The 55,208-nt window shown below is 66.3% G+C and carries 55 protein-coding genes, 1 tRNA gene and 1 pseudogene (1 of these 57 running past the window's edge); 20 read left to right on the top strand and 37 right to left on the bottom strand.

The window, feature by feature from the left end:
* A protein-coding gene (locus ACH13J_RS10960) for a hypothetical protein (protein WP_397543369.1) crosses the window boundary here: on the top strand, positions 1 to 584 show its 3' portion. The gene continues 595 nt to the left of window position 1, outside the view; 584 of the gene's 1,179 nt are visible here — the last part of the coding sequence; the start codon falls outside the window, past its left edge; it ends in the stop codon at positions 582 to 584.
* 163 nt (positions 585 to 747) lie between these two features.
* Positions 748 to 2,256, top strand: a complete 1,509-nt coding sequence (gene gatB / locus ACH13J_RS10955; protein WP_397543368.1) for an Asp-tRNA(Asn)/Glu-tRNA(Gln) amidotransferase subunit GatB — start codon at positions 748 to 750, stop codon at positions 2,254 to 2,256.
* Positions 2,257 to 2,318: 62 nt separating this feature from the next.
* Here gatB and ACH13J_RS10950 read toward each other — a convergent pair whose 3' ends face one another.
* From ACH13J_RS10950 to ACH13J_RS10905, 10 genes are all read right to left on the bottom strand, one after another.
* Positions 2,319 to 2,801, bottom strand: a complete 483-nt coding sequence (locus ACH13J_RS10950; protein WP_397543367.1) for a thioesterase family protein — start codon at positions 2,799 to 2,801, stop codon at positions 2,319 to 2,321.
* Positions 2,802 to 2,883: 82 nt separating this feature from the next.
* Complete coding sequence (locus tag ACH13J_RS10945; RefSeq protein ID WP_397543366.1) at positions 2,884 to 4,548, bottom strand: ABC transporter permease subunit; 1,665 nt, start codon at positions 4,546 to 4,548, stop codon at positions 2,884 to 2,886.
* 109 nt (positions 4,549 to 4,657) lie between these two features.
* On the bottom strand, positions 4,658 to 5,038 hold the full coding sequence (locus tag ACH13J_RS10940) for a DUF6746 family protein (protein ID WP_397543365.1): 381 nt from the start codon (positions 5,036 to 5,038) through the stop codon (positions 4,658 to 4,660).
* Positions 5,039 to 5,086: 48 nt separating this feature from the next.
* Positions 5,087 to 5,746 carry a Fe2+-dependent dioxygenase gene (locus tag ACH13J_RS10935; RefSeq protein ID WP_397543364.1) on the bottom strand — a complete coding sequence of 220 codons (660 nt, stop codon included), beginning with the start codon at positions 5,744 to 5,746 and terminating at the stop codon, positions 5,087 to 5,089.
* Between the two features lie 3 nt (positions 5,747 to 5,749).
* Positions 5,750 to 6,658 carry a hypothetical protein gene (locus tag ACH13J_RS10930; RefSeq protein WP_397543363.1) on the bottom strand — a complete coding sequence of 303 codons (909 nt, stop codon included), beginning with the start codon at positions 6,656 to 6,658 and terminating at the stop codon, positions 5,750 to 5,752.
* A 199-nt stretch (positions 6,659 to 6,857) separates the two neighbouring features.
* Positions 6,858 to 7,343 carry a bacterioferritin gene (bfr, locus tag ACH13J_RS10925; RefSeq protein ID WP_397543362.1) on the bottom strand — a complete coding sequence of 162 codons (486 nt, stop codon included), beginning with the start codon at positions 7,341 to 7,343 and terminating at the stop codon, positions 6,858 to 6,860.
* On the bottom strand, positions 7,309 to 7,584 hold the full coding sequence (locus tag ACH13J_RS10920; protein ID WP_397543380.1) for a (2Fe-2S)-binding protein: 276 nt from the start codon (positions 7,582 to 7,584) through the stop codon (positions 7,309 to 7,311). Before ACH13J_RS10920 ends, bfr begins: the two co-directional genes overlap by 35 nt.
* 120 nt (positions 7,585 to 7,704) lie before the next feature.
* Positions 7,705 to 8,172, bottom strand: coding sequence for a hypothetical protein (locus ACH13J_RS10915; protein WP_397543361.1), 468 nt, complete (start codon positions 8,170 to 8,172; stop codon positions 7,705 to 7,707).
* Positions 8,169 to 8,330 (bottom strand): hemin uptake protein HemP, encoded by a 162-nt coding sequence (gene hemP, locus ACH13J_RS10910; protein ID WP_397543379.1) that lies wholly within the window; start codon positions 8,328 to 8,330, stop codon positions 8,169 to 8,171. The genes ACH13J_RS10915 and hemP overlap by 4 nt, the downstream gene beginning before the upstream one ends.
* The gene (locus tag ACH13J_RS10905) at positions 8,330 to 8,482 is read right to left on the bottom strand and encodes a hypothetical protein (protein ID WP_397543360.1); all 153 of its coding nucleotides are present in this window, start codon (positions 8,480 to 8,482) and stop codon (positions 8,330 to 8,332) included. Before ACH13J_RS10905 ends, hemP begins: the two co-directional genes overlap by 1 nt.
* A 295-nt stretch (positions 8,483 to 8,777) precedes the next feature.
* On the opposite strand from ACH13J_RS10905, the gene ACH13J_RS10900 reads away from it, so the two are divergent.
* The 6 genes from ACH13J_RS10900 (at position 8,778) to ACH13J_RS10875 (ending at position 14,824) form a co-directional block, all read left to right on the top strand.
* The gene (locus tag ACH13J_RS10900) at positions 8,778 to 9,254 is read left to right on the top strand and encodes an NUDIX domain-containing protein (protein WP_397543359.1); all 477 of its coding nucleotides are present in this window, start codon (positions 8,778 to 8,780) and stop codon (positions 9,252 to 9,254) included.
* Positions 9,255 to 9,323: 69 nt separating this feature from the next.
* Complete coding sequence (locus ACH13J_RS10895; protein ID WP_397543358.1) at positions 9,324 to 9,791, top strand: DUF1178 family protein; 468 nt, start codon at positions 9,324 to 9,326, stop codon at positions 9,789 to 9,791.
* Between the two features lie 19 nt (positions 9,792 to 9,810).
* Positions 9,811 to 10,455, top strand: a complete 645-nt coding sequence (locus ACH13J_RS10890; protein WP_397543357.1) for an SDR family NAD(P)-dependent oxidoreductase — start codon at positions 9,811 to 9,813, stop codon at positions 10,453 to 10,455.
* A gap of 78 nt (positions 10,456 to 10,533) precedes the next feature.
* Positions 10,534 to 11,238, top strand: coding sequence for an ATP-binding cassette domain-containing protein (locus ACH13J_RS10885; RefSeq protein WP_397543356.1), 705 nt, complete (start codon positions 10,534 to 10,536; stop codon positions 11,236 to 11,238).
* Between the two features lie 7 nt (positions 11,239 to 11,245).
* Entirely contained in the window at positions 11,246 to 13,609 is a 2,364-nt protein-coding gene (locus tag ACH13J_RS10880) for an FtsX-like permease family protein (RefSeq protein WP_397543355.1), read from the top strand.
* 9 nt (positions 13,610 to 13,618) lie between these two features.
* Complete coding sequence (locus ACH13J_RS10875; RefSeq protein ID WP_397543354.1) at positions 13,619 to 14,824, top strand: HlyD family efflux transporter periplasmic adaptor subunit; 1,206 nt, start codon at positions 13,619 to 13,621, stop codon at positions 14,822 to 14,824.
* Between the two features lie 12 nt (positions 14,825 to 14,836).
* Here ACH13J_RS10875 and ACH13J_RS10870 read toward each other — a convergent pair whose 3' ends face one another.
* Both ACH13J_RS10870 and ACH13J_RS10865 read right to left on the bottom strand, forming a co-directional pair.
* A complete protein-coding gene (locus ACH13J_RS10870; protein ID WP_397543353.1) occupies positions 14,837 to 16,060 on the bottom strand; it encodes an FAD-dependent oxidoreductase in 1,224 nt (407 codons plus the stop codon).
* A gap of 66 nt (positions 16,061 to 16,126) precedes the next feature.
* A complete protein-coding gene (locus ACH13J_RS10865; RefSeq protein WP_397543352.1) occupies positions 16,127 to 16,702 on the bottom strand; it encodes a Hint domain-containing protein in 576 nt (191 codons plus the stop codon).
* A 284-nt stretch (positions 16,703 to 16,986) separates the two neighbouring features.
* On the opposite strand from ACH13J_RS10865, the gene ACH13J_RS10860 reads away from it, so the two are divergent.
* A complete protein-coding gene (locus ACH13J_RS10860; RefSeq protein WP_397543351.1) occupies positions 16,987 to 18,216 on the top strand; it encodes an acyl-CoA dehydrogenase family protein in 1,230 nt (409 codons plus the stop codon).
* Positions 18,217 to 18,223: 7 nt separating this feature from the next.
* On the opposite strand, the gene ACH13J_RS10855 is transcribed toward ACH13J_RS10860, so the two are convergent.
* From ACH13J_RS10855 to ACH13J_RS10830, 6 genes are read right to left on the bottom strand one after another with little or no spacing between them, the layout of a single operon-like run.
* Positions 18,224 to 19,912, bottom strand: a complete 1,689-nt coding sequence (locus ACH13J_RS10855; protein ID WP_397543350.1) for a thiamine pyrophosphate-dependent enzyme — start codon at positions 19,910 to 19,912, stop codon at positions 18,224 to 18,226.
* Between the two features lie 24 nt (positions 19,913 to 19,936).
* Positions 19,937 to 20,740 carry an alpha/beta fold hydrolase gene (locus tag ACH13J_RS10850; protein ID WP_397543349.1) on the bottom strand — a complete coding sequence of 268 codons (804 nt, stop codon included), beginning with the start codon at positions 20,738 to 20,740 and terminating at the stop codon, positions 19,937 to 19,939.
* On the bottom strand, positions 20,741 to 21,337 hold the full coding sequence (locus tag ACH13J_RS10845; protein ID WP_397543348.1) for an amino acid synthesis family protein: 597 nt from the start codon (positions 21,335 to 21,337) through the stop codon (positions 20,741 to 20,743).
* Positions 21,327 to 22,385: an LLM class flavin-dependent oxidoreductase gene (locus ACH13J_RS10840; protein WP_397543347.1), complete on the bottom strand. Its 1,059-nt coding sequence runs from the start codon at positions 22,383 to 22,385 to the stop codon at positions 21,327 to 21,329. Before ACH13J_RS10840 ends, ACH13J_RS10845 begins: the two co-directional genes overlap by 11 nt.
* 14 nt (positions 22,386 to 22,399) lie before the next feature.
* Positions 22,400 to 23,869, bottom strand: a complete 1,470-nt coding sequence (locus ACH13J_RS10835; protein ID WP_397543378.1) for an aldehyde dehydrogenase — start codon at positions 23,867 to 23,869, stop codon at positions 22,400 to 22,402.
* A gap of 15 nt (positions 23,870 to 23,884) precedes the next feature.
* Positions 23,885 to 24,403, bottom strand: coding sequence for a flavin reductase (locus tag ACH13J_RS10830; RefSeq protein WP_397543346.1), 519 nt, complete (start codon positions 24,401 to 24,403; stop codon positions 23,885 to 23,887).
* A gap of 122 nt (positions 24,404 to 24,525) precedes the next feature.
* On the opposite strand from ACH13J_RS10830, the gene ACH13J_RS10825 reads away from it, so the two are divergent.
* The 5 genes from ACH13J_RS10825 to ACH13J_RS10805 all read left to right on the top strand — a co-directional run bounded on the left by ACH13J_RS10825 (position 24,526) and on the right by ACH13J_RS10805 (position 31,320).
* Positions 24,526 to 25,413 (top strand): LysR family transcriptional regulator, encoded by an 888-nt coding sequence (locus tag ACH13J_RS10825; protein ID WP_397543345.1) that lies wholly within the window; start codon positions 24,526 to 24,528, stop codon positions 25,411 to 25,413.
* Positions 25,414 to 25,743: 330 nt separating this feature from the next.
* Positions 25,744 to 26,694, top strand: coding sequence for an ABC transporter substrate-binding protein (locus ACH13J_RS10820; protein ID WP_397543344.1), 951 nt, complete (start codon positions 25,744 to 25,746; stop codon positions 26,692 to 26,694).
* A gap of 80 nt (positions 26,695 to 26,774) precedes the next feature.
* Complete coding sequence (locus ACH13J_RS10815) at positions 26,775 to 27,824, top strand: betaine/proline/choline family ABC transporter ATP-binding protein (RefSeq protein ID WP_397543343.1); 1,050 nt, start codon at positions 26,775 to 26,777, stop codon at positions 27,822 to 27,824.
* The gene (locus tag ACH13J_RS10810; RefSeq protein ID WP_397543342.1) at positions 27,817 to 29,409 is read left to right on the top strand and encodes an ABC transporter permease subunit; all 1,593 of its coding nucleotides are present in this window, start codon (positions 27,817 to 27,819) and stop codon (positions 29,407 to 29,409) included. Before ACH13J_RS10815 ends, ACH13J_RS10810 begins: the two co-directional genes overlap by 8 nt.
* 462 nt (positions 29,410 to 29,871) lie before the next feature.
* Positions 29,872 to 31,320, top strand: a complete 1,449-nt coding sequence (locus tag ACH13J_RS10805; protein ID WP_397543341.1) for a mannose-1-phosphate guanylyltransferase/mannose-6-phosphate isomerase — start codon at positions 29,872 to 29,874, stop codon at positions 31,318 to 31,320.
* A gap of 145 nt (positions 31,321 to 31,465) precedes the next feature.
* On the opposite strand, the gene ACH13J_RS10800 is transcribed toward ACH13J_RS10805, so the two are convergent.
* From ACH13J_RS10800 to ACH13J_RS10775, 6 genes are all read right to left on the bottom strand, one after another.
* Positions 31,466 to 33,007, bottom strand: a complete 1,542-nt coding sequence (locus tag ACH13J_RS10800) for a CmcI family methyltransferase (RefSeq protein ID WP_397543340.1) — start codon at positions 33,005 to 33,007, stop codon at positions 31,466 to 31,468.
* A 9-nt stretch (positions 33,008 to 33,016) separates the two neighbouring features.
* A complete protein-coding gene (locus ACH13J_RS10795; protein WP_397543339.1) occupies positions 33,017 to 34,225 on the bottom strand; it encodes a methyltransferase domain-containing protein in 1,209 nt (402 codons plus the stop codon).
* Between the two features lie 790 nt (positions 34,226 to 35,015).
* Entirely contained in the window at positions 35,016 to 35,903 is an 888-nt protein-coding gene (locus ACH13J_RS10790; RefSeq protein ID WP_397543338.1) for a substrate-binding domain-containing protein, read from the bottom strand.
* 53 nt (positions 35,904 to 35,956) lie between these two features.
* Positions 35,957 to 36,775, bottom strand: coding sequence for a substrate-binding domain-containing protein (locus tag ACH13J_RS10785; RefSeq protein WP_397543337.1), 819 nt, complete (start codon positions 36,773 to 36,775; stop codon positions 35,957 to 35,959).
* A 29-nt stretch (positions 36,776 to 36,804) separates the two neighbouring features.
* Entirely contained in the window at positions 36,805 to 37,557 is a 753-nt protein-coding gene (locus ACH13J_RS10780; protein WP_397543336.1) for an ATP-binding cassette domain-containing protein, read from the bottom strand.
* Positions 37,550 to 38,257, bottom strand: a complete 708-nt coding sequence (locus tag ACH13J_RS10775) for an ABC transporter permease (RefSeq protein ID WP_397543335.1) — start codon at positions 38,255 to 38,257, stop codon at positions 37,550 to 37,552. Before ACH13J_RS10775 ends, ACH13J_RS10780 begins: the two co-directional genes overlap by 8 nt.
* Between ACH13J_RS10775 and ACH13J_RS10770 the strand changes: the two genes are divergently transcribed.
* Entirely contained in the window at positions 38,252 to 38,581 is a 330-nt protein-coding gene (locus tag ACH13J_RS10770) for a helix-turn-helix domain-containing protein (RefSeq protein WP_397543334.1), read from the top strand. The two genes, ACH13J_RS10775 and ACH13J_RS10770, sit on opposite strands and share 6 nt — an antisense overlap.
* A 210-nt stretch (positions 38,582 to 38,791) precedes the next feature.
* On the opposite strand, the gene ACH13J_RS10765 is transcribed toward ACH13J_RS10770, so the two are convergent.
* From ACH13J_RS10765 to ACH13J_RS10725, 9 genes are all read right to left on the bottom strand, one after another.
* Positions 38,792 to 39,307, bottom strand: a complete 516-nt coding sequence (locus tag ACH13J_RS10765) for a hypothetical protein (protein WP_397543333.1) — start codon at positions 39,305 to 39,307, stop codon at positions 38,792 to 38,794.
* Between the two features lie 596 nt (positions 39,308 to 39,903).
* Positions 39,904 to 39,978: transfer RNA gene (locus ACH13J_RS10760), tRNA-Phe, on the bottom strand.
* Between the two features lie 78 nt (positions 39,979 to 40,056).
* Positions 40,057 to 40,239 (bottom strand): DNA gyrase inhibitor YacG, encoded by a 183-nt coding sequence (locus tag ACH13J_RS10755; RefSeq protein ID WP_397543332.1) that lies wholly within the window; start codon positions 40,237 to 40,239, stop codon positions 40,057 to 40,059.
* Complete coding sequence (locus ACH13J_RS10750; protein WP_397543331.1) at positions 40,236 to 41,261, bottom strand: ribonuclease E/G; 1,026 nt, start codon at positions 41,259 to 41,261, stop codon at positions 40,236 to 40,238. The genes ACH13J_RS10755 and ACH13J_RS10750 overlap by 4 nt, the downstream gene beginning before the upstream one ends.
* Positions 41,258 to 41,836: a Maf family nucleotide pyrophosphatase gene (locus ACH13J_RS10745; protein WP_397543330.1), complete on the bottom strand. Its 579-nt coding sequence runs from the start codon at positions 41,834 to 41,836 to the stop codon at positions 41,258 to 41,260. Before ACH13J_RS10745 ends, ACH13J_RS10750 begins: the two co-directional genes overlap by 4 nt.
* Before the next feature lie 15 nt (positions 41,837 to 41,851).
* Positions 41,852 to 42,070, bottom strand: a complete 219-nt coding sequence (gene infA, locus ACH13J_RS10740; protein ID WP_005978431.1) for a translation initiation factor IF-1 — start codon at positions 42,068 to 42,070, stop codon at positions 41,852 to 41,854.
* Between the two features lie 82 nt (positions 42,071 to 42,152).
* Positions 42,153 to 43,037, bottom strand: a complete 885-nt coding sequence (locus ACH13J_RS10735; protein WP_397543329.1) for a carbon-nitrogen hydrolase family protein — start codon at positions 43,035 to 43,037, stop codon at positions 42,153 to 42,155.
* Between the two features lie 136 nt (positions 43,038 to 43,173).
* Positions 43,174 to 43,725, bottom strand: a complete 552-nt coding sequence (locus ACH13J_RS10730) for a hypothetical protein (protein ID WP_397543328.1) — start codon at positions 43,723 to 43,725, stop codon at positions 43,174 to 43,176.
* A gap of 171 nt (positions 43,726 to 43,896) precedes the next feature.
* On the bottom strand, positions 43,897 to 44,850 hold the full coding sequence (locus ACH13J_RS10725; protein WP_397543327.1) for a LysR substrate-binding domain-containing protein: 954 nt from the start codon (positions 44,848 to 44,850) through the stop codon (positions 43,897 to 43,899).
* Between the two features lie 99 nt (positions 44,851 to 44,949).
* On the opposite strand from ACH13J_RS10725, the gene metF reads away from it, so the two are divergent.
* Together metF and ACH13J_RS10715 are read left to right on the top strand one after the other, a co-directional pair.
* Entirely contained in the window at positions 44,950 to 45,825 is an 876-nt protein-coding gene (gene metF / locus ACH13J_RS10720; RefSeq protein WP_397543326.1) for a methylenetetrahydrofolate reductase [NAD(P)H], read from the top strand.
* A 67-nt stretch (positions 45,826 to 45,892) separates the two neighbouring features.
* The gene (locus ACH13J_RS10715; RefSeq protein ID WP_397543325.1) at positions 45,893 to 46,384 is read left to right on the top strand and encodes a hotdog fold thioesterase; all 492 of its coding nucleotides are present in this window, start codon (positions 45,893 to 45,895) and stop codon (positions 46,382 to 46,384) included.
* Positions 46,385 to 46,640: 256 nt separating this feature from the next.
* On the opposite strand, the gene ACH13J_RS10710 is transcribed toward ACH13J_RS10715, so the two are convergent.
* Positions 46,641 to 48,938, bottom strand: coding sequence for a molybdopterin cofactor-binding domain-containing protein (locus ACH13J_RS10710; RefSeq protein WP_397543324.1), 2,298 nt, complete (start codon positions 48,936 to 48,938; stop codon positions 46,641 to 46,643).
* Between the two features lie 66 nt (positions 48,939 to 49,004).
* On the bottom strand, positions 49,005 to 50,135 hold the full coding sequence (locus tag ACH13J_RS10705) for a type III PLP-dependent enzyme (protein WP_397543323.1): 1,131 nt from the start codon (positions 50,133 to 50,135) through the stop codon (positions 49,005 to 49,007).
* 127 nt (positions 50,136 to 50,262) lie between these two features.
* On the opposite strand from ACH13J_RS10705, the gene ACH13J_RS10700 reads away from it, so the two are divergent.
* Entirely contained in the window at positions 50,263 to 50,697 is a 435-nt protein-coding gene (locus ACH13J_RS10700) for an AsnC family transcriptional regulator (RefSeq protein ID WP_397543322.1), read from the top strand.
* 52 nt (positions 50,698 to 50,749) lie between these two features.
* On the opposite strand, the gene dacB is transcribed toward ACH13J_RS10700, so the two are convergent.
* Together dacB and ACH13J_RS10690 are read right to left on the bottom strand one after the other, a co-directional pair.
* Entirely contained in the window at positions 50,750 to 52,231 is a 1,482-nt protein-coding gene (gene dacB, locus ACH13J_RS10695) for a D-alanyl-D-alanine carboxypeptidase/D-alanyl-D-alanine endopeptidase (protein WP_397543321.1), read from the bottom strand.
* A 70-nt stretch (positions 52,232 to 52,301) separates the two neighbouring features.
* Positions 52,302 to 52,916, bottom strand: a complete 615-nt coding sequence (locus ACH13J_RS10690) for a nicotinate-nucleotide adenylyltransferase (RefSeq protein ID WP_397543320.1) — start codon at positions 52,914 to 52,916, stop codon at positions 52,302 to 52,304.
* A gap of 152 nt (positions 52,917 to 53,068) precedes the next feature.
* Between ACH13J_RS10690 and ettA the strand changes: the two genes are divergently transcribed.
* Together ettA and ACH13J_RS10680 are read left to right on the top strand one after the other, a co-directional pair.
* Positions 53,069 to 54,721: an energy-dependent translational throttle protein EttA gene (gene ettA / locus ACH13J_RS10685; protein ID WP_397543319.1), complete on the top strand. Its 1,653-nt coding sequence runs from the start codon at positions 53,069 to 53,071 to the stop codon at positions 54,719 to 54,721.
* 136 nt (positions 54,722 to 54,857) lie between these two features.
* Positions 54,858 to 55,208, top strand: a pseudogene (locus ACH13J_RS10680) (alpha/beta hydrolase); the annotation flags it as partial.

Below are 55,208 nucleotides of genomic sequence, written 5' to 3'. Positions count from 1 at the left end.
AAGGCCAGCGGCACATGCGCGCCATGGGGCGGCACCTTCTGCCGCTTCTGGCAAGCGACCCGACGATCCTGGAGGTAGAGGCACGGCGCATCGCCTCGCTGACCGAGGCGATCTGGGGATCGGGTGGCTATTGCTGGGTCTACTTCGACGCCCTGTCAACCGACAGCCGGGCGCTGGAGCTCATGGACCCCGAGATATTTGTCGAGGGGATGGAACACATCATAGACCGCAAACGCGACCAGCACATCGTCAACGAGTTCGCCGCCTTCTGCGCCATCGCCATGGCACCCGGCGGCGCCCGCGACCGGGAATTGTCGCGACAGGCGGACCAGACGCGCGCGCGGCTACACGACCGGCTCGACTGGATCCTGTCCACCTACATGCAGGAACTGCACCCGTTGATCTGGTCCCAGACGCTTCTGGCGCCGGGCCGGATTCCGCAGCTGCCCTCGCGCCGCGCGCTGGTCGTCAAGGGCCGGCAGACCGCGCTGCGGATCATCGCCGCGCGCTTTGCCGCCGACATCTCCGACGGCAGCTCGATCGCGTTTTCGCCGCACGGGATGTACCGCCTGCCCGCGCTGTGATTGGCGCGGTCCAGGACCCTGCAGCCCTGCCGCGCCCGGATACGGGCGCCGGCCCTTCCCCGGCCGGGCCGGAAAACGATGCGCCCGCGGCCCCCTCGGCCCTTGCCGGGCAGGGCCGTCCGGTCTAGAACCCCGGCGGATACGCCACGGGAGCCGCACGACCATGCTTGACCTGACCTATGAGCCCCCCCAGCCCAAGGTGATCGCGGGCGCAAAGCACGACTGGGAACTCGTGATCGGCATGGAGGTGCACGCCCAGGTCGCCTCGAAGGCCAAGCTCTTCTCGGGCGCCTCGACAGAGTTCGGCGCCGAACCGAATTCGAACGTCTCTTTCGTGGACGCGGCCATGCCCGGGATGCTGCCCGTGATCAACGAATTCTGCGTCGAACAGGCGGTGCGCACCGGCCTGGGACTGAACGCGCGCATCAATCTCTGGTCCGCCTTCGACCGCAAGAACTATTTCTATCCCGATTTGCCGCAGGGCTACCAGATCAGCCAACTCTATCATCCCATCGTGGGCGAGGGCGAGATCCTCGTGGACATGGAGCCGGGCATCGCGCGCAAGGTGCGCATCGAGCGCATGCACATGGAACAGGATGCCGGCAAGTCGATCCACGACATGGACCCGCACATGTCCTTCGTCGATCTCAACCGCACCGGTGTCTGCCTGATGGAGATCGTCAGCCGCCCCGATATCCGGGGGCCTGAAGAGGCCGCCGCCTACGTCACCAAGCTGCGCCAGATCCTGCGCTACCTTGGCACCTGTGACGGCAACATGCAGAACGGCAACCTGCGCGCGGACGTCAACATCTCGGTCTGCCGGCCCGGCGACTACGAGAAATACCAGCAGACGCAGGACCACGGCCACCTCGGCACCCGCTGCGAGATCAAGAACATGAACTCGATGCGCTTCATCCAGATGGCCATCGATTACGAGGCGCGCCGCCAGATCGGCATCCTGGAGTCGGGCGGCTCGGTGGTGCAGGAAACCCGCCTCTACGACCCCGACAAGGGCGAGACACGCTCCATGCGCAACAAGGAAGAGGCGCATGATTACCGCTATTTCCCCGACCCCGACCTGCTACCGCTTGAAATCGAGCAGGACTGGGTCGACGGCATCAGGGCATCGCTGCCGGAGCTGCCGGACGAGAAGAAGGCGCGCTTCGTCACCGAGTACGGCGTGACCGAATACGATGCCGGCGTCCTGACCGCCGATCGCGACCTCGCCCGCTACTTCGAGGAGTCGGTGGGCGGCGGCGACGGCAAGAAGACCGCCAACTGGGTCATCAACGAGGTGCTGGGCCGGGCCAACAAGGCAGAGGTCACCGCCGGCGAAATCGTGGCACCGCAGGTCAATGCCGAGATACTCGCCATGGTCGCACGCGACGAGATATCGACCAAGATCGCCAAGCAGGTGCTGGAGGTCCATATCGAGACCGGGCGCGCGCCGTCCGAGATCGTCGAGACCGACGGCCTCAAGCAGGTCACCGACACCGGCGCGATCGAGGAGGCCGTCGACCGCATCATCGCCGACAATCCCGCGCAGGTCGAAAAGGCACAGTCGAACCCCAAGCTCGCAGGCTGGTTCGTGGGCCAGGTGATGAAGGCCACCGGCGGCAAGGCCAATCCCAAGACCGTCAACGAGATCGTTCAGAAAAAGCTGGGGCTCTGAGCGGCGCTCATCAGCCCTTGCGGGCTTCTTCGCGAAGAGCCCCCAAGGGGGCGATGAGCGCCTCAGGCCGTGCGCCTGATCCCGATCCGCCGCCCGACGCCGTCGGGATGCCCCAGCTCCGCGTGCTCGTCCGCCAGTGCCGCGATGCGCTTGCGGATGTCGGCGGGCATCGGCGCAACCCTTGGCCCATCGCGGTTCACGTGCAGGGTCAGCCCCTCGCCCGTGGCCACCAGCGCGCCGTCCTCGCGGAACATCTCCTGGAATGTGTGAAACCGTTTCTCGTCGTGGTCGATCACCCAGATCGAGCATCGCACCCTGTCGCCCAGCTTCACCTCCCGCAGGTAGCGGACATGGAACTCTGCCGAAAAGGTCGTGTGGCCCGTCGCGGCCACGTAATCGGGGCCGAACCCGATCCGTTCCCACAGCTCGTCCGCGGCACGGTCGAAAAGCACCGTGTAATAGCCCATGTTCAGGTGGTCGTTGTAGTCGATCCAGTCTTTCTCGATACCCAGGAAGGCGGACATGAACGGGCCGGTTTCACTCATCTTGACACGCGCGCTGTTTGCAATTCCGGCAAACTAGGCCGGTCATTGGAGGTGTGCAAAGGGTTTCTGCCGCCTTGGAGCATCAGCCCGACTTCACCGCCGCACCAAGCCGCGCCGCGCGGCGCCCGTTGCGCGCCCCGCCCAGCGAGCGGCACAACACCGCCACGGGGATCAGCCCGAACACCACCAGCGCGAGCGAGGGCACGGCGGCCTCCGACAAACGCTCGTCGGCGGCCAGCCGGTGCGCCTGAACGGCGAGCGTCTGGAAATTGAACGGGTGGAGGATCAGCGTCGCCGGAAGCTCCTTCATCGCGTCCACGAACACGATCAGCAGAGCGGTGAGCACCGAGGCCCGCGCCACTGGAAGATGCACGCGCCACAACAGCCGCGGTCCCGGCTGGCCCAGCGAGCGGCCGATGGCGTCGAAATGGCCGGGGATGGTGGCCATGCCGCTGTCATAGGCGTTGAGCGCAGCGGCCATGAACCGCGCCATGTAGGCCACCACCATCAGCCAGATCGAGCCGGTGAAAAGCAACCCGGTATCGATGCCGAAGCGCGCCTCCATCACCGCGTCGATCAGGTTGTCGAGGGCGGCCATGGGCACCATCAGCCCCACCGCGATCACACCGCCGGGCACGGCGTATCCCAGCCCTGCACCGATCACCATCAGCTTGGAACCGCGCCCGGGCCGCGTCCGGGCGCGGAACCCGATCATGACCGCGCCGGCCACGGTGAGCACAGCGGCCACCCCGGCCACCGTGACCGAGTTGCTCATGAGTTTCATGTAACGGCCCGAGAACAGCTCCTGCCCGGATCCGAGCGCCATCGCGCCCAGCATGATGACGGGAATGACAAACCCCATGAGCACCGGCAGAAGGCAGATCGCGCAGGCCAGCCAGCCGCCTGCCCCCGTCAGCCGGGGACGCTCCATCGTCTCGAACCGCGCACCGCGGCCGGCGGTTCGCGCGCGGCCGCGCTGTGCGCGTTCCAGCCCCGCCACGAGCAGGGCGAACGCCAGCAGGCAGAGCGACAGCTGCGCCGCCGCCGGCCGGTCACCGAGAGAGAACCATGCCTGATAGATGCCGGTCGCGAAGGTCTGCACGTTGAAGAAGGCGACGGTGCCGTAGTCCGCTATCGTTTCCATCACCGCCAGCAATGCGCCGCCGGCGATGGCCGGCCGGGCCATGGGCAGCGCCACGCGCAGGAACGCCCGCACCGGCGAGCGGCCGAGCGTCCGCGCCACGAGGAACGCGTTGGCGGATTGCTGGCGAAACGACGCCCGCGCCAGCAGGTAGACATAAGGGTACAGAACGATGGTCAGCATCAGCGCCGCCCCCCCCAGAGAGCGAACCTCGGGGAACCAGTAGTCGCGCGGCCCCCAGCCCGTCACCTCGCGCAGGAGCGTCTGCACCGGGCCGGGATGGTCCAGCATGTAGGTGTAGGCATAGGCCAGGACATAGGCTGGAAAGGCAAGCGGCAGCGCCAGGGCCACTTCCAGCCAGCGGGCGCCGGGAAAGCTGTAGACGGTGACAAGCCACGCCGTGATACTGCCGATGAAGGCCGTGGAGAGGCCGACGATCACGACGAGCAGCAGCGTCGTGCCCGCATAGCGCGGAAGAACCGTCGACAGCACGTCGCGCCATGTCTCCAGATCGCCGGTCAGCGCCGACAGGGCGGCCGCGAGGATCGGCGCGACGCAGAGCGCCGCGGCGATCCAGGCGAGACGGTGCAACATGCGTTCGGTCATTGTCGGGGTCCCGGCCACGTCGAAAGCTCGCGCATCGCTGCCACATCCGGCGAGGAGACGCCAGCCGGAACCCGACTAAAACGCTGCGGCAAAAGGTAAGCCGCCGGCCTCACCGGTCGAGCAATCTGGCCTTTTCCAGATACGCCTCGGCCACGCCCCTCAGCCGCGCCGGGTTGTCCCCCTCGGATGACAGGTGCACCTCTTCCAGCACGACCGGCAGCGCGCCAAGCTGCTCGTTGATCTTCGCAAGCGCCACCTCGATGGTATAGGTCAACTGGTGCACCTCTTCCATGTCCTGCACGGTAAGCGGGTCGCGCGCCAGCACCTTTTCCATCTTGCGGTTGTAGGTGACGAAATCCTCGATCGCGTCCTCCAGCGTTTCAGACGGCTGCGCCGCGTAGTGCTCCACGTCCTGTTCCGCGGCCACCGGCAGCGCGCCGCCCAAGGCAATCAGGGTGCCGGCAGCGACGAGTTTCAAGGAATGTTTCATGGGCTCTTTCCCTCTGGTCTGATGGTCCGGCTGCCGTCCGGCGGGGCGTCAATCATCGGCCCACATCCGGTAGAGGTTGCTTTTCGCCTTGAAGAGGCGGTCGAAAGCCGGGGTTTTCCCGTGCTCGTCAAACATGGAGCGCGTGACCGCGTCGAGATCGTGCAGGATCTCGCGCCGCGCCGGGTCGCGCACCCAGCTGGTGACCCAGCCCACGATGGCCATGCGCTCGCCCTCGGTCACCGGCTCCACCCGGTGCAGCGCCGAGGTGGGGTAAAGCACCATGTCACCGGCGCCCACGCGGATCACGCGTTCTTCCATGGGATCGTCGATCACCAGCCCGCCGCCCGCATAGTCGCCCGCATCGCTGAGCGGCAGGGTGAAGGACAGGTCGGTGCGGGCGCCCTTCATGATCGGGTCGTCCACATGCAGCCCGTATTCCATCCCCGAACGGTAGCGCGACAGCAGCATCCGCGCGAACTTGCGCGGACGCGCCGCCGACTTGAAAAGCTCATGCGCCATCAATTTGCCGCGCACGGTCTCGAAGATCGCATCGAGCTCCCGGCAGGGTTTCGCCTGCAGGTTCGCCTTTACATCGCGGGCATACCGCCCGGCGGTGGTCTTGCCGTCGGAATACTCCAGCCCGGCGGCGGCCTCCCGCAGGGCCGCCACCTCGTGCCGGTTCAGGACATCTCCGATGACGAGGAACATGCTCTACGACAGTCCCGCCTTGGCGAATTCCATCCGCGCGGCCGCACCGTAGATCACGCCCGGATCCATCTCGAAGTCGCCCTCGCCCTGGAGATCGCCATAAACGGCGCCGGTCGCGCCGAGCGCCTTTTGCATCTTGGCTACCGCGTCGGCGACAGCGTCGTCGCCACCTTCGGCCAGGGCGGCCAGCTGGTCGCTGACGACCTGCAGGAATCCCCAGCTGTCCTGGTATTCGTGCAGGTTGGCGATCTTGCCGCCCTCGGTGGCCACCGTGTATTCGTCACCGGCCACGCGCACCAGGTCGATGAGCCCTGCAAGGCGCTTTTCGGTGGAAATCTCCTGACGCGCCGCGTCGAGCGTGAGCACTACACGGTCATGCAGCGGGCCGACCTCGGCGACGGGGTCCCCGTTCTCGGCGGCCTGCGCGAGCGTCTTCAACTCCTGACCGAGACGCCCAAGGCCACGGTCCTCCATGGCGCTGGCCACGGCGTCATACTTCTCTTCAATGGGATGGCCGATATGCGTTCTGGCAGCCTTCAGATCACCAGCTTCGTAGAGCGCGAGTCCGGCTCTAAGGTGGCCCTGCATGAAAGCGAGATCGCGAACCAAGCCGGCTTCGGGATCCAGCGAAGCACCTTCGCCCTCGCCTTCACCTTCGCCTTCACTTTCACCTTCACCTTCGCCCTCGCCCTCGGCGGAAGCTTCGCCCTCGCCTTCGGTCATGGCATCCGTGGCATCACCCTCGCCTTCACCCGAGGCGAGCTGGACCCACTCCTGCGTCTGCGATGTTTGCGGACTGATCGCCGTCGCCTGCGCGGCGCTGCCACCGGCCACGGCCGCGGCTAGAGTGCCGAGCGCAAGGCCGCGCCGTGCCGTCACGATCCGCCGCGGTTTTCCGGATTCGTCCGTCATATCTCCATACCTCCATCTATCCTGACAAAAACATTTGGTATTAATCACCACGGGCGGTGTTAACAAGACCAACTGATTTTGTCGGAATTGACCGCCCCCTTGCTGCACGGACAAGGCGCCCTGAACGCGAAAGGCGGCCCCCCGGGCCGCCTTGCAACACTCGTTTCGGATTTCCGGCCGTGGTGCCGTGCGACGCGCGTTACTCGCCCTCGTCGGCGCTGCTGGCATTCAGCAGGCCATAGCGTTCGCCGCCGATCTCGTCGAAGAGCTCCAACTGCGTTTCGAGAAAGTCGATATGCCCTTCCTCGTCCGCAATGAGTTCCTCGAAGATGTTCTTCGACACATAATCGCTGACGCTTTCGCAGTGGCCGCGCGCCTCGATGTAGAGCGTGCGCGCCTCGTGCTCGGCGGTCAGGTCTGCCTCCAGCGTCTCGCGCAGGCTCTCGCCCACGCGGATCGTGTCGAGTTTCTGCAGGTTCGGGTGCCCGCCGAGGAAAATGATCCGCTCGATCAGCTTGTCGGCGTGGTGCATTTCCTCGATGCTTTCCGCGCGGGATTTGGCGGCGATCTTGCCGTACCCCCAATCCTCCTGCAGGCGATAGTGCAGCCAATACTGGCTGACCGCGGTCAGCTCGCTGCGCAGCGCCTTGTTAAGGTACTCGATAACCTTTTCGTCGCCCTTCATCGGTGTCTCCCTGCGATGCGGCCGCGCGATCCTCGCGCGCCTCCGTCGGTATCACGAAACTGTCACACTGATGCATCGTGTCAAGGAATACGGGCAGGCAGCCGCCGCAATCCGCCTTCTTGCCAAGGGCGCGGTACACCTTGCCCGGCGTGATGAGGGTATCGGGGTCCGCCGCGCGCATCCAGTCCACAGCGGCCCGAATGTCACGGTCCGTGATCGACATGCAGTGACAGATGATCATGTCAGCCTTCCTTTGCGCCGCCATCTTCTGGCGCTCTCCTGATTCCAGAGATACGCACGACTCGTCCACTGATCCAGAGTTTTTTTGTCGGTTTATCCGCCTGCGATGCCATGTCGCCCCCTAATGGACTGTTGGTGCCACGGGCCCGGGCCCCGCGCCGGCGAGGTCCGCGCGGTAAAGCAACAAGCCGGCCTGCCGCGCGGCCTCGGTGAAACGGGGCAAGAGCGGCCCCTCCACCATGAGCGAGCCCACCAGCATCGCGTCCTCGCGGTCGCCCGTGGCCGCCAGCATCACGAAATGTGCAAGAACGGCCTCGTCCGCGCCCACGCACGCGCATCCCGCACCGTGCCGCACCAGCTTGCGACGGCCATGACCGGCCACGACCCGCAGCATATCGCCAAGGGCGCGATGGCACACCGCGGCGGCGTCCGGCGCCATCCGTTCGCCCAGCATCTCGGCGATCCGCGCCACGCCGTCCGGCCCCTCCGACCAGTGCCGCAGCGCCTTGACAACAAGACGCTCGCCACCGGGCAGGCTGTCGAAGGCGGCCACGGGGTAACCGCCGCGCATTTCCGCGGGCTGTTTCATTTGGTCAGGATCAGCTTGCCGGCGCGGGTGATCCGCAAGGTGTAAACCTTGCCATCGAGCCCGATCGTGGCGGTCGCGCCATCCCCGACGAGATCGCGCGCATCGTATTCGGGGCGCGCAACGGTCGCGCCATCGGTCTGCCCCTGGCGCAGCGTCATCATGGCCGGCCCTCCTCTATACGGTCGAGCAGATGCTCCAGAACCAGATCTACCGGGAGAAGCCCCGCCATCGCCATTGCCGCGAGATCCGGCCGCCGCGGCGCCACGGCCCGCCTGTCGGGAGGCGTCTTTGTGGTGTGTTGCAGTGTCATCGGTCGCTCCTGTTGGGATCGGCTTGTCCGGGCTGGCCCACAGCAGGGTTGGCTATCCTATTTCTGATATTTTTGGTCACCTTTGTCAATTCCGATATTTTTGGTCAGAAACGGCGCATGCCGGTGACCACAAAGGGCGCGCCCCACCCGTGACGGCCGGATCGTTCGGCAAAGCGGCCTTTTACGGCGCCCCAAACGCCGGCGGGGGCAAATCGGGACTCGCCAAACCGGCCCGTCCGAGTTACGATGTATATACATAATTTCAGAGCAGCACGGGCTAGGGGAGGGCAACCCGGTGACCCAGCACAATTTCAAGCAACTGCCGATTTCCCTGCGCTCGCGGCACAAGACGGACGTGCGCACGCAATTCGCGGCACTTTGCTACCGCATCCGCAAGGACAAGCCCGAGTTTCTCTTGGTGACCTCCCGCCGCACCGGTCGCTGGATCATCCCCAAGGGCTGGCCGGTCGACGGCAAGACCCCGGCGGACAGCGCCTTGATGGAGGCATGGGAAGAGGCCGGCGTGCGCGGACGTGTCACCGGCCCTTCCCTCGGCCTGTTTTCCTATTTCAAGGACGGGCCGGGCGAGGACGGGCTGCCCTGCGTCGCGATGGTGTTCCCGGTGCGTGTGCGCGGGCTGAGTGGCCGCTACCCCGAGCGCGCCGAGCGCAAGCGCAAGTGGATGCGCCCGAAAAAGGCCGCCGCCAGCGTCGGGATGCCCGAACTTGCGCATATCCTGCGGGAATTCGACCCCAGACTGCTGCGGCGCTGAGCGCGCCGGGCCGCTTGAAAAACCGGCCCGAGGCGTTAATTATCGCGCAGTTCAACAGCGGAGAGTTCCGTGATTCAGTTCACGCTGAAATGCGACCGTGACCACAGGTTCGACAGCTGGTTCCAGTCCGCCGGCGCGTTCGACACGCTCAAGGCGTCGGGCATGGTGGCCTGCGCGGTGTGCGGATCGACACAGGTCGACAAGGCGCTCATGGCCCCGCGCGTCCACAGCCGCGACGCGGAACGCCCGGCGCCCGATACGCCCGAAGACGGCAATGGCGGCGCCGCCTCCGGCACGCCGCTGTCGACCCCGTCCAGCCCGGCGGCACAGGCCCTTTCCGAACTCAAGCGGCGCATCGAACAGCATTCGGATTACGTGGGCCAGAATTTCGCACGCGAAGCGCGGGACATGCACGAAGGCCTGACACCCGAGCGCCCGATCCACGGCGAGGCGCGCGCCGAGGAGGCTCGGAAATTGATCGAGGAGGGCGTGCCCGTCACGCCCCTGCCCTTCCTTCCGGGGCGCAAGACCAACTGACACGACCGAGGAGAGCTCCATGCACGTTGTGATCACCGGGGCGAACCGGGGCATCGGGCGCGCGCTTCACGACCGGTACACGGCGCAAGGCCACACGGTAACCGGCACCGCAAGGGCCGGCGGGGAATTCACCGAACTCGACGTCATGCGGCCCGAACAGCACCGCACCCTTGCACGGTCGCTCGACGGTCAGGCGGTGGATCTTCTGATATGCAACGCCGGGATCTACCCGGACAAGGGCCAGTCGCTGGCCGACGGTTTCTCGCCAGAGACATGGGCGCAGACGATGGCCACCAACGTGACGGGCGTTTTCCTGTCCATCCAGGCGTTGCTGCCCGCGCTCCAGCAGGCGGGAGGCGGGAAAATCGCCATCATGTCCAGCCGCCTGGGCAGCCAGGAACTGGCGGCGGGCGGCAGCTATGCCTACCGCGCCTCCAAGGCTGCCGCGCTGAACCTGGGCCGCAACCTCGCAGTCGATCTGCAACCGCTCGGCATCGCCGTTGGCATCTACCATCCGGGGTGGGTTCGCACCGGCATGGGCGGAGACGCGGCGGAAATCGGCGTTGACGAAAGCGCGGATGGGCTGATCAGGGAGTTCGCGGCGCTCAACATCGAGCGGACGGGATGCTTTCGCACGTGGGACGGCCGCGACCTTCCGTTCTGACCGGGGCCCCGGATTGATGTGTGTCATGGTCAATCGCGCCGCGGGCCGTAGGGTCGCGGTACAGCGATTGGTGCGGATATGGGCACGGTTTTCCGAACACATGACCTGACCAAGGTCTACGACACCGGCACTCTCGAGGTCCGGGCGCTGGACGGCGTGAGCCTCGAACTCTTCACTGGCGAGCTCGCGGTGCTTCTGGGGCCCTCGGGTAGCGGCAAGTCCACGCTGCTCAACATTCTGGGTGGGCTCGACCACGCGACCTCGGGCAAGGTGTGGTTCCGCGACCTAGAGCTGACGGCGCTGAACGACCGACGCCTCACGCGGTACCGCCGCGCGCATGTTGGGTTCGTCTTCCAGTTCTACAATCTCGTGGCCAGCCTGACGGCGCGCGAGAACGTCCAGCTCGTCACCGACGTGGCCCCCGACCCGATGCCGGCCGAGGAGGCGCTGGCACAGGTGGGGCTGCATCACCGGCTGGATCATTTCCCGGCCGAGATGTCGGGCGGCGAACAGCAAAGGGTGGCCATCGCGCGCGCGATCGCCAAGCGGCCCGAGGTGCTGTTGTGCGACGAACCCACCGGGGCGCTGGACAGCAAGACGGGCGTGCAGGTGCTGGAAGTCCTGGCCGACGTCAATGACAGGCTTGGCACCAGCACGGTGGTCATCACCCACAACGCCGCCATCCGCAAGATGGCGCACCGGGTGGTCTATTTCCTCGACGGGCACATCGACCGGGTGGAGGAGAACACACAGCGTCTGTCGCCTGCGGACATCAGCTGGTGACGGGCCGATGAACGCGCTGGACCGCAAGCTGCTGAGGGATTTCCAGCGTCTGTGGGCACAGGCACTGGCGATCGCGCTTGTGCTGGCCTGCGGCGTCGCGATCCTGCTGACGACCTTCGGCACCTACGGCGCGCTGGAGGAAACGCGCCAAGCCTATTACGAGCGCAACCGTTTCGCCGACGTCTTCGCCGCCGCCAACCGCGCGCCCCGCGCGCTGATGGCCGAAATCCGTGCCATCGACGGGGTCCACGCGGCCGAGGCACGGGTTTCGCAGCTGGCGGTGCTGGACGTGCCCGGCCAGCCCGAGACGGTGACCGCGCGGCTGCTGTCGCTGCCCGCGGACGGCCGTCAACGCCTCAACGTGCCGGTGCTGCGCACCGGGCGCCTGCCCGATCCCGGCGCCACCGACGAGGTGGCGGTGAACCAGCCCTTCGCCGAGGCCAACGACCTGCGCCCCGGCGATACCTTCGAGGCCAACCTGAACGGGCGCAAGCGTGAGCTGACGCTGACCGGCACGCTGCTGTCGCCGGAATTCATCTACACCATCGGGCCCGGTGCGTTGATGCCCGACAACGAGACCTTCGGCATCGTCTGGATGCCAGAGCGGGCGCTGTCGGCGACCTTCGACATGGACGGAGCCTTCAACGAGGTAAGCCTCGATCTCGGGCCGGGCGCGCGCGAACAGGACGTGATTGACCGGCTTGACCACCTGCTTGAGCCCTATGGCGGTCTGGGGGCCCATGGCCGCGACACCCAGCTGTCCAACAGCTTCATCGATTCCGAGCTGGAACAGCAGAAAACCGCGGCGATGATCCTGCCCCCCATCTTCTACGGGATATCGGCCTTTCTCGTGGGCATGGTCATCAGCCGGATCATCGCGCTGGAGCGCAGCCAGATCGGGTTGCTCAAGGCGATAGGCTACTCCAGTGCCGAGGTTTGCCTTCATTACCTCATGCTGGCCGGGCTGATCGCCCTTGCCGGCGTTGTCATCGGCTGGGGGGCTGGAACGTGGCTGGCCCGGGCGCTGGCGCGGCTTTACGCCCAGTTCTTCGACTTTCCCTACCTGATCTACAACCTCAGCTATACCGCCTATGCCCTGTCCGGGCTGCTGGCGCTGGCAAGTGCCGCTCTCGGGGCGGCGCGCAGCGCACTGCGGGCGGCGTGGATGCCCCCGGCCGTGGCAATGGCCCCGCCCGCGCCGCCACGGTTCAAGCGCACCGCGCTGGATCGCGCGCTTACCGCCATGCGGCTTTCACAACCGGCGATGATGATCCTGCGCAGCCTGATGCGCTGGCCACTGCGTTCGGCGGCGACGGCTCTCGGCCTGTCGCTGGCGGTCGCCGTGCTGGTGGCGTCGGGGTTTTTCTCGGCCGCGCTGGACGAGATGATCGAGACCACCTTTGACCGCGGCAACAGGCAGGACGCCATCCTGCTGTTCGAGCCGGACGTGCCGGAAACCGCGCTGGCGACGGTGGGGCGGCTGCCCGGCGTGCTGCACGCCGAGGGCCAGCAGTTACAGCCCGCCGTGCTGCGCCACGGACACCGGGAAAAGGACGTCGCCATCGAGGGCCGCCGTCCGGGCGCAGATCTTGCGCGCATCATCGCAACCGACGGTCGGGTGATCGACCCGCCCGCGCACGGGCTCTTGCTGTCCGAACGGCTGGCGACACATCTCGGCGCTGTACCGGGCGACCGGGTCGAGGTCGAATTCCGCGGCGGGATCAACGAGACACATGCCGTTCCGGTCGCAGGGGTCGTGACGCAGTATGTCGGGCTGGGGGCCTACATGCATATCGACGCACTGAACCGGCTGTTGCGACAGGCCCCCCGCATTTCCGTCGCCAACATGAAGATCGACAGCCATGCGCTGCCGCGGCTGCACGAGGTGCTCAAGAACACGCCCGAGCTGACCGGGCTTGTCCAGATGGGCAAGATGCGCCGTTCATTCGAGGCCACGATCCGCGAGAACGTGGTCATTATGACGTCGATCTATGTCATCATTGCGGTGCTGATCACGATCGGGCTGGCCTATAACGGTGCGCGCATCCAGTTGTCGGAACGCGCCCGCGAACTGGCCAGCCTGCGGATACTGGGCTTCACCCGCGGGGAAGTCTCCTTCATCCTCGTGGGTGAGACGATGCTGCTGGCCGCGCTCGCACAGCCGGCCGGATGGCTTCTCGGCGCGGGGATCGCCCATGCCCTGGCCGAGGGATCGACCAGCGATCTCTACGAGATCCCGCTCGTGCTGGAACCGTCGGGGTTCGCGCTTGCCAGTCTCGTCGTGCTTGGCGCGGCGCTCGGCTCGGTGCTGATCGTGCGCCGGCGGCTGGACCGGATGGACCTTGTCGAGGTCATGAAAACACGCGAATGAGGTGAAGCGATGAAACCACGCACCGTAATCCTCGGGGGCATCGGCCTGCTCGCGGCGGGGGCGCTGGCCATCGTCGCCTTCCGCACCGACCCGGTGCCGGTCGATCTCGCGGTCGCGACCCGCGCACCCATGCAGGTCACGGTGGATGTCGAGGGCAAGACCCGCATCGCCGAGGTCTACGAGGTTGCCGCCCCGATCCGCGGCACCGCCCGCCGCGCGCCCGTGCGGGCCGGGGACGCGGTCACGGGCGGCGAAACCGTCGTCGCCATCGTCGAGCCCGCCGCGTCAGACCCCTTGGACCCCCGCAGCCGCGTGCAGGCCGAGGCCGCCGTACGCGAGGCGGAGGCCGGGCTGCACATGGCGCGCAGCAACCTTAGGCAGGCCGAGGAAGAGCTGGAACTCGCCCGCAGTGAATACCGCCGGGCCAAGCAACTGGTGGATCGCGGGGTCGCCTCGCTCACGCGGCTGGAAAACGCCGAGCAGGCCCTTGGCGTCCGGCAGGCCGCGCAGGAGGCTGCCATCTCGAACCTCGAACGCGCCAAGGGCGCGCTGGACCGGGCGCGCGCCGCCCTGATCGAGCCGGGCACGGATGACCCGGTTTCCGAGGAATGCTGCCTGAAGATCAAGGCGCCCGTCGATGGCCGCGTGCTGCAGGTGGACGTGATAAGCGAGAGCCCCGTCACGGCGGGCACGCGCCTGCTGTCCATCGGTCAGCCCGACGACCTTGAAATCGTCGCCGACGTGCTCTCCACCGATGCCGTGCGGCTGCAGGTCGGCGACCGGGCGATCGTGGAACGTTGGGGTGGCACGCCGGCGCTGGAGGCGCGGATTTCACGGATCGAGCCATCGGCCCGCACCAAGGTTTCGGCCCTAGGGATAGAGGAACAGCGGGTGGACGTGGTTCTCGACCTCGTATCGCCGCCGGAACAACGCCCGGCCCTTGGGCATGGCTTCTCCGTCTACCTGCGCATCGTGGCGTGGCAGGGGGAAGATGTGCTGCAGGTGCCGCTCGGCGCGCTGTTCCGCCGCGACGGGGAATGGGCCGTGTTCACCGCCGAGGGCGACATTGCCCGGCTGCAACATGTCCAGATCGGCAGAACGTCGGAATTCTCGGCTCAGGTGCTGGACGGGCTGTCAGAGGGCGACAGGGTGCTGCTGCACCCGGGCGACCGGATCGAGAACGGTGTTGCCATCGTCGCGCGCGAGGCACTTTGACACCCTGGCGTCTCAGATCACCGCGCTTTCGGACAGGGGGGCGCCGTGCAGGATGCGCTCGTAATGGAAAGGCCGCAGGTCGAGGCTGCGATAGGCGCCGTGCGCGATCCATTCCGCGATGCCGCGCCCCATCGCCGGCGCCTGCTGCAAGCCATGGCCGGAGAACCCGTTCATGAACAGGAAGTTGGCAACCTCCGGATGCGGGCCGGTCACGGCATTGCGATCCAGCGTGTTGTAGGCGTAATGCCCGGCCCATTCCGAGATCACGCGCAACGCGTCGAATTGCGGGATGCGGGCAGCGATAGCGGGCCAGACGCGGGATTCCCACAGATCGTGGTCCATGGTGAAATCACCCGGGTCCACGGCCGGGTCCGGGTCGGGGCTGGCGCCGGCCATGTAGGTGCCCGGCCCGTCCTGACGCACGTGCACACCCGAGGGATCCACCGTCAGCGGCAGCGCCCGGTCGAGCGGATGCGCCGCCGAGAAAACCCATGTGAACCGCTTGCGCGGCTCTACCGGCAACGCGATCCCGGCCATGCGCGCGGTGTGCGCCGCCCTCGGCCCGGAGGCGTTGACGACATGCCCACAGGCGACCGAGACACCCGAGGCAAGGGTGACGCGCTCAACCCGCCCGCCCGCGGGGGATAGGGTCATGCCCGTGACCTCGCCGGCGATGAATTCCACGCCCCGCTCCCGGGCCATGCGCCGCCACCAGTCGAACACCGTGCCGCTGTCCCAGTAGCCCTCGTCGGTGGTGTTATGACTGCCCAGCAAAACGCCTTGGAGGTCGTAGAACGGGTACGCGGCGGCGATCTCGTCCGGCGTCAGCAGCCGGGTTTCGGCGCCGCAGGCCGCCTGTACGGCCTGTGCCGCGCGCAGCGCCTCTGCCGCGCTTTCGGACCCCGCAAGGTACATGTAGCCAAAGGCATGCATATCCACGCCCGGAACACGCCGATCGCCCCCCATGCTGGCGCGGAAATCGCGGATATAATCGGCGCAGAAGCGCGAGATTTCCACGTTGAGGGCCGTGCTGAATTGCTGGCGCAGGCAGGAGTTGCTGTGCACGGTCGAGCAGGCCGAATAGCCGGGATCGCGTTCGACCACCAGAACCCGGCCGTCGAAATCGGAACTGTCGGCAAGAAACCACGCGGCGGCAGCGCCCATCATGGCGCCACCCACGATGACGACGTCATAGGCGCTGCGGGCCGGGTCTGTCGGAATGCGCGCTTTCTGCATGGCGGTCCCCTCCGCCACTGCCCTACACCCTGCGCCGTGTCCCCGCAATCACGGCCCGAGGATCGGTCAGGCCGACAGGACGTGTTGCCACGCCTGCGCCGACAACAGCATGCGCGCCGGCGCCTGGACTGCGGTCCGGGGCTCTGCGCGCAGTTGCGGATACAGGCTCAGCACATCCTCGGGGCCGGCAGCATGCAGCGTTCGCGCAACCGATTCGCTGAGGCGGAAGCTTTCGGTCCAGGTATTCTCCGAAAGGATCACCTCGTGCTGCTCCAGCAGAAGGTGGACGTAGCTCACCGCGGTGCCAAGCCATCCGATGCCCGGCCGGTCGGTCAGCGCGCTGGCCTCGACCAGCGCCTCCGGCTCGCCCAGCCCCCGCAGCAAGCGGCGATCCGTCACGAGGAAACGGTGCCCCGGCGATACCACCATGTCCCGATCCGGCCGGTCGTTTCCCAGCGCGCCGGCGCGCACGAGCACGGGACTTTCCGAAGGGGTGACGGCCCGGGCCGGCCGGATGCCCCGCCAGACCAGAGGGCGAAACCCCCTGTCACGTGTCAGCAGACGGTCGCCGGGACGCAGCGCCTCGACCCGCCGCTTGCCCTGCAGCGTTGTCACGAGCGTTCCGGGCGTGAAACAGGTCACGGCATGCTGCGGGTCTGGTGCCGGATCCTGCGCGGCCGATGCCGGGCGCGGTCTTGCGCGTGACGCTGTCAACGATGTCCGTTTGCCCGAAAGCAGTTCAACCTGCATGCAGCCACCTTTTCCCACCGCCCGGGCCGCGCCCCGGCACAATTGCGGAAACTGGTCTTGGTTTGTGACATGAATTGGGGCAAACGGGGGTGACGCGTTGACAATCTGGCGACAGTCTTGCGGAAAACAGGAATGATTGTGCCCGTTCCGGTGCACACAGCGGCGGAGAGCAGCGAATGGATTTCTCTATAAGGCCGGAAAAGCGGGCTCTTCTGAAGCGCGTGGCCGACATGGTCCGCGACGAGATCGCGCCGCGCGAAGCCGAGTACCAGGCCGAGATCGGCAAGGGCGACCGCTGGGCCTATACCGACCGGCAAGCCGAGATCCTGGAGGGGCTCAAGGCCCGCGCCAAGGCCGCCGGCCTGTGGAATTTCTGGCTGACCGACAGCGACCGAGGCCCGGGCCTGAGCACCGTCGAATATGCCTATTTCGCCGAGGAGATGGGCAAGACCCCGATGGGCGCCGAGGTGTTCAACTGCAACGCCCCCGACACCGGCAACATGGAGGTTTTCGAACGCTACGGCTCGCCCGAAATGAAAGACCGCTGGCTCACGCCCCTCCTCGAAGGCGAGATCCGCAGCGCCTACCTGATGACCGAACCGCAGGTCGCCAGTTCCGACGCCACGAATATCGCCATGTCCTGCGTGCGCGACGGCGACTCCTACGTGCTCAACGGCGAGAAATGGTGGGCCACCGGCGCGGGCGATCCGCGCTGCGCGGTCTATATCGTGATGGTCAAGACCGGCGACGACGACCTGCCCAAGCACCAGCGTCATTCCATGATCGTCGTGCCCGCCGACACGCCCGGCATCGAGAAACTCCGCCCGATGGAGGTCTACGGCCACGATGACGCGCCCCACGGCCACATGCATTTCCGCTTTACAGACGTGCGCGTTCCGACACAGAACCTCATCCTCGGCGAGGGGCGCGGTTTCGAGATCGCGCAGGGCCGCCTCGGGCCCGGCCGTATCCATCACTGCATGCGCGCCATCGGCCAGGCCGAGACGGCGCTGGAACTGATGTGCCGCCGCGGTCTCGAACGAGAGGCCTTCGGCAAGCCGCTGGTCCAGCTCGGCGCCAATTACGACATCATCGCCGAGGCCCGCATGGAGATCGAACAGGCCCGCCTGCTCTGCCTAAAGGCCGCCTGGATGATGGACCAGGGCGACGCCCGCGCCGCCGCGCCGTGGATTTCCCAGATCAAGGTCGTCGCGCCACGCGTGGCCCTGAAGGTGGTCGACGAGGCCGTGCAAATGTTCGGTGGACAGGGCATCAGCCAGGACACGCCCCTGGCGGCGATGTGGACACATCTGCGCACGCTGCGCCTTGCCGACGGCCCGGACGCCGTGCACCGCCGCCAGGTGGCCAGGGCCGAACTGTCCAGGCACACCCGGCATAAGGTCTGACCGGCCCCTACCCCCCTCGGTGCTTGAAGCTGTCCCGGCGGAAGGAATAGAGCGCCGCGGGGTCCACCTCGGTGTCGATCACGGCAGGCCGGCCACACTGCAGCGCATCCTCGATGGCCTGCGCCATCTCGTCCAGCGTTGCCGCGCGGTATCCCTTGGCCCCGTAGAGCTCTGCCAGCTTGTCGAAAGGCGGGCTGGAGATATCGGCGCCGATGTAACGCTGGCCGAAGAAATCGCGCTGGTACGCCTTTTCAGCACCCCAGCAGCGATTGTTCATCACCACGGTGACCGTGTTGATGCCGTAATCGACGGCCGTCGACAGTTCCGACACGGTCATGCCGAAGCCACCGTCGCCCATCAGGCTGACCACGGGGCGCTCGGGCGCGGCCAGCTTCACCCCAAGCCCGCAGGCAAAGGAAAAGCCCACCAGCCCGAAATCGAGCGGGGTGAACAGGCTTTTGGGGTGGTGGTAATTCAGCGCGTCCGTGGCCTGCAGGCAAAGCGTGCCGGCATCCATCGTCACCGCCGCGTCGGCGGGCAGCACGTCGCGAAGGGTCTTGAACAGCCCCGAGGGCTGGATCGGAACCGACCCCGTATCGGCCTCCGCGTCGCGCTTCGCGAGGAACGCCGCGCGCTCGGTCCGGAAGCTCTCGGTCCAGGCCGCCGCCAGCCGCCGGTCGTTGATGCCCTCGATCGCGTCGCGCAACTGCCCAGCCACAGTCGGGGCATCGCCCATGATCCCCATCTCGACCGGGAAGTAGCGGCCGATCGCGGTGGGCTCCATCTCGACCTGGATGATCCCGGCGTCGCGGTTGATGTTGTCGTAGCTGTAGAACGTGGCGTTGAAGCCAAGCCGCGTGCCGAGCGCGAGGATCACGTCGGCCTCCCTGACCAGCCGCGAGGCCACGGCGTTGCCGCGCGGGCCCATCTGGCCGGCGTTGAGCGGATGGCCGAACGGCACGGCATCGCCATGGCCCGGGGAGGTCACGACAGGGCAGCCCACCGCCTCGGCCAGCGCGAGGCAGTGCTCGGCCCCGCCGGTGTTCTTTATCCCGCCGCCCGCGACGATGACCGGCCGCGCCGCGCCGGCCAGCAGCTTGGCCGCATCCGCCACGGCCCCCGCCGCCCCGCCCGGGGCGGCCACCGGACGGTATTGGCCGGGTCCCTGGAAGGCAGGGAAGTCAGCCTCGGCGGACAACACGTCGCGCGGCAGGTTGAGCTGCACCGGACCGCGCCGTGGCGCCATGGCCTCGCGGAACGCCTCGCGCATCATTTCCGGCACCCGGTCGGCGCCCGTGGCGGTCCATGTCTTCTTGGTCACGGGCTTGAACAGCGCCTGCTGGTCCACCTCCTGGAAAGCATCGCGGTAGAGATGGCCGGTCGCCAGCGCCCCGGCGAGGCTCACCACCGGGGCATAGGCGGCCTTGGCCTGCGCCAGCCCGGTGACAAGGTTCGTGGCGCCCGGCCCGTTCTGCCCCGCCAGCACCACGCCCGCCTGCCCGCTCATCCGGGCGAACCCATCGGCCATGTGCGTGCCGGTGCGTTCATCGTGCACGCCGACGAACCGGATGCCCTCCGCATCGTGAAGGGCGTCGAACATCTCCATCGTGGCCGAGCCGATCAGGCCGAAGACATGGGATACCCCCTCTGCCTCCAGCGCCTTCACCGCCGCCTGTCCGCCTGTCAGTGTCGTCATGTCGCGTCTTCCCGTTCGTGTCAGTCAGTTTCGGTCGAGCACCCGGCCGAGGAAATCCTCCAGCGGTGCAGAAAACAGGTCGGGCCGCTCGATCAGCCCCAGGTGCTGCAGCTCCGGCACGATCACCACGTCGGCCTCTCCGATCTCCTTGGCGATGGCCCAACTCATCGCCGGGGTCGAGCCGCTGTCGTTCTGGCAGGTCATCACGAGGGCGGGCTTGGTGATCGGCGGGTCGGGGCGGATGAGCTCGGTCACCCCCTCGGCCAGCACCTGACGGTGCGCGGCGTAGCAGCCGGTCTCGTTGGCCAGGACCGTATCGCGCACCTGCTGAACCGTCTCGGGGTGATCGTGGCGGAACCGCTCGGTGAACCAGCGCGCCAGCGTGGTGTCGATGGTCGCCGCCGGACCGCCGGCACCGGTGTCGCGGGCGCGCTGTTCCACCAGCTTCTGCTGCTCCTCCTCGCGTTCGTGCGGCGAATTGAGGATCGCCAGCGCGGACACCCGCCCGGGATCGTCCATCGCGACCCGACGGTTGATCATGCCGCCCAGGGAGAACCCCGCCAGCGCGGCCCTGTCCAGCCCAAGCTCGTCCATGAGCGCGACAAGCTGGCGGCCCAGCATGCGCAGGCTTACCGCCTCGTCCGGCGCGGCCGTCTGGCCATGCCCCGGCAGGTCGTAGCTGAGAACCCGGTAGCGCCGCGCCAGAACCGGCGCGATATGCCCCCATGTCACCTCGCGCGTCAGACCCAGCCCGTGGATGAGCACCACCGCCGGCGCCCCGTCCGGCCCGGCGAGATCATAGGCAGTGCCGTTGCCGCTGACCGGCATCTAGACCCCCGCGGGATTGTCGGCGTCGCGGCCCATCTCGCGCAGGTCGGCATAGCGGTCGCCGATCCTGTGATTGGGGTGGCCGCCGATCGAAGCGCCGAGCGCGATCGCCACCTCGTCAGGGCCCGGCGCGTCGGGGATATTGAGGTGTATCGTCTGGTAGTGCGACCGCTTGCCCGGGTCATCCTTGTGCATCAGGGGGATCATGATCGGCTGGCCGGCCACGCCCTTGCAGTTGGTGAAGGCGAGATAGCTCTTGGCGTCGACCGCCTCGCGCAGCTGGTTGCCGAACCACAGCGAGTGCGTCAGCGCCTGCGCATGCTCCGCCTCTCCGCCCATGCCCACCACGGATGCCTTGCCGCAGCCTTCGAGCGCATCGCCGGTCACCTCCAGCAGCATGTCCGTGAGCAGCTTGCCGATCTCGGGGCAGATGTCGCGCACCTCGGGGCTGAGATCCTCGACATGGCCACGTCCGAACCACGGGTTGCGGATCACGGCGATGGCGGCGACCAGTTTCGTCGGTTCGGCGACCTCCTTCCAGCCTTCCTTGTAGGTGGTCTGCACCTGCAACAGCGTGCGCCTGATCTCAGCCGGCATGGACAAGCTCCTTTTCCGCGAATTCCGGCATCACCTTCTCGATGAAGAGCCGCAGCGAGCGTTTCTGCTGCTCCATGTCCATGCCCATGGAAGCGTAGTAGACGAACGCGTCCGCGCCCACGGCCTCGTGCCGCTTCAGTTTCTCCGTCACCTGCTCTGGGGTGCCGAACATGAGGTTTTCCTCCAGCATCCCGGGGTCCACCCGGGCGTTTCCATCCAGCTCCTCCAGCGGCACCTGCTCGGGGAAGCCATTGATGACCTCGCCTTTCTTCATCATCAGGTTGCCGAACTGTCCCAGCACGTGACGCACCGACGACAGCGCCGCCTGCCGATCGGCCTCGGTCTCGTAAAGCGCGGTGTGGCGCATGACCGCCCAGGTGCCATTGAACGGTTTGCCCGCCTTTTCCACCGACTCGTCAAGCCGCCGGCGATAGGTTTCGACCTCGGAAATCGGCATGGTGAGCGGCCAGCTGAGGATGTTGCATTCGTTCTCCACCGCGTAGTCGAAGGTGATCGGCGCCCGCGCGGCCACCCAGACGGGCACCTCGTCCTGAACGGGCTTGGGGCAGGACGTGGCGGCCGGAAACTGCCAGTAGTCGCCGTCATGGGCATAATCGCCCTGCCACAGCTTCTGCACCACTGGCAGCGCCTCCTGCATGTACCGCCAGCTGTCACGCTGATCCAACCCGGGCTTCATCCGGTCGAATTCACGTTGGTACGCGCCCGACCCTATGCCGAACTCCAGCCGCCCGTCGCTGAGCACGTCGAGCAGCGCCGCCTCGCCGGCGAGGTTGATGGGGTGCCAGTAAGCAGCGTTGACCACGCCGACCCCCAGCCGGATGTTCCTGGTATGCTCGCCCCACCATGTCAGGATCTGGAAAGGATTGGGCGCGATGGTCATTTCGAGCGCGTGATGCTCTGCAGCCCACGCGATCTCGAACCCCGCCGCGTCGGCCATCTGCACCATTTCGAGCGTGTGATCCCGCACCGCGCGAATGTCGGTGTCGGGGCTCATCCGCTCCAGGTTGATCGCAAGATGAAACTTCATGGGCTCTCTCCTCCTCATCTCGGCTGGAACGGGTTGGCGATCGGATTCTCCGACATGTTCATCCAAACCGTCTTGGGCCGCGTGTAGTCGTAAACCGCCTGAAAGCCGCTTTCGCGCCCGTATCCCGAGGTCTTCATGCCGCCGAATTCCGCCACGGGCGAGATCACGCGGTAGGTGTTGACCCAGACGATGCCGGCGCGCACGGCGCGGCTCATCCGCAGGGCGCGGGCATTGTCGCGGGTGAAGATCCCGGCCGCCAGACCATGCTCGGTGTCGTTGGCAAGGCGCAGCGCCTCGTCCTCGGTCCGGAACCGCAGCACGCACAGCACCGGACCGAACAGCTCGGTATCCACGATCTTCAGATCGGGCGACGGGCAGTCGATGACCGTGGGCTGAAAGAACATCTCGCCCGCCCCGGCGCGTGCGCCACCGCATACCACGCGCGCGCCATCCGCCACCGCGCCGGCGATCTCGCTCTCGATGGTCTCGAGCTGCCCGCGGGTGCACAACGGCCCCATTTCCGTGTCCTCGGCCATCGGGTCACCGATGCGTATGCCGCCCGCGATGGTTTTCATCTTCTCGATGAAGGCATCGGCGATATCGTCATGCACGATCAGGCGCGAGCCTGCCACGCAACTCTGCCCCGAAGCACCGAATATGCCCGCGACCGAACCGTTGACGGCGCTTTCGATATCGGCGTCATCGAATACGATGAAGGGCGACTTGCCGCCCAGTTCGAGGCTGACCTCGGCGAAGTTGCGCGCCGAGTTCATCACCACGTGCCGCGCCGCCACCGGGCCGCCGGTAAAGCTTACGCGGGCGACGAGCGGGTGGCTTGTCAATTCCTTGCCGCAAGGATCACCGTGGCCGGTGACGATGTTGACAACCCCGTCGGGGATGCCCGCCTCGGCGATCAGCCTGCCGAATTCGAGGATCACTGCCGGGGCGTGTTCCGACGTCTTGAGCACCACGGAGTTGCCGGCCGCCAGCGCCGGGCCGATCTTGACGGCGGTCAGGAACAACTGGCTGTTCCAGGGGACAACGGCGGCGATCACGCCCAGCGGCTCGCGCTCGGTGAACACGAACATGTCGGGCTTGTCGATCGGAAGGGTATCACCCGCGATCTTGTCGGCCGCACCGGCGTAGAAATGGAAAAACTCGGCAATGTATTTCGCCTGCCATCGGGTTTCCCGAAAGAGCTTGCCCGAGTCGCGCGTCTCGATCTCGCCCAGCGTCTCGGACCGTGCGGCCAGCAAATCACCCAGCCGGCGCAGGCAGTGGCCCCGCTGCGTGGGTGTCATAGCCGCCCAGGGCCCCTCGTGGCATGCAGCATGGGCCGTGCGCACGGCGCGGTCGATATCCTCGGCCGTCGCTTCGGGCACGGTGGCCCAGGTTTCGCCGGTGGCAGGGTTGACCGTGCCGAACGTGCCGCCGTCCGAGGCCTCTACCCATTCTCCCCCGATCAGCATCCGGTAGCTCTGCATCATGCCTGGTCTCCCTCAGCCGGCCGCGGCAGTCTGCGGCACGACGCGGTGATAGGCGCCATCGCGGTAGGCCAGCGGCGGCACGCGGCCATCGAGCACCTCGCGTACATGCCCCACCATGATCAGGTGACTGCCCGAGCGCACCGCCTGTTGCAGACCGCAGCAAAACGCCGTCGCCCCGTCGATCAACGGCGCCTGCCCGCCCGGCGCGAAGGTCTTGATACCCGCGAACCGATCTGCCACCCGGTCATCATGGCGGCCCGCGAAGCGATCGGCGATTTCCGCTGAATCCTCCGGCAGCACGTTCACGCAGAACCTGCTGTTTTCCTGAACGAAATGTGCGATGCGGCTCTCGGCGTTCAGGCATACCAGCACCGTCGGCGGATCGGCCGAGACCGAGGAGAACGCGCTCACGGTCGCGCCCGCGCGGCCTGCCGGGCCGTCCGTCGTCACCACCGTCACCGAGGCCGCGACGCGGCGCATGGCGGCGATGAAATCGTCGCGCTGCACCAGTTCTGGCATCTTGCGAAACATTGCGAACCTCCTGCGAGTCATGAACCTGTCGACGCCCTCCAGACGTGCCACAAAAGAACAATTCTTGAAAATGAAATAATTTGCCGTATAAATTCGACATATCCGAATTTTGGAGCCGCCGTATGAATCTAACCTCCCTGCAGACCTTCATTGCCATCGTCGAGACCGGCAACCTCGTGCGGGCCTCCCAGCAGCTGCACGTCACCCAATCCACCGTCACGGCGCGGCTCAAGGCGCTGGAAGACGAGCTCGGCCAGCAACTGCTCAACCGCCACAAATCCGGCACCACGCTCACGCCCGCGGGCAGCAAGCTCTTGCGCTACGCCCGCGTGATGACGGGCCTCTGGCGTCAGGCCAAGTACGAGACGGCCCTGCCCGACGGGCTCAGCTCGGTCTGCACCTTCGGCTGTGATCGTGAACTGTGGCACGGGCCCGGCCGCGCTTTCTTCAACGGGGTCGTGTCAGGACATCCCGAGATGGCGGTTTCGGTGATGCAGGGCGGCGCGCGCGAGCTGGAGACATGGCTGGTCGAGGGCATGGTCGACGTGATCCTGACCTACGACGCGACCCTGAGAGGCAACCAGACGGTCTACGAACTGCCGCCGGAGGACCTCGCGCTGTTCTCGGACCGGGCAGACACGCCGATCGACGGCGACCCGCTCTACATATTCGTCGATCACGGCCCCGACTATCGCCGCGAGCATGACGAGGTCTATCATGACGCCGGCGTGGCGCGGATCAGCTTCGACAGCTCGTGGTGGGCGCTGCAATGCATGCTGGACCGCGGCGGGTCGGCCTACCTGCCGCGGGCGCTGGCACAGCCCTATGTCCGTGACGGCCGGCTGTACGAGCTCGAGTCGGCGCCGGTTTTCACCCGCAAGAAGCACGTGATCGTCAACGATGCCGCCGCCCGCAACTGGCCGTGGTTCGAGCCGCTGGTCGGACACCTCAGGGCGCGGTCGGCCGACTGGCTCCAGCGCCCCGGCCACAGCTTCACGATTCCCGGGTAGCCGCCGCGCCGCGGAGCCGCCCCCCTTTTCGGGATGACCGAAAACAGGCTTCCGAAATATCGAAAACAGTGAAGAAAAAATGAAAAAGATTTCACTTTTCAAAATTTTTTTGCTCTGAAACACTTGCTGATGCTTGCCACGTCGTGCGGGGGCATGCTGCAGTATCTGCACTACGCGGACCGTCCAAGTGGTACTTGAAGCCTGTTCAGCGCGGGACATGGGACAAATTCGGGAACCAAGGAAACATCCACTGCCAGCCCGGGCGCAAGCGCTGCCAAAGGCGTGACATCATCCATCGAAAATGATGACCCAACACGGAGGAAATCCAACATGAAGAAACTGACAGCCCTTCTCGGCGGCACCGCCGCCGTAATCGCCGGGCCGGCAATGGCCGCCGACATCGTGATCGGCGTGCCGAACTGGGCCTCGGTCAACGCGACGGCGAACGTGCTGAAAGTCGCCATAGAGGACAATCTCGGGCTCGAGGTCGAGCTGCAGAGCGGCACCAACCCCATCGTGTTCGAGGCGATGGACAAGGGCTCGATGCACGTCCACCCCGAGGTCTGGATGCCCAACCAGCAGAACCTGCACGACACCTACGTGAAGGATCGCGGTACGGTCGTCATGAACAACAACCCGGTCCAAGCCGAGCAGGGCATGTGCGTACCCACCTATATCGCCGAGGAGTACGACATCACCTCGATCGACGATCTCACCGATCCCGAGAAGATGGAAATCTTCGACACCGATGGCGACGGCACACCGGAAGTCTGGATCGGCGCCCCGGGCTGGGCCTCTACCGTGGTGGAGAAGGTTCGGGCGAAATCCTACGGTTACGACCAGCTCTTTGAGCTGACAGAGTACGAGGAGACGATCGCCTACGCCAACCTCGACAACGCCACCAATGCCGGCGATCCGTGGATCGGGTTCTGCTACAGCCCGCATTACATCTTCGTCACCCAGGACCTAACGGTTCTCGACGAGCCGCCGCACGACCCCGAGACGTGGAACATCGTGCAGCCGACGGACGATCCGGACTGGCTGGAGAAGTCCGAGGCATCGACGGCATGGGATGGCGCAACGCTGCACCTGCATTACGCCAAGGAACTGCAGGAAAGCTATCCCACGGTCGCCAAGATGTTGGACAACTACCAGATGCAGGGCGCGGCGCTGAGCGCCATGGGCAAGGCGCTTGCGGTTGACAACATGGAAGCCGCCGAGTTCGCGCAGCAGTGGGTCGCCGAGAACGAGGATGTCGTTCTAGGCTGGCTGACCAATTGAGGCGTCCACGGTCAGCTTGACCGGGCTTTCAGGCCGCCGGGTACACCCCGGCGGCCTTTCACGATCACAAGGGGACAGTGATGAACGATACCGCCACAGAAACGGTCGTGGCCCTGAAGGATGTGTGGAAGATCTTCGGTGCGCGCGCACAGGAGGCGATGACAGCCGTCAAGAACGAGGGCATCGGAAAGCCCGAAGCGCTGGAACGCTTCGGCTGCGTCGTCGGCGTGCAGGGCGCCACCTTCGACGTGGCCCGCGGCGAGATCTTCTGCATCATGGGACTGTCGGGGTCAGGCAAGTCCACGCTGGTGCGCCACGTCAACCGGCTGATCGAACCGACGGCCGGCAATATCGAGATCCTGGGCCGCGACGTGGCCGCGATGAGCGAAGGCGAACTGCGCCGCGTCCGGTCGCAGCAGATCGGCATGGTGTTCCAGCACATGGCGCTCATGCCGCACCGTTCGGTGCGCGACAACGTGGCCTACCCTCTGGAAATCCGAAAAGTGTCGAAGTCCAAGCGCTGGGCGGTTTCCGACCACGCGCTCGGGCTTGTCGATCTCACAGGCTTCGAGGACCGTCTGCCCAAGGAACTCTCCGGCGGGATGCAGCAGCGCGTGGGCATCGCCAGGGCATTGGCGTCCGACCCCGAGATCCTGCTGATGGACGAGCCCTTCTCGGCCCTCGATCCGCTGATCCGGCTGCAATTGCAGGACCAGTTCAAGGCGCTGGTCGCGCAGCTCAAGAAAACCACGCTCTTCATCACCCACGACCTCGACGAGGCGATCCGCATCGGCCACCGTATCGCCATCATGAAGGACGGCGTGATCGTGCAGATCGGCACGCCCGAGGAAATCGTGATGAACCCGGCCGACGATTACGTGCGCGAGTTCGTGCAGGGGATCTCGAAACTCAAGCTCGTCAAGGCGCATTCGATCATGGAGCCGATGGAGAGCCATTCCGGCAGTCTCGATGGCGCACCGCGCGCGGACGAGGGCGCCGACCTCGACCAGCTGATCGACCTCGCGGTGGGCACCGACCAGCCGGTTGTCATCACCGAGGGGGGCGTTGACGTGGGAATCGTGACCAAGCCGCGCCTGCTGCGCGGCATCCAGGGGGGCAAGGATGACTGACCAGGCAACAGAAACGAAAGTCACCGCCGCCTCGGACGTCGAGGTGGACCGCGAGGCGCTCGACACCTCGATCCGGGAATTCGCCGAGACCAACGGTGACTACTACGTGCAGGCGTTCCACAAGATCCACGACGACACCGGGATCATACCCAAGACCTTCAATGTCTGGGCCGCGGTGCTGGGGCCCTTCTGGGCCGCGGCACGGTCCATCTGGGGCATGTTCTGGACCTTCCTGATCCTGGAGATCATCGCCTGGGTCCAGATCGGCCGCGGCCTGTGGGGCAATCCCGGCGCCGAGTTCGCCGAGCGCGCGGCAAAGCAGCAGGACCGCGCCGACGAGTTTCTCGACAGGGCCGCGGCTGCGCGCGAGGCCGGGGAGGATCCATCCCGTTTCGAGACGCTGGCCGAGAACATCTCCAAGGCGGCGCAGGACAGCCTTGCCAAGGCCGAGGCCGCGCAGGCCGAGGCGATGGGGATCATGCTGACGGGACTGGTGTTGCTGATCGTGTTCAAGGCGGTGCAGGGGCTTTACGCGAACCGTGTCTACGAGCGTCAGTACTCGCGCTGGCGCATCGACCCCGAACACACCGAAAGCGGGCTGTCGCGCAAGAACGCGGTGCTCGGGGCGGTTCTCGTCGCCGCGACGGCACCGCTCATAATCTACAAATTCACCGTCGACGCCTCGCTCGCGCTGCTCGACGAGTTTCCCGAAAAACCCCTCTCGGCGGTTTTTCTCGGCCCGGACGGCGGCACCCTGTTCTCGGCGGTGGCCACGTGGCTTGAAACGCGCATCGACAATGCCGCGCAGGCCGGCGGCGACGTCTTCGACGGGATCACGGCGGGGGTGCGCGGCGTGCTTGACGGGCTGACACTGGCGCTCAACGGGTCGCCCTGGCCCGTGGTGATGCTCGTGATTGCCGTCACCGCGTGGCGCGCGGCCGGACCGCGGGTGGCGATCTTCACCGTCGCCTCGATGGCATATATCGCGTTCCTTGGCTACTGGGCCGTGGCGATGGAAACCGTGGCGCTGGTGGGCGCGGCGGTGCTGATCTGCGTTGTTATCGGCATTCCGCTGGGAATCTGGTTCGGCAAGTCGCGCCGCGCCTATGCCGCGGCGGAGCCGGTGCTGGACCTGATGCAGACCCTGCCCGCCTTCGTCTACCTGATCCCGATCATCGCCTTCTTCGGCACCGGCAACCCACCCGGCATCCTGGCCACGATCATTTTCGGCATGCCCCCGGTGATCCGCCTGACGGCGCTCGGGATGCGCGGCGTGCCCGACAGCATCAAGGAGGCCGCCGTGGCGTTCGGCGCGTCGAAGTGGCAGCTTCTGAAAGACGTCGAGGTGCCGCTCGCCCTGCCCTCGATCATGACCGGGGTCAACCAGACCATCCTGATGTGCCTGTCGATGGTGGTGATCATCTCGCTGATCGGCGGCGGGGGGCTGGGCCAGGTCATCCTGGAGGCGCTGCAATACGCGGCCAAGGGTCCGGGCCTCCTTGGCGGCTTCGCGATTCTTTTCCTCGCCATGGTAATGGACCGGATCGTTCAGGGCGCCTTCCGCCGGGAGGACCAGAAGGACTGAGAACCGGCCGGCCCGGCATCCAGCCCGGGCCGGCCGCAGGGCCTTGGCCTTGTCCGGCAGCGTCAGGCACTTCGGCACGCAGGTACCGGGGAACCAATGGCCGGCCGCTACCGGCCCCCAACGAGGGCCACCCCTTACCGGTGACGGAGCCCGCCCCGATGCAGCTGCCCGCACGCCACGGCAAATGCAGTGCGAAACCGGACCAGAACCCCGGGCCGCGCGCGGTCCAGGGAGGGTCGCAGGTTCAGCGGCGGGTTCATGCGCTGTTCGGCGCGGACCCGTGGAACCGCGGGGCCCATCGGCGATATGGGCGACGTGCCGCCGGCGCGCGGCCCGAACGTGGCCGGCCCGCGCCTGACGGCCGCCCGCCGACGCGCTTGCAACCAGCGCGCCTGTCGGCTTAGTGTCGGCGCTGCGCACACATGACGTAAGGCTTGAACGGCAACACATTAAGGAATTTTCATGACGCAGCTTGTTCATCCCCTTTTGCTCTGCGGCGGCTCCGGCACGCGGCTCTGGCCGCTGTCGCGCAAGAGCCATCCCAAGCAGTTCACGCGGCTTCTGGGCGAGGAGAGCCTTTTCCAGGCCACGGCACGGCGGCTGGCAGAGCCCGGTTTCGCCCCTCCCACGGTGATCACCGCGGCCGATTTCCGCTTCGTCGTGACCGAGCAGCTGGCCGCCGCGGAGATCGCGCCGGAGGCGATCCTGATCGAGCCTGCGCCGCGCAACACCGCGCCGGCCGTGGGCGCCGCCGCGCTGGCGCTTGACGCGCACGCGCCCGGCGCGCTGATGCTGGTGGCCCCGTCCGACCACGTCATTCCCGATGCCGAGGCTTTCCGCGCCGCGGTGCGCGCCGCCGCGCCGGCCGCCGCCGAGGGGCAGATCGTCACTTTCGGCATCCGCCCTGACCGGGCGGAGACGGGCTATGGCTGGCTTGAACTCGCTGCGCCGCCCGACGCGGCCTTCACCCCCGCGCCTCAGCCGCTGACAGCCTTCGTCGAAAAGCCCGACGCCGACACGGCGCAAGCCATGCTCGAGGGCGGGCGGCACCTTTGGAACGCCGGGATATTCCTGTTCTCCACCACCACGATCCTCGAGGCGTTCGAGCACCACGCGCCCGACATGCTGGCGGGGCTGCGGGACGCCGTGAGCCAGTCCGAGCGCGACCTTGGCTTCACCCGGCTGGCGCCGGGGCCGTGGGCCGCGCTCGATGACATCTCGATCGACTACGCGGTGATGGAAAAGGCCGACAACCTCACCGCCGTGCCCTATGGCGGGGCTTGGTCGGACCTGGGCAGCTGGGAAGCCGTCTGGCGCGAGGGCGCGGGCGCGGCGGGCGGCAGCGTCACCTCCGGCCCGGCGCTGGCCATCGACTGCGACAACACGCTTTTGCGGGCAGAGGACGGCGACCAGCAGCTCGTGGGGCTTGGGCTCGACAACGTGGTGGCGGTGGCCATGCCCGATGCCGTTCTCGTGGCGCACAAGGACCGCGCGCAGGACGTCAAGCAGGTGGTGGAGACGCTGAAGGCGCGCGGCGTGGCCCAGGCCGAGACACTGCCGCGGGATTTCCGCCCGTGGGGGTGGTACGAAAGCCTCGTTTCCGGGCCGCGTTTCCAGGTCAAGCGGATCGTGGTGCATCCCGGGGCGGCGCTGTCGTTGCAAAGTCATCACCACCGGGCCGAACACTGGGTCGTGGTGGAAGGCACCGCGAAGGTGACAGTCGACGCCGATGTCAGGCTTGTGAGCGAGAACGAGTCGGTGTTCATCCCGCTCGGGGCGACGCACCGGCTGGAAAACCCCGGCAAGCTGCCTCTCACCCTGATCGAGGTGCAGACCGGCGCCTATCTCGGCGAGGATGACATCGTGCGGTATGAGGACGTCTATGCCCGCGGCGAAGGCGCGAAGGGCTGAAAGCGGCGCATCCCGGGGGCTGGGTATCAACTTTTGGCGGCGAGTGTCCCGCAACCGGTGCGCCCCCTGCTGGCATGGCGCGAAAAGGTCCGACGTGACGGGCTCAAGGGTTTGGCGCATGCCCGTCGCCGTGGGCGGCGCCGGGTCAGGTTCTGACCAGCCACGCATTCGGGCAGTACGTTAGATTATGGCCGAAAAAATCGCACAACTCGGTATCGATTTCATAGCGCGCCCCGCGGGATTGCAGAAAATCGCGCACGGCACGGTTCGGCCCGTCCCGGTATTTCCGGTACTGTTCGCCCGGCAAATCGGCAACAACACCGTCCTCGACCGCGACGTAGTCACCGGGCGCAAGCAGGGGATCGAAATATTCAAGCACGGCCGACGTGCTCTCGTACAGATGCGCGCTGTCCTCGGTCACCAGCCACGGATGCGCGGCGGCGGCGATCACGTCATGCGGAAAGGTCTCGGCCGGACGTGTGGCATCCGCCTCGAAGATAGAGACGCCGTCAATGTCGCCCACGGGCGGCGCGACGTCCATGGTCAGCACGTCACACTCCAGCCCGAGCGCGCGGCATTGATCGCGGAACCACAGCGCACTGCCGCCCTCTGAGGTTCCCACCTCGATGATGGTGCGCGGCCGCAGCCGCTCCAGCAGCTGCACGTAGATCACGAGGTCGAACGGATTCTTGGCAAGACGCCGGCCCTTGTAACGGGTCCGCAGCGAGCCCGCCTGTATACGCGACAGCGACTTCGGCGGCAGCCCGACACCAAAGGCCCGGCCGCGCACCGAATGCGCCTGTCGCGGCCGGCCGGGGGGCTGACCGGCAAAGCGTTTCGCAAGCGCGGGGTCAAGCGACCCGATGAACCGCGGCCGGTAACTCGGCTTGACAAAGGGCACGCCGAACAACGCCTTGTACTCGGCCTGCATGAGTCGCCGGTCCCGGTCACTGCCATTCGTCGCGGCCCCGCCGTGAACCTGGTGGAACGTGCCTTCGCCAAGAATGATCCACGGCTCGTCATCGTGAAGCTCGACCGCGCGCTTCCAGAAGTCGAGGTTCACGAAACCGCCGCCCGGCGCGCTGAAACGTTCGTCAAGACCGCCAAGCCGGTCCCACGAGGTCCGGTCGAGGAAAACGCCGTTCGATTCCGGTAGCGTGCCGAACCAGCCCTGGCTGGAGGACCCGGCCAGAACCGATTTCGAAAACAGTGCGTACCCGTCCTCGCGCCAGTTGACCGATGCCAGCAAAGCGTCCTCCGCCGACTGGTCGTAACCGTCCGGCACCGAGCGCATCTGGACGTCCGGCCCGAGATGAAACGCAAGCGACCCGATCACCTTGGTCGGGTCCGCCCGGTAAGCGCTCAGCGCCGCCGCGAGCAGCCCCGGCGAGGCCATCCGCGCCCCGTCGATGAACAGGCCGATCAACTGGCCGGCGGAGTCGTGCACGGCGGCGTTGATCGCGCGGGCCGGCGATGGAGAGGGCTCGTCGATCCGGATGACCCGCGTGTTCGGGGCGATCTCGCGCAGCGCATCGGCGCAGACGGGGCGGCGCGATCCGTTGTCGACGACGACGATCTCGTAATCCAGCCCCTCGCCCCCCCTCTGGTAACCGGGGCCGAGCGTGAACACCGTGCGCGGCAGTTCGCGATCCATGTTGTAGGCGCAGACGACGAGGCTGAGTTGCATGCGGCAGGCCTAGGCGGTTATCGCGTCGCGGATGTTGTCCGGCGTGGGCGCAACGGCCTCGGTCCGGGACAGCACCGCCTCCGGCGGCGGCGGGGTCTTGTCAAGCAACTGCCTGATCGCGGGGTTGTAATTGTTCCACAGCCGGCGATCCGACGGGTTGAGACGCGTTATCACGAGCAAGCCCGACGGCGCCGTGTCGAGCAGCGTCAGTTTCAGATCGGGCCGCTTCTGGCGGAGAAACGGCACGATGCGCCACACATCCCCGCACCAGACCCGCGTCTGCCGATCGCGGGCGGCCTGAAGCGGATGGTTGGGAAGCACGTCGTCCACGACAATGACACCGTCGTCGCTCATGTTCCTTTCAAGGTTCATGAAGTCGCGGCAGACAAACTCCACCAGATGCATCCCGTCGATGAAGGCCATGTCGACCGGCCGGTCGATCTGCTGCCTGGCGTGAAAGAAAAAGAAGTCATCGCTGGTACATGCGTAGAGCGACAGCGCCTCGGGCGCGTCCTCCACTGCCGGATCGGGATCAATCCCGATCATGCGGCAGTTGCAGACCCGCAGGCTGTTGCCACGCCGCACACCGATCTCAACGTACAGGGACGGGTCCTGCAGGGCGTGAAGCTCCCCCAGAACGTCGAGATACGGACGTTGGCCAGCCATTATCTCTGCGGCCGGATCCGGGTTCGGCGTGTTGCGCAATGGTACGGGCTTGGGCTCTGGCGGGGCCGTCAGAGGCTGCAAGCTCCCGTCTTTCTGGAAAACTCCCACCAGATCCCTCCACGGTCCGCGCTCATCCAGCCAGCAATGGACCAGACGCAACCCGGCCCAATCCGCGAGTGCCTGGAATGCGTCAGGATAGAAACGGTAACAATCCACGGGATACCGATGTATCGGTCCGGCGGAAGGAGCGTTCACGAAGGCAAGACCACCGGTCTTGAGCACGCGGGCGATTTCGGTGAAGACGCGCCAGAAATGGGCGCAATGTTCCAGCATTTGACCGGACATGACCACGTCAACCGAACTGTCCGGCAAGGGGATGTTGTAGGGATCTTCCAGAACCACATCCACCCCCGGCCCCGGCTCGAGGTCGAACCCCGTGTATTCCACCGTTTCGGGAAGCAGATGCCTGTAGGATCCGTTGACGTCGTACGATCCGAGGTCGATCACGCGCTGGTGCCCCTCCGGCAGGTACCAGTCGATGCATCTGCGCATGTTTTCCATCGAAGCCGGGTGCATCCCTCGCCCTCTTTTCGCGGGTTGAAGAACTGGAATTCTGAGCCGCTTTTGCGCCCCTTGTGACAGTGGCGGCGCGTCAGATCGCGCCGGGCCGTGCGGCGGCGTGGCCGACAGTCATGTCAAGCGCGAGGCGGAAACGCCGGCACAGAGATTGCAGCTAACGACCATCTACCAATCAGGCGTCGCGGATCTGTTCGCGACAAACGATCCCGGTGGCACCAATACCGCGCGCGGGCAAAGCGCGGTGCGCTTTTCCCGCGCCGCGAGCCATCTTTCAGGTGAAACGGCAGCCATCTGCCGTCTCTGTTGGATGCCTTCAGGCCGCAATTGCCCATCATCAGGGTTTCCGTCCAGCCACCGCTGACATGGAACGTGATGCTCTCCAGAAATTCATCCGACGATGAATACCGTTTCCGCATTTAATGTCCTCTACTTGCCTCGCCTTGTCCGGCGGTTCACGGGTAAGCAAGAATATTGGCAGACTTGGTTAATGACCGGTTAAGGGGTGCTGCCATCAGGCGATCCGCCCTCAGCCCCGCACGCCCCAAGATGCCCGGGCTCCGGGACCGGGACGTGGACCGGCACCGCCGGGACCCCGCTGAGCAACGCGGTCGCGGCGCCGAGGCCGATCACCGAGCGCCGACCATGCCGTGCTCGGCCCTGCCGACACGCACGTTCGGGCAGAGGCCGGGGTCAGAAGAACCCGAGGATTACCTGATAAACGCCGCGGCGATCGGGGCCGACGCACGCGGCCGCCGCGACAGGGTCACGCGTTCCAGACCACCGCCCCCGCGTCCGGCACTTCATAGCCACCGTAGCTGCGCACCTGCTCGCGGAACTTTCGCGTTCGCAGGAACGGCATCAGGGTCTGCATCGGCGGATCGAACCACGCCTTGCGGTCGACGAGCAGGGCAAACTCCTCCTCGATGACCGGCACGAAGTCCAGCCCGAACCGGCGCGCCACGGCCTCCAACCCGAAGGTGACATCCGCCGCGCCGCGCCGCACGCTTTCCACCGCGTCATCCTCGGTTCGCGCGGCGTCGGCAAAGGTGAGAGAGGCCATGTCGAGCCCGCTGTCGCGCGCCAGCGTCTCGAACAGGCCGGCGGTGCCCGACTGTTCCTGTCGCGGGGCAACGCGCAGGCCGGCGATGTCGCGCAACCGCTTGGGTTGCGGGCCGTCCGGCCGGATCACCAACCCGCGCCGGCGCCGCGCGAACGCCACCAGCACGGCGTTCTGGCTGCCCGCGACACGCGCCACCGCCGGCACGTTCCAGCTCTGGGTGCCGGCGTCGTAGACATGCAGCCCCGCCGCCACGCCCTCGCCCGCGACGAACCGCGCGAGACCATCGAGCGAGCCGTCGAAATAGGTCGCCAGGCCACAGCCGGATTCACGGATCGCCCAATCCAGCAGCGGATCGTGGCTGCCCAGCAGGATCGGCGGCCGCCCCGCAGCTGCCGGCTGACCGCCCGACTTCGCCCGGTCGATCCATGCCCGCACCTCGTTTGCAGGAAACAACAACTTCCCGGTCGCGCGCGAACACGGGATCTCTCCGGACGCGGCAAGATCGTAGACCTTGCGCTCCTTGATCCTCAGCAACTCTGCCAGTTCGTGCACGGTGAGGAATTCGTGTGCGGGCGCGGATACGTCGGCCATCGCTCTGCTCCTGTCACAGGGCGGTGCACGCATCGCCCGCCCCGTCCAGCCTATCAGCTCGCCGGCGCGTTCGGAAAGAACAGTTGCTGCCCGTCGACCTCGTAGGCGCCGATCTCCGACTGGCCTTCATCGGACAGCAGCCATTGCGCGAAATCCTGCGCGGCCTGCAGATTCGCGCTCGGGCACTTTTCCGGGTTCACCGGGATGACCCCGTACTGGTTGAACAGGTCTTCGTCACCCTCGACATGGACCTCGTAATCCTGCTTGTTGCCGAAGCTGATCCATGTCGCGCGGTCAGTCATGACATACGCCCCCATGCCGATACCGGCGTTGAGCGTGGCCCCCATGCCCGATCCGGTTTCACGGTACCACGCGCCCGATCCCTCGCGGGGGTCCTTGCCCGTTTCCGACCAGAGCGCCATCTCCTTCTTGTGAGTACCCGAGTCATCCCCGCGCGAGGCAAAGAGCGCGCCCTCTTCGGCGATCCAGGACAAGGCCGCCTGCGCATCGCCAAGCCCCGAGATGCCGGCCGGATCCGCCGCCGGACCGACGATGACGAAATCGTTGTACATCAGGTCGGTGCGCGTGGTTCCATAGCCATCTTCGACGAATTTCACCTCGGCCGGCTTGGCGTGCACAAGCAGCACATCGCCGTCGCAATTCCTGGCATTGCGGATCGCCTGGCCGGTTCCGACCGCGACGACATTCACCTTGATACCGGTTTGCCCTTCAAAGACCGGCAGCAGGTGATCGTACAAGCCGGAATTGGCGGTGGAGGTGGTGGACTGGACGATGATCGATTGGTCCTGCGCCACGGCGGGCCCTGACAGGACAAGTGCAATGGCCGCGGCCTGTACGAGTTTACCGGTCATGTGCTGGAATCTCCCATGGATTCTTTGAATCAGAGAACGAGCCTGCCGTTCAGGTAGTCCCGTGCCGCCCGGCATCGCGGCACGGGAAAGAAATCCGCCGCCGCGGCGTGTTCGGCCACGCGGCCGCGGTAGAGGAAAACGACATCATCGGCGAGCCGGCGCGCCTGCCCGATATCATGCGTGACCAGGATCACGCGCACCCCGCGGCGGCACGCCTGCGTGACGATCTTCTCGATGGCCAACGCCGATGCGGGATCAAGGCTGGCGGTTGGCTCGTCAAGGAACAGAACCTCGGGTTGCGTGGCCAGTGCCCGCGCCAGCGCGAGCCTCTGCGCCTCACCGCCCGACAGCCGCCGGGCCGGCTGGCTGGCCTTGTCGGCAAGCCCCACCTCGCGCAGGATTTCACCCCCCCGGCGGCGGTCCATGTTGCGCGCGCGCAGCACGAAGTCGAGATTGGCCGCCACGGTCCGGCGCAGCAGAACCGGCTTCTGGAACACCAGCGACTGGCGCGCCGTTACCGCGCCGGGTGGTTGCCCGCCCCACGAAATACGGCCCCACGTGGGCGGTATCAGCCCGTGCAGGAGCTTCAGAAGCAGGCTCTTGCCCGCGCCGTTCGGCCCCACGACGGCAGTGCACCCATCGGGCCCCAGATCGAGGTCGAGACCATCCAGAACCGTCGCTTCGCCGAACTGCAGGCACAGCTCGCGCACGCGAAGCGGCAGGATCGCACGCGCGGTGCGCTCGGGCATCGCGGCAACGGGGATGGCCGCGGCGTCAGACATAGGCCATCCGCGCCGCCGTGACGCGCAGCGACTGGACCGCCGCGTTCACGCCGAGTGCGATCACGAGCAAGACGATCCCCAGTGCCAGCGCAAGGCCCAGCTCGCCCTTCGACGTCTCCAGCGCGATCGCCGTGGTCATGACGCGGGTCAGATGGTCGATATTGCCGCCCACGATGATGACCGCGCCGACCTCGGCGACCGCCCGGCCGAAGCCCGCCAGCCCGACGGTCAGCAACGAATAGCGCGCATCCCACAAGAGCGCCTGGATGGTCTGGCGCGCCGACAGGCCGAGCGAGCGGAACTGCTCGGCGTATTCCGCGTGCAGGTCCTCAAGCACCTGCCGCGAGAGCGAGGCGACGATGGGCGCGATGAGGATGGTCTGCGCCACGATCATCGCCGTCGGCGTGTAGAGAAGGCCGAGGAACCCAAGCGGACCCGAACGCGAGAAATGCAGGTAGACGAGCAGCCCCACGACCACCGGCGGCAGCCCCATCAGCGCGTTCATCACGACCAGCACCAGAGTGCGGCCCCGGAAACGGCTGATCGCCACGAGCGCCCCGACCGGCAGGCCGACCACGAGCGCGACCAGCGTGGCGCTCAGGCTGACGCGCAGCGACAGCAGCACGATCTCCAGCAGATCGGAATCTGCCGAGATCACCAGCTGAACCGCGAGTGACAAGGCCTCCCCCATGCTTTGCAAATTTTCCGCTCCCGCGCAAATTATGCTGATCATGGGCTAGCGCCAACACACCCCTCACGCAACGATTTTCTGTCATTTCATGACATCACCGCGTCACGACCCGCGACAATTCTGCATAATGCTGCATTATTTTCCCACACGGTTCAGGCAAAACGCGATACCCGGAATCGCGCACGGCAAAGGTACGGCGGCTATCGGGGCGGGAATACGGCGGTCGATGACCAGAAGGTCAAAGACCTGAAGCAGCAGGGTAAGCGGACCAGCGAGATAGCGGCGGCACTGGGCGTGTCACGGATGACGGTGTATCGGGCAATCAAAGGGTAAGGGACTCCTACCAAGATCGCCTGATTGATGCCGTTTCGACTTCTTACAAGACTGGAGCTGGAGTTCCCCCGGTTTGATGGACACTTTTCACTTGATGAAGTAGAGTGTTTTTCATGCCGAGAACGAGGAACCGGTATGCCCTGCCCCACCGGCATAGGTAGGCCGCCCGGCAAAGATGTCCCGTCCGCCGCTGACGCGGCCCCTGAAAGTTCACAGTGAATTTAGCTTGTTCAAGAAGGCGCGTGTCACAGATGCCGGTACAGTAAACACGCCACTGTCACGCTTACCGTATACCTTTATCTCATAGTCACTGGATACCATCCTACGAAGCTGTGCAATTGGCACAGAAAGGGAAAAATGTTCCTCCACGGTCACTATGCCCCCTGCGGAATCGACCTCTCCATCCACTTCGAAAAACTGAAACTCATAACCATCTTCGCCGGTAGCGGAGCGGTAGAACCCCCATTCTGTCCGGGTGGTGACGACATATAATCTGATAAGCTTTATTGCTCCATTTTTCTCAGTAGCTTCGTAAGCAAGGCTTACAGGGAAAGTGTCGGTAAAACCCTGCTTGCTCAAATAGAGCGGTGTTCGTATGATACGCTCTTGTTTGAATTTGTCGTATTCGACGACCACCTCTCCTGAAGCCGAGGCGGTGTCTTGAGGAGGCGTCTGTAAGCATCCGGACAAGAAAATAACACAAACGATCAAAAAGAAACGAGCCAAGAGGTTCTCCTTCTCAAAGGGCTTTATGGGGTCTTCGGGTAACCCTCACCGTCAAGAAAAAAAACATCGCTGTCAAATTTCCGAGATATCTGGTCTCAGGTACGGAAATTGTTCTGAATTGCTTAATCAGGATAACCGATGAAAACAGTGGGAGAGGGGGATGGCCGCGTCAGCGGCGTCCGGACGACCCGCCCAATCTCGAACTCTTACGAAGGAAAAACATCACACAAGGGGCTGACGCCCAGCGGCTTCCGTCAGGATGGAACGGACCCAGAGGCATCCACAAAGGAAGCGATGCTACAGGACCTATACCGCCGCGCCGATGAGCGTTTGCCGCCGGGGCTTGGTGGCAATCCCCCGCCTGCTTCAGAAACCGCAGGGGCGCAGGACGAAGAATAGCCCCCTGACCGGGGCTTTACCGTTTCACCACGATTCCCCTTACGATGGCGGGCGGCGTTTTTGCCATGCTTTTGCCATGCAAAAGATGTGTGAAAAGCTCAGAACGGGTCAGAAAATAGCACATCTGAGCAAATTCCGCTTCAAGCCGAATTACCCTCTAAGTACCTTGTTTTGAATGATATTTTGAGAGTTGTTCGTGGTGCCCGGGGGCGGAATCGAACCACCGACACGAGGATTTTCAATCCACTGCTCTACCCCTGAGCTACCCGGGCACGGGGAACGGTCTTGCGTTCGGGTGCGGGCGTTCTAGGCGAGGTTGCTCGGGGTGTCCAGAGGGAATTGGACGGTTTTCAGTGCGGTTTGCGCTCCGGCCTTTCCGACTCCTCGAGCGCGCGCTCGATATCCTCGGGATCCCGCGAGGGCACCGCGTAGTCTTCGCGCATCCACCGCGCGAGATCGACATCGGCGCAGCGCCGGGAGCAGAAGGGGCGAAAGCGCGGGTCCGTGGCCTTCGCACAGATCGGGCAAGTCATGCAGGGCCTGCGAGATTGATGGGAATCCTGTCGCGTTTGCGCTGGAGTTCATAATGGCCAAGCGGCGTCCAGCCGACAAGCGCCGTCTCGACGCTGTCCTTGCGGAACGCCGCGCGCAGGGCCGTTTCGAAACCGCGCCGATCCTTCTTGGCCATGGGGGCGAGGTCGAGCGTGATCTGCCCGCCCAGACCGCGCAGCCGGAGCTGGCGGGGCAGCTCGCGCGCCGCGGCCATGTTGGCCTTGAGCCCGGCGGCGGGCGAGGTATCCCCGGCCGTGTTCACGTCGACGGCCACCAGCGCGCGGGTCGGCTCGACATACATGCCGGCCCCGCCGGGCAACCGGACATGCGGGTCGCGCAGGGCGTCGATGGCGTCCAGCACGCCATGCGCCTCGAAGGCACCGGTTTCCCGCGCCACCTGCGCCGGCTGTGTCCACTCCCGCCAGGCCCGCAGATGCGGCCCGTCGCCCTCGACGAGCTTCTCGAACGGGCCCTCCGCGTCAGCGGTCACCCGTTCGGCGAGATCCACCATCATGCGGATATCCTCGGCGATGTCCTCCTCTGCCGCCGCGGCACAGGAGGAGCGCAGGATCAGGCCCATGGCGCCCTCCCCCGCTTCCGAATGGGCGAGTTCCAGCAGGCGGTCGCGCAGGGCATCATCCCGGATGCCCCGCGAAACGTTCAGGCCCGGCGCCCCGGGCGTGACGATGGCATGACGGCTCTTGAATAGGAGTTTCGCGGTCACCGGGATTGCCTTGCCGGGCTCGGCAAAGCCGGTCACCTGCACAATCAGCATATCACCCGGCGCCACGCCCTTGATCATGCGCAGAAAGGCCGTGCCGTCGGGCGTTTCCAGGAAAAGCCCCCCCTGCCCCTTTACCGGACGGCCGGCCCGGGCGCGGTAAACGGTGCCGGGGCGCGGATGGTCGCCGTCGACGTAAAGATCGGCCAGCCGGCCATCCTCCATCAGTGCGGCAGCCTCGCGCCCTTTGAGGTGGTCAAGGCATATGGTCGTGCCTTTCATGTGCGCCCCTGCCAGAGCGACACCCCTGCCGCCTGAAGCAGCCCGGCCGTCTCGGCCAGCGGCAATCCCACCACGGCCGTGAAGGACCCCTGGATCCACGGCACCAGCGCCCCGGCCGGTCCCTGTATACCGTAGCCCCCGGCCTTGCCCTGCCAGTCGCCCGTTGCCAGGTATCCCCGAAGCTCCCGTTCGGACAGACGTTTCATCCGCACGGTGGTCACCACGTCGCGTTGCCATGTGCGCGCCCCGCGGCGCACGGCCACGGCGGTTACCACGCGGTGCCGCCGGCCCGACATCAGCCGCAGGAAGCTCTCGGCCTCGGGCGCGTTCGCAGGTTTGCCGAGGATGCGCCGGCCCACGGCCACCGTGGTGTCGGCGGCCAGCACGACATCGTCGCGATCCGCCGCGACCGCCTGCGCCTTTTCGCGCGCCATCCGGGCGCAATAACGGCGCGGCCGCTCGTTTCGCAGTGGCGTTTCGTCAATCTCGGGCGGGCGGATTTCGTCCGGCACGACACCGATTTGCGCCAGCAGGTCCCGCCGCCGCGGACTGCCCGACCCGAGGATCAGTTTCATGGTGACGTCAAATGCTTACTTGAAGCGGTAGTTGATCCGACCCTTGGTCAGATCATAGGGGGTCATCTCGACCTGCACCTTGTCGCCTGCCAGAACGCGGATGCGGTTCTTTCGCATCTTTCCCGCCGTGTGCGCGATGATTTCATGGCCGTTCTCGAGCTCGACCCGAAATGTCGCGTTGGGCAGGAGTTCCTTCACGACACCGGGAAACTCGAGTGTGTCTTCCTTGGCCATGATCTCTCCTTCACTTGTCATCCCGCTTTCCCGCGGAACGTCGGATACATGAGGCCATTCGGCTTTTTTTTCAAGGATTTTATCACCGCAGAACCTCGGGCATGGCCCGATCGGACCGCCCGTCCTGTTCGCTCCAGTGCACCTGGCCCAGCACGCGGCCATCGGCACGCACATGGGCGATGGCGGCGCGGTCGATCTCGGCAAAGGTCCAGCCGGGGCTGTTGAGAGCACCCTCCGCGATGACGCCCGTTTCGGGAAACCCCGTGTCGGGCGGGCCGAAAATGCCCCCAGTGCCGGTGTTTTCGTCGACATGCGGACAGGCCGGGAACGCACCGACAAGTGAGGCCATGACGGTGACACACTGGGTTTCCAGCGCCCGCGCCATCGCCCCGATCCGCACCCGCCAATAGCCGGAAAGCGCCTCGGTGCAGGAGGGCACGAGGATCACGTCCGCATCCCGTAACGCCCTGGCGAACAGGGGAAACTCGGCGTCGTAGCAGGTCAGGATGCCGATCCTGCCCAGCGCGGTCTCGAACAGCCGCAAGGGACCGCCGGGCACGACATCCATCGCCTCGCGCTCGTAGCGTGTCATGATCTGCTTGTCCTGTACCCCCATGGCCCCCGACGGCGTGAAAAGGCGGGCCCGGTTGACCGGCCTTTCCCCGAAAGCCGGGTCGAATACCGGCGCGGACGCGGCACAGACATGCACGCCGAACTGCCGGGCCAGTTCGGCGTGCAGCGCGTCCACGTCGGGAAGCAGCTCCGACACGGTGCGCTGGCAGGATTCCGAATCAGCCGCGCTGTCGGCCCCCGCAAGTGTTGCCAGTTCCATCGCCCCGTATTCGGGAAAGACCAGCAGCTCGGCCCCCTGTCCAGCCGCCTCTGCCACCCATGAACCGATCTTCTCGGCATAGTCGGACCAGCGTGTCACGGGGTCGAGCGGGTAGGCGGCGGTCGCGAGTTTCATCGGGTTCTCCGTCAGGTGTGAGCCAGCCGCAAAAATGCGCGGATTTTCAAACTTTCACAAGCAAGCTGTCTATAACAGGTGCATCCAGGTCGCATACCTGAAAGACGGAATTGCCCGGAAAAGGACGGCGTTCGCGTCAGAATCCCCTGCGGAAACCAATCGCGAAGGCGTTAGACCCCGAATTGGTCGCGAACAGCCCGTACGCGTCAGAGCGGTGGTGAAGCCGCAGGAAAACGCTGTCTTCCGGCTGGTTGAGCGAGAAGGCCGTCTCGAGGGAGAAATACACCATCGCACGCTGCGAATCGCCGCGGCGGGCGATCTCCAGCGGCGGTGTTTGCGTGGTGTAGGACAGCCCGAGCCCGAAGGCGAAGCTGTCGATGACCGGCCACCAGGGACGGGCCGGGCTGTAACGGATGGTGGCCGGCACGACGAACTCCTGATACGTGCCCCGCCCGAAATGCCGGTTGGCCTGAACCTCGACGCCGATTTCCCATCGCGGATCCTCGAGCGGCACCTCATATCCGAGGATGAGACCGGCAAACCCCGGCTTTGCGAAATCGACCTCGTAAGGCAGCAAGACCTCGTCGAAGCCATTGTTCGTCATCTTGCCGGCGACGATGGAAAAGGAAAGACGCTCACCGGTGGACAGACGCCCTGACAACGGCTCTGCCAGCGCAAGGGGCGCCATGGCACCGATCAGCAAAAGGGAAACGATGATCGCGCGGAGAAAACGTATTCCAAAGGGGACCAGCAAACGGCTTACCTCATCCGGTTGAATGACATCCCCGGTGCACGTCTACACCGTTTTCAGCCTTCAGAACAGTGCATTTTTTTCCGGGAAGAGGCGCGAGTCGGCGCCTCAAGGCACCGCACCGGGATCGGCGGGGGCCGGGCCCTGCGCCGCCGCCGGCGTCCGCTGCAGGCGCACGGGAATATCGCGGGCGAGTTTCAGCAGATGCGCCATGAACGGCTTGTCGGCGTCCGCGCTGCGGATCGCGGCGTAAAGCCGCTTCGTGACACCGTTGCCGGTGAGGCGCTTGGTGACATAGTCCGAACTGGTGCGGCTTTCGCGCAGAACCCAGTCCGGCAGAACCGATACGCCCCGATTGGACGCCACAAGCAAAAGGATAACCGCCGTCAACTCGACCTGCCGCACCGCCCGCGGCTCGACCCGAGCCGGGGTCAGCAACTCGGTGAACACATCGAGGCGGGTGCGATCCACGGGGTAGGTGATCAATGTCTCGCCGCGCAAGTCCTCTGCGTCGATATGGGGCCGCGACGCCAGAGGATGCTGCGAAGACGCCACGAAAAGCGGCTCGTAGTCGAACAGCGGCTTGAACTCGACCCCCGGCAGTTCCTCGGGGTCCGACGAGATGACGAGATCGACCTCCTCCTTTTGAAGGGCGGGCAAGGCATCGAAAGCCAGGCCGGGGCGGATATCGACATCCACGTCGCCCCATGACTTGCGGAATGCCTCGAGCACGGGAAAGAGCCATTCGAAACAGGCGTGGCATTCTATGGCGATGTGAAGACGCCCGGCACTGCCCTGCTTCAGCCCGTCGAACTCCGCCTCGAGCGCCTCCATCTCGGGCAGAACCTTCTCGGCCACGCGCAGAAGGCGCATGCCCGCCGCCGAGAGCCGCAAGGGCCGGGAGCGGCGAACGAAAAGCTCGACCCCTGCCTGTTCCTCCAGACCCTTGATCTGGTGGCTGAGCGCCGACTGGGTAATGTGCAGCAACTCCGCGGCACGGGCCAGACCGCCCGCCTGGTGTATCGCGCGGATCGTCTTGAGATGGCGGAAATCAATATGCATATTGAGAGCTTTTCATATTAACCATGAGGAATTTGAGTTTGTCTCACGTTACGAGGTTTGCGACAAGAGCACGATCGCATAATTTCCGAGGGCCCGCCAATGAGCACGCCATCCGTTTCGTTCGAGTTCTTCCCGCCCAAGACGCTTGAAGCGTCGTTTCGCCTTTGGGACACGGTACAGTCCCTTGCGCCGCTGGACCCCTCCTTCGTTTCGGTGACTTACGGGGCCGGCGGGACGACCCGCGAACTGACGCGCGAGGCCGTTGGCACGCTGCACGCCAACAGCGGGTTGAACGTCGCGGCGCACCTGACCTGTGTCGATGCCAGCCGGGAGGAAACACTCGCCATCGCCGAGGGATTTGCCGAGGCCGGTGTGCGCGAAATCGTTGCCCTTCGCGGCGATCCACCCAAGGGCGCCGACGGCTTCACGCCGCATCCCGACGGCTTCGGCAACAGTTGCGAGCTTATCTCCGCGCTTGCCGAAACGGGCCGGTTCGACACCATCCGCGTGGGTGCCTATCCAGAGGTTCATCCCGAAGCGGCCAATCCGCAAGCGGACATAGACTGGCTCAAGCGCAAGATCGACGCGGGCGCTTCGGAGGCGGTGACGCAGTTCTTCTTCGAGCCGGAAAGCTTCCTGCGTTTCCGCGACCGCTGCGCGGCCGCGGGTATCGATGCGCCGATCCGCCCCGGCATCCTGCCGATCGAAAACTGGACGGGCGTGCGCAAGTTTGCCCGCGCCTGCGGCACGCGCATCCCCGGTTGGCTGGAGTCGGCGTTCGACCGCGCCGTGCGGGACGGCGAGGGCCGGGCCGAGCTTCTGGCCGTCGCACAGGCAACGGAGCTGTGCAGCAAGCTGGTCGAGGAAGGCGTGGACCACCTCCATTTCTACACGCTCAACCGGCCGGAACTGACCCGGGACGTCTGTCATGCGCTCGGCGTACGTGCGCGACCCGAGTTGCGCGACGTGGCCTGAACGCCGGACTGCGCTTGCCCGCCCGCCGGGGGTGGCCTATGGATCGGGGCGCAGGAGAGAGGCGCCCATGACATACTTCACAGCCGCGCGGATGGACGAATTGCCCGGCCCGGAGGAGGTGGCCGCACGGTCCGGGCTGGAGTTCATGCAGGACATGATCTCTGGCCGGCTGTCCGGTCCGCCGATCGGCGCGACGCTTGGTTTCCGCCCGGTTCTGGCCGAGGAGGGCAAGGTCGGGTTCGACGGCTGTCCGGGCTTCGGCGCGACCAACCCGATGCGCGGCGTGCATGGCGGCTGGTACGGGGCACTCCTCGACAGCTGCATGGGCTGCGCCGTCATGACGGTCCTGCAACGCGGACAGGTCTACACCACGCTGGATTACCACGTGAACATCACCCGTGCCCTGCCCCCGGATACGCAGGTGGTTGCGACAGGATCCGTGGCACATGCCGGGCGATCGACCGCCGTGGCCACGGGCGAGATACGCGCGACGGCGGACGGCCGGCTTTACGCCACCGGCAGCACGACATGCCTGATCATGACGCCCCGCAGCGATTGAGCGTAGCACCCGTGCAAATGCGTTGCGAATGCAGCAAGAAGCTGCGCAGCATTTCCGTGAAAGAAGAATTATCGGCGAAGATTCCCAGTTAACCGGCGTAGAAATTGCGCCGGTTTGAGGTTTGACGGCACGTTCTGCCGCTACTCCACGGCCGCGGGTAGCAACTCAAAGCCATCGGCGGGGGACGCCCCTGCCATCCATCGCGCAATCTCGCACCGCGTGGCGCTGCCCGCGGCGCGGTCTGTGTTAAAGGCGTTCAACCCGCCGCATTCCTCCCATGATTCAACATCTCCCAGACCCGTGCCGGGGTGAAGGGCATCTCGGCCCGCCGCACGCCTTGCTGCCAAAGCGCGTCCGCAACTGCATTTGCCGTCGCGGCCATGGCACCCACGGTTCCGGCCTCGCCACAACCCTTCATGCCCATCACGTTGGCCGTCGAGGGAACCGGCACGGACGTGAAGGCGATCATGGGGACATCATCGGCCCGTGGCATTGCATAGTCCATGAAACTCGCCGTCAGAAGCTGGCCGTCGGCGTCATAGCCTACCTGCTCGCACAGGGCCTGCCCTATGCCCTGAACGGTCCCGCCATGCACCTGCCCCTCGGCCAACAGGGGGTTGATGAGATTTCCGAAATCGTCAACCACGGTGTACCGTTCCAGCGTCACCTTGCCGGTCTCCGGGTCAAGCTCCACCTCCGCGACATGCGCACCGTTGGGATAGGACCGCCCCGGCAACGTCGCGGTCTGCTCGTGTACCAAAAGGTCCATCCGCCCGTCGGCGCGCGCCATCCCGGCCGCTTCCACCAGTGTCGGCGTCAGGTTCGATCCCGGCAGGCGGAAGGTTTGGTCATCGAAGCTCACCTCGCCGGGATCGACACCCGCCTTCTGCGCCAGATACCCGGTGAACGCCTCGACCATCGCCCCGACCGTGGCCAGCGTCGCGTTGTTTTGCGTGGTGACGGAACGCGACCCGCCAGTGCCACCGCCCGCGGCGATCAGGTCGCTGTCGCCCTGCACCACGCGGATCGCCTCGACAGGGATGCCGGTCTGGTCCGACAGGAAGCGGGCATAGACGGTTTCGTGCCCCTGCCCGTTGGACTGCGTGCCGACATAGATCGACACCGTGCCGTCGGCGTGAAACGCCACCTTTGCCGTCTCGGACGGGTTCCCGAGAATGCTCTCGATGTAATAGCACAGCCCCATGCCGCGCAGCCGGCCGCGGCTTTCGCTCTCGCCGCGGCGGGCGGCAAAGCCGTCCCTGTCCGCCTCCAGAGCCGCGCGATCCAGCAGGCGCTGGAAATCTCCCACGTCATAGGTTTCGCCCGACACGGTGGTATAGGGGAACTGGTCCGGCGCGATGAAGTTGCGGCGATGCAACTCCCACGTATCGACCCCCAGCTCGCGTGCGGCGCGGTCCATGATCCGCTCCAGCGCGTAGATCGCCTCGGGCCGGCCGGCGCCGCGATAGGCGTCCACCTGCGTGGTGTTGGTGAAATACCCCTCGACATGCTGATACGCCGCGGGGATGTCATACGGCCCCGTCAGAACCTTGGAAAACAGCACCGTCTGGATGGGCTGGGCCAGCCCGCTGTTGTAGGCCCCGAGGTTGCAGCGGGTGTCGACGCGATAGCCGGTTATGCGCAGATCCGCGTCGAGGGCCAGCGTCAGCTCGTGTTCCAAGTCACGGCCGGCATTGTCGCTGAGCATGCCCTCGCCCCGCTCTGCCATCCAGCGCACCGGCTGGCCCAGCATGCGGGCGGCCTGCGCCACGAGATAGGTCTCGGGATAATCGGGCGCCTTGGTGCCGAAACCGCCACCGACATCGGGAATCGTGACGTGGATATCCTGCGGGTCCATCCCGAGAATCCTGGCCGCGTTGCGCTTGGTGTTCCACACGCCCTGCCCGCCGAAGGCGATGTGCAGGCGCCCCTCCTCCATCGCCGCCCACGCGCCGCGGGGCTCCATGGGGTTGGCAATTATGCGGTTGTCGGTCAGCGGCATGCGCACCACATGGGCGGCGCCGGCGATGGCTGCCTCGGTCGCCGCCTCGTCCCCCAGCCCCCAGTCAAAGGCCCGGTTGTCCGGCGCCACGTCATGCAGCGCCGCGCCGCCCGGGGCAAGGTCCATGTGCACCGGGCGCTCCTCGTACTCCACCTCGATCAACTCGGCCGCATCGCGCGCGGCGTCCAGCGTGTCGGCCACGACAAGCGCCACGGCCTCTCCCACGAAGCGCACGCGCCCCTCGGCCAGCAGCGGTCTGCGGGGGCCGGCGGCCTTGGTCCCGTCGCGGTTGTCCACGAGGACGGTGCCCAGCCCCTCGGTCACGCCCGCGTCGTGCAGGGCGGCAGCATCAAGGACGAGGTGCACCCCGGGCGCGGCCCGGGCAGCATCGAGATCGAGCGAGACGATGTCCGCATGCGCCATGGGCGAGCGCAGCACATCGGCACGCAGCGCGCCATCGGGCGGAGTGTCGTCGAGATACCGTCCGTGGCCGGTGAGGAAGCGCACATCCTCGCTGCGGCTGGCGGGCTGGCTCCTGCCGAATTTCTCCATCTCGCGGGTCCTTTCACGCCTGTTGCGGGCGCGACCCTAGCTTGCAGTGCGGCGGTGTCCAGCCTCTCAGCGCAGCGAGGCGACGGTAACGGTCTCTGCCGGGCCGTAACCGTTGAACCGGGTGGCAAGACTGCCCGAATAGGCCCCCATCCCGTCGAACAGCACATAGTCTCCCTCGGCGATGTCGGCAGGCAACGGCACCATGCCGGGCAGCCGGTCGATGCTGTCACAGGTGGGGCCGAAAACGGTGCAAGCGGCCGGGCGGTCGGCGCGCGGGGTGCCGTCGGGGCCGAGCACACGGATACGGTCGCCAAGCCCCATGTCCCGCAGCTCGGCCAGCCCACCATAGATTCCGTCGTTGAGCATCACGGCACCCGACGGGCGCAGCGCCTTGACCCGTGTCGCCAGCGTTACCGCCTCGGCCACCATGGCGCGCCCCGGTTCGCAGACGAGCACGGGGGGCGCATCGCCGAAGGCAGCGCGCGCGGCCCGGTCTATGTGGGCGAAGATCGCCTCAAGATCGGGGGCGGGCCCGCTCCTGTGCGCGGCAAAGCCACCGCCCACGTTGAGCCGCGCCAGCCTGACGTCCGCGGCGCGCGCCACGTCCGCCGCCGCCGCGATGTAGCTGCCCCATGCCGCGGGGTCTGCGCACTGGGTGCCCGGGTGGAAGGTGATGGCCGGGACGAAACCCATCGTCGCGACCTCGCGCAGCAGCATGGCGGCCTCCTCCGGGGCGGCGCCGAACTTTTCCCCGAAATCATAAGCCGCGCCGGAAACCGGCAAGGCAAGACGCACCGAGACCTCGGTCGCGCGCGGCAACCCGGCGAGCTTGCCCAGTTCGCGGGGGCAGTCCACCGACGCCGAGGCAACCCCGACGGCCAACGCCGCCCCGACCTCGTCATGCGAGCGCACGGGGTTGTTGTAATGCAGCACCGCTTGCGGGCACAGACGGCGCACCGCCGCCATCTCTGCCGGGCTTGCCACGTCGAAGGTCGCGATTCCCGCCGCGACGAGGTTCGCAAGCACCTCGTCGCCGGGATTCGCCTTGACGGCGTAGGTCACGAGCCCCGGGAACCCCTCTCGGAACCGGCGCGCGGTAGCCTGCAGCGTGGCCGGTGAAAAATAGAACAGCGCCGCATCCGGGCGGGTTCGGACGATGTGATCGGCCGGGCCGGCCCAACTCGGTGTTTCGCGCATGTCTCTGCCTTGCCTGACGGTTTCTGAAGGGTCTGCCGTTTTCCTTCATCATGCTCCCGCAGGACGTCGATTTCATCGGGCAATTCGTATAGATTGATGCGCGATTTCGTCGAATCGACAGGGCAGAATGCAAATCGACAAGCTGGACCATGCGCTTCTGGCGCTGTTGCGGGAAAACGCTCGCATGCCCGTGGCCGTCCTGGCGCGGCGCCTCGGGCTGGCACGCACGACCGTCCAGGCGCGTCTCGAAAGACTCGAGGCGACGGGCGTCGTGCAAGGATACACCGTGCAGCTAAACGACTCGCTCAGCGCGCCGCTGCGGGCCACGGCTCTGGTCAGCATCGAACCGCGCAGCGCGCCCACCGTGTTGGCGCGGCTGGAGTCGCTGCCGGGCGTGCGGACGGTGCACACCACATCGGGGCGGTTCGATCTGATCGTCGGGCTGGAAGCGGAAACGACGGAGGAGCTGGATACGACGCTCGACCGGATCGGCGAGGCAAAGGGCGTGAAGGGTTCCGAAAGTCTCGTGCACCTCTCGACAAAGCTCGACCGCCGGGGATGAGCGCGGCAGACCCTGTTCCTGCCGGCGTCGAACACCCGGACGGGCCTCTTGTCTAACCCCCGTGCACGCGCTCCCACCGCGCGAGCAGTCGCTGCTGCAAGCGCTTGGCGCGGCTGTTCCAGCCGCGCGCGCCCTCGGGCCGCTGGCCCGAGGAGGGGTCGTACCGGCTGCGCCGGTCCGTATCGGCGGTGAAGATCGCGAAGGCAAAGTCACGGCCCGAGGCCGCGGTCATGTAACCCGCCAGCGAACTCACGAAATAGAGTGTGCCCGTCTTGGCGGCGACCTCGGCCGGGCCGCCGGGGCCGTTGCCCGCGCTCATCGAGAAGGTCTTGAGCAGCGGTTGAAGCCCCGCCTTGCCATGCACCTGCGCCAGCGCCGATGCCATCGCCCCGGCCGACAGCCGCGACGCCTCGCCAAGCCCGGAATGATCCACGAGCCGGGTGTCGCGCATCCCCAGCCGGGCACGGGCCCAACGGCTCATTTCGCGTGCTGAGACGCGCATCGGCATGGGTCTGCCCCGACGGCGGGCAGTGGCGGTCATCCCCACCAACTCGGCGGTGAGGTTGTTGGAATATTTCAGCATGCCCCGCAGGATCGCGGAGAGCGGCGCGCTCTTGTGGGTCACGAGGACACGGCCCGTGGGGGCGGCCCCGAGCGGCGCACCGATCTCGAGGACCACGCCGTGCGACCGCGCGAAGGTCGCGAAAACCTCGGCCGCGTAGGCGCCGGGTTTGCGCACCGGCAGCCATCGCGCGCCCCCGTTTCCCAGCGCGGCGCGCGCCACGGTCCATGCGTCGTGGTCGCCCTTGTCGGAATAGGTGTAGACCGGCATCCTGCGCCGGGCCACGGACATGCGCGAGACGCGCACCTCGGGCCGGTACTTGGCCGAGCGCGCGTCGAGCGTCACCGCGTAGTCGCCCCCCGCCCGTTTCCACTCGAACCTGACCCGGTTGTAATTGAGGTTCAGCCCCGAGATCGACGGATTGTAGCCGACATGCTCTGGCTGCGTCCGGTCGATCACGCGCTCGAAGGGCAGCGCGCCGGTCCAGACGCGCAACTTTCCGCGCACCTCGCGCACGCCGCTTTTCTTCAGCCGGGCGGCCATGTCGGCCAGCGCGTCGGTATCCAGCGTCGGGTCACCCCCGCCAGCCAGCACGAGGTCGCCATCGAGCACGCCGTCGCGCACCGTGCCGGCCGCCAGCAGCCGTGTCTGGAACCTGTATGACGCCCCGAGCACATCGAGCGCGTAAAGGGCGGTAACGGCCTTGGTCACGCTTGCAGGCGGCTGGCCGGCGTCGGCGCGGCGCGATTCCACAACCCTGCCCGACGAGACATCGACGACCGCATAGCTGACCTGCCCGCCCAGCCGTGCCTCGCGCACCAGCGCCTCGGCCTCCGGCGCGCTCCGCACGGCGAAATCCGTCGGGCGCCGGCGCGGTCGCAGAGAGACATCCGGCGCGCCAGCCCATGCAAGCCCCGCCAGCGACCCCAACGCCCCCCCCAGGAGCAGCCGTCTCGAGACGCGTGTCACCATTGGCCCGATTATGCCCAGCTTTGCCTGTCAGGCAATGCGGATTCCCCTTTGCGGCACATCTGCAAACGCCTCAATTGTTTCGCCTCCCGCGCCAATGGCCGGCGGCCCGCAGTTCGGTGGACGATATCGCCCGCATGGGCACGTTGACAAAGCACCACGCCGGCGGGGCGCTGTGGCCCAGCAACTGGCTCTCGGCGCCCCGGAGGCGGGCACGCCGGTAAACGCGGGCCGGCTTGGACATCCGTGCCGAGATGCGCTGGTCGGGACGGGCCAGCACGCCGACCGGCACCCGCTCCATGATCGCGCGCCAGTTCTGCCAACGGTGCAGCTGCGCGAGGTTGTCGGCCCCCATCAGCCACACGAAACGCACACCGGGCCGCGCCACCTGCAACGCCGCGAGGGTTTCGGCGGTAAAGCGCGTGCCGGCGCGGGCCTCGAAATCCGTCACCGCCATGCGGGGATGTTGCAGGATGGCCCGGCAAGCCACCAGCCGGTCCGCAAGCGGCGCGGGGCCTGCGCGCTTGAGCGGGTTGCCCGGGCTGACCAGCCACCATACCCGGTCCAGCCCGAAACGCTTGAGCGCCTCGCGGCTGATATGGACGTGGCCCGGGTGCGGCGGATCGAAGGAGCCGCCGAGCACCCCGATCACCTGCCCGGGGCGCGTGAGAGGCAGCGCATCGGTCATCGCCCCTCTTTGGCCAGTGCGCATGGGCGTGTCCAGACCCTTTCGACCCGCACGTCGAGGCGCGCCGCGGCACACCGGCAACTCTCCCTTTGAAATCCGTGCCGCGCACGTTTACATGCCCGTCAATCCCGCAGTTCCGAGAAAGAGAGCCCATGGCGCAGAAATTCGTCTATCACATGCAAGGCGTGTCCAAGACCTATCCCGGCGGCAAGAAATGCTTCGAGGATATCCATCTCAGCTTCCTGCCGGGGGTCAAGATCGGCGTGGTGGGCGTCAACGGCGCGGGTAAGTCCACGCTGATGCGCATCATGGCCGGGCTCGACACCGACTATACCGGCGAGGCATGGGCGGCAGACGGGGTTCGCGTGGGCTACCTGCCGCAGGAGCCCGAGCTCGACGGCAGCATGAACGTGCGCGACAACGTCATGCAGGGGGTCGCGGCCAAGCGCGCCAAGCTGGAACGTTTCAACGAGCTGGCGATGAACTACTCCGACGAAACGGCCGAGGAAATGGCCGCGCTGCAGGACGAGATCGACAGCGAGAACCTGTGGGACCTCGATTCCCAGATCGACGTGGCGATGGAGGCGCTGCGCTGCCCGCCGGACGAGGCGGATGTCAGCACCCTGTCGGGCGGGGAGAAACGGCGCGTGGCGCTGTGCCGGCTATTGCTGGAGGCGCCGGACATGCTGCTGCTGGACGAGCCCACCAACCACCTCGACGCCGAGACGATCGCGTGGCTGCAACAGCACCTGATCGACTACAAGGGCACGATCCTGATCGTCACGCACGACCGCTACTTCCTCGACGACATCACCGGCTGGATCCTCGAGCTCGACCGCGGCCGCGGCATCCCCTACGAGGGCAATTATTCCAGCTGGCTGGAACAGAAGGCGAAACGGCTGGAGCAGGAGGCGCGCGAGGACAAGTCGCGCCAGAAAACCCTCCAGCGCGAGCTGGAATGGATGCGGCAGGGCCAGAAGGCCCGGCAGGCCAAGCAGAAGGCCCGTATCAACGCCTATAACGAACTGGCCAACCAGTCCGAGCGCGAGAAGGTCGGCCGCGCCCAGATCGTGATCCCCAACGGTCCCCGCCTCGGCCAGAAGGTGATCGAGGTGAACGGGCTGAAAAAGCACATGGGCGACAAGCTGTTGATCGAGGATCTCGACTTCTCCCTGCCGCCGGGCGGGATCGTGGGCGTGATCGGCCCCAACGGCGCGGGCAAGTCCACGCTCTTTCGGATGCTGACCGGGCAGGAACAGCCCGACGCCGGCACGATCGAGTACGGCGACACTGTCAAGATGGCCTATGTCGACCAGTCGCGAGACGACCTGAAACCGGACGAAACGGTCTGGGAGGCGATATCGGGCGGGGCCGAGATGATCGAGCTGGGCGACGCGCAGATGAACTCGCGCGCCTATGCCTCGGCCTTCAACTTCAAGGGCGGCGACCAGCAAAAGAAGGTCTCGCTGCTGTCGGGGGGCGAGCGCAACCGGGTGCACATGGCCCGCCTGCTGAAGTCGGGGGGCAACGTGATCCTGCTCGACGAGCCCACCAACGACCTCGACGTGGAAACGCTGCGCGCGCTGGAGGACGCGCTGGTGGATTTCGCCGGCTGCGCGGTGGTCATCAGCCACGACCGCTTCTTCCTGGACCGCATCTGCACCCACATGCTGGCCTTCGAGGGCGAGGCGCACGTGGAATGGTTCGAGGGCAACTTCGAGGACTACGAGGAAGACAAGAAACGCCGGCTGGGGCCGGACGCGCTGGAGCCCACGCGGATCAAGCACAAGAAGTTCGCGAGGTAGGTTTCTTGGCGGCCGCCGACCGTCGCCCTCTTTCGTGCAGGAGCCCGTACACTCCGCGAGGCCGCGCCGGACGGTGCCGGCTTGCCCTGCCCTGCCGCCCGGAATACCGTCGGGCCGGCAACGCGGGAGGGGTGGCATGATCGACTGGGACGAGGCGTTCGACAACACCGGCCACGTGCCCGGCGCCGCCGACCTGCCGGCGCAGTGGTTCGAGACGGCCGCGGCGTACCGTGCAGACATGGCCGCCGCCGGGCGGCTGCGCGCCGACCTTGCCTACGGCCCCGGCGAGCGCGAGCGGCTGGACCTGTTCCTGCCCGCGGGGGAGGTGCCAGCGGGGTTGGTGGTGTTCGTGCATGGCGGCTATTGGCGGCGTTTCGACAAGTCATACTGGTCGCACCTCGCGGCCGGCTGCGCAGGCCGGGGCTGGGCCGTGGCGGTGCCCAGCTACCCGCTGGCGCCCGGTGTGCGCATCGCCGGGATCACCGCC

This window comes from Roseovarius salis (genome assembly GCF_044472985.1).
GTDB classification, from domain to species: domain Bacteria; phylum Pseudomonadota; class Alphaproteobacteria; order Rhodobacterales; family Rhodobacteraceae; genus Roseovarius; species Roseovarius salis.
The sequence above is the reverse complement of the archived record's forward strand: the minus strand, read 5'-3'. Positions and strand labels throughout refer to the sequence as shown.

Excerpts from the sequence above, each read along its gene's own strand:
- ACH13J_RS10795 (WP_397543339.1), bottom strand. The coding sequence starts at position 34,225 with ATGCGCAGATGCATCGACTGGTACCTGCCGGAGGGGCACCAGCGCGTG.
- ACH13J_RS10690 (WP_397543320.1), bottom strand. The coding sequence starts at position 52,916 with ATGACCGATGCGCTGCCTCTCACGCGCCCCGGGCAGGTGATCGGGGTG.
- ACH13J_RS10750 (WP_397543331.1), bottom strand. The coding sequence starts at position 41,261 with ATGAAAGGCACGACCATATGCCTTGACCACCTCAAAGGGCGCGAGGCT.
- ACH13J_RS10785 (WP_397543337.1), bottom strand. The coding sequence starts at position 36,775 with ATGACCGGTAAACTCGTACAGGCCGCGGCCATTGCACTTGTCCTGTCA.
- ACH13J_RS10860 (WP_397543351.1), top strand. The coding sequence starts at position 16,987 with ATGGATTTCTCTATAAGGCCGGAAAAGCGGGCTCTTCTGAAGCGCGTG.
- ACH13J_RS10855 (WP_397543350.1), bottom strand. The coding sequence starts at position 19,912 with ATGACGACACTGACAGGCGGACAGGCGGCGGTGAAGGCGCTGGAGGCA.
- ACH13J_RS10880 (WP_397543355.1), top strand. The coding sequence starts at position 11,246 with ATGAACGCGCTGGACCGCAAGCTGCTGAGGGATTTCCAGCGTCTGTGG.
- ACH13J_RS10705 (WP_397543323.1), bottom strand. The coding sequence starts at position 50,135 with ATGCGCGAAACACCGAGTTGGGCCGGCCCGGCCGATCACATCGTCCGA.
- ACH13J_RS10920 (WP_397543380.1), bottom strand. The coding sequence starts at position 7,584 with ATGATCATCTGTCACTGCATGTCGATCACGGACCGTGACATTCGGGCC.
- ACH13J_RS10905 (WP_397543360.1), bottom strand. The coding sequence starts at position 8,482 with ATGACACTGCAACACACCACAAAGACGCCTCCCGACAGGCGGGCCGTG.
- dacB (WP_397543321.1), bottom strand. The coding sequence starts at position 52,231 with ATGGTGACACGCGTCTCGAGACGGCTGCTCCTGGGGGGGGCGTTGGGG.
- ACH13J_RS10745 (WP_397543330.1), bottom strand. The coding sequence starts at position 41,836 with ATGAAACTGATCCTCGGGTCGGGCAGTCCGCGGCGGCGGGACCTGCTG.
- ACH13J_RS10715 (WP_397543325.1), top strand. The coding sequence starts at position 45,893 with ATGACATACTTCACAGCCGCGCGGATGGACGAATTGCCCGGCCCGGAG.
- ACH13J_RS10735 (WP_397543329.1), bottom strand. The coding sequence starts at position 43,037 with ATGAAACTCGCGACCGCCGCCTACCCGCTCGACCCCGTGACACGCTGG.
- ACH13J_RS10805 (WP_397543341.1), top strand. The coding sequence starts at position 29,872 with ATGACGCAGCTTGTTCATCCCCTTTTGCTCTGCGGCGGCTCCGGCACG.
- ACH13J_RS10790 (WP_397543338.1), bottom strand. The coding sequence starts at position 35,903 with ATGGCCGACGTATCCGCGCCCGCACACGAATTCCTCACCGTGCACGAA.
- ACH13J_RS10950 (WP_397543367.1), bottom strand. The coding sequence starts at position 2,801 with ATGAGTGAAACCGGCCCGTTCATGTCCGCCTTCCTGGGTATCGAGAAA.
- ACH13J_RS10710 (WP_397543324.1), bottom strand. The coding sequence starts at position 48,938 with ATGGAGAAATTCGGCAGGAGCCAGCCCGCCAGCCGCAGCGAGGATGTG.
- ACH13J_RS10825 (WP_397543345.1), top strand. The coding sequence starts at position 24,526 with ATGAATCTAACCTCCCTGCAGACCTTCATTGCCATCGTCGAGACCGGC.
- ACH13J_RS10835 (WP_397543378.1), bottom strand. The coding sequence starts at position 23,869 with ATGCAGAGCTACCGGATGCTGATCGGGGGAGAATGGGTAGAGGCCTCG.
- ACH13J_RS10935 (WP_397543364.1), bottom strand. The coding sequence starts at position 5,746 with ATGTTCCTCGTCATCGGAGATGTCCTGAACCGGCACGAGGTGGCGGCC.
- ACH13J_RS10890 (WP_397543357.1), top strand. The coding sequence starts at position 9,811 with ATGCACGTTGTGATCACCGGGGCGAACCGGGGCATCGGGCGCGCGCTT.
- ACH13J_RS10840 (WP_397543347.1), bottom strand. The coding sequence starts at position 22,385 with ATGAAGTTTCATCTTGCGATCAACCTGGAGCGGATGAGCCCCGACACC.
- ACH13J_RS10820 (WP_397543344.1), top strand. The coding sequence starts at position 25,744 with ATGAAGAAACTGACAGCCCTTCTCGGCGGCACCGCCGCCGTAATCGCC.
- gatB (WP_397543368.1), top strand. The coding sequence starts at position 748 with ATGCTTGACCTGACCTATGAGCCCCCCCAGCCCAAGGTGATCGCGGGC.
- ACH13J_RS10730 (WP_397543328.1), bottom strand. The coding sequence starts at position 43,725 with ATGGCGCCCCTTGCGCTGGCAGAGCCGTTGTCAGGGCGTCTGTCCACC.
- ACH13J_RS10700 (WP_397543322.1), top strand. The coding sequence starts at position 50,263 with ATGCAAATCGACAAGCTGGACCATGCGCTTCTGGCGCTGTTGCGGGAA.
- ACH13J_RS10850 (WP_397543349.1), bottom strand. The coding sequence starts at position 20,740 with ATGCCGGTCAGCGGCAACGGCACTGCCTATGATCTCGCCGGGCCGGAC.
- infA (WP_005978431.1), bottom strand. The coding sequence starts at position 42,070 with ATGGCCAAGGAAGACACACTCGAGTTTCCCGGTGTCGTGAAGGAACTC.
- ACH13J_RS10930 (WP_397543363.1), bottom strand. The coding sequence starts at position 6,658 with ATGACGGACGAATCCGGAAAACCGCGGCGGATCGTGACGGCACGGCGC.
- ACH13J_RS10945 (WP_397543366.1), bottom strand. The coding sequence starts at position 4,548 with ATGACCGAACGCATGTTGCACCGTCTCGCCTGGATCGCCGCGGCGCTC.
- ACH13J_RS10800 (WP_397543340.1), bottom strand. The coding sequence starts at position 33,007 with ATGCAACTCAGCCTCGTCGTCTGCGCCTACAACATGGATCGCGAACTG.
- metF (WP_397543326.1), top strand. The coding sequence starts at position 44,950 with ATGAGCACGCCATCCGTTTCGTTCGAGTTCTTCCCGCCCAAGACGCTT.
- ACH13J_RS10915 (WP_397543361.1), bottom strand. The coding sequence starts at position 8,172 with ATGAAACAGCCCGCGGAAATGCGCGGCGGTTACCCCGTGGCCGCCTTC.
- ACH13J_RS10780 (WP_397543336.1), bottom strand. The coding sequence starts at position 37,557 with ATGTCTGACGCCGCGGCCATCCCCGTTGCCGCGATGCCCGAGCGCACC.
- ACH13J_RS10875 (WP_397543354.1), top strand. The coding sequence starts at position 13,619 with ATGAAACCACGCACCGTAATCCTCGGGGGCATCGGCCTGCTCGCGGCG.
- bfr (WP_397543362.1), bottom strand. The coding sequence starts at position 7,343 with ATGAAGGGCGACGAAAAGGTTATCGAGTACCTTAACAAGGCGCTGCGC.
- ACH13J_RS10830 (WP_397543346.1), bottom strand. The coding sequence starts at position 24,403 with ATGTTTCGCAAGATGCCAGAACTGGTGCAGCGCGACGATTTCATCGCC.
- ACH13J_RS10940 (WP_397543365.1), bottom strand. The coding sequence starts at position 5,038 with ATGAAACATTCCTTGAAACTCGTCGCTGCCGGCACCCTGATTGCCTTG.
- ACH13J_RS10755 (WP_397543332.1), bottom strand. The coding sequence starts at position 40,239 with ATGACTTGCCCGATCTGTGCGAAGGCCACGGACCCGCGCTTTCGCCCC.
- ACH13J_RS10725 (WP_397543327.1), bottom strand. The coding sequence starts at position 44,850 with ATGCATATTGATTTCCGCCATCTCAAGACGATCCGCGCGATACACCAG.
- ACH13J_RS10885 (WP_397543356.1), top strand. The coding sequence starts at position 10,534 with ATGGGCACGGTTTTCCGAACACATGACCTGACCAAGGTCTACGACACC.
- hemP (WP_397543379.1), bottom strand. The coding sequence starts at position 8,330 with ATGACGCTGCGCCAGGGGCAGACCGATGGCGCGACCGTTGCGCGCCCC.
- ACH13J_RS10870 (WP_397543353.1), bottom strand. The coding sequence starts at position 16,060 with ATGCAGAAAGCGCGCATTCCGACAGACCCGGCCCGCAGCGCCTATGAC.
- ACH13J_RS10845 (WP_397543348.1), bottom strand. The coding sequence starts at position 21,337 with ATGCCGGCTGAGATCAGGCGCACGCTGTTGCAGGTGCAGACCACCTAC.
- ettA (WP_397543319.1), top strand. The coding sequence starts at position 53,069 with ATGGCGCAGAAATTCGTCTATCACATGCAAGGCGTGTCCAAGACCTAT.
- ACH13J_RS10810 (WP_397543342.1), top strand. The coding sequence starts at position 27,817 with ATGACTGACCAGGCAACAGAAACGAAAGTCACCGCCGCCTCGGACGTC.
- ACH13J_RS10815 (WP_397543343.1), top strand. The coding sequence starts at position 26,775 with ATGAACGATACCGCCACAGAAACGGTCGTGGCCCTGAAGGATGTGTGG.